54 protein-coding genes and 2 tRNA genes (1 of these 56 only partly in view) are annotated in these 55,727 nt (G+C 68.8%); 23 read left to right on the forward strand and 33 right to left on the reverse strand.

The genetic code is table 11. The features are described 5' to 3' along the window. Positions 1-29: the end of a DUF4185 domain-containing protein gene (locus ACFFGH_RS19865; RefSeq protein ID WP_386671538.1), read on the forward strand. 1,111 nt of this gene lie to the left of the window's left edge; only the last 29 of its 1,140 coding nucleotides appear in the window; its start codon lies off the left edge, out of view; its stop codon occupies positions 27-29. Then, on the forward strand, positions 26-1,162 hold the full coding sequence (locus tag ACFFGH_RS19870; protein WP_386671540.1) for a Gfo/Idh/MocA family protein: 1,137 nt from the start codon (positions 26-28) through the stop codon (positions 1,160-1,162). The genes ACFFGH_RS19865 and ACFFGH_RS19870 overlap by 4 nt, the downstream gene beginning before the upstream one ends. A 7-nt stretch (positions 1,163-1,169) precedes the next feature. Here the strand turns inward: ACFFGH_RS19870 and ACFFGH_RS19875 are convergent, their stop codons facing one another. The 13 genes from ACFFGH_RS19875 to ACFFGH_RS19935 all read right to left on the reverse strand — a co-directional run bounded on the left by ACFFGH_RS19875 (position 1,170) and on the right by ACFFGH_RS19935 (position 16,488). Next, the gene (locus ACFFGH_RS19875) at positions 1,170-2,756 is read right to left on the reverse strand and encodes an alpha-amylase family protein (RefSeq protein WP_386671542.1); all 1,587 of its coding nucleotides are present in this window, start codon (positions 2,754-2,756) and stop codon (positions 1,170-1,172) included. A gap of 89 nt (positions 2,757-2,845) precedes the next feature. Further along, on the reverse strand, positions 2,846-3,460 hold the full coding sequence (locus tag ACFFGH_RS19880) for a TetR/AcrR family transcriptional regulator (protein WP_386671544.1): 615 nt from the start codon (positions 3,458-3,460) through the stop codon (positions 2,846-2,848). Positions 3,461-3,542: 82 nt separating this feature from the next. Further along, the gene (locus ACFFGH_RS19885; protein WP_386671546.1) at positions 3,543-5,735 is read right to left on the reverse strand and encodes an alpha-galactosidase; all 2,193 of its coding nucleotides are present in this window, start codon (positions 5,733-5,735) and stop codon (positions 3,543-3,545) included. Beyond that, a complete protein-coding gene (locus tag ACFFGH_RS19890; protein ID WP_386671548.1) occupies positions 5,735-6,592 on the reverse strand; it encodes an SMP-30/gluconolactonase/LRE family protein in 858 nt (285 codons plus the stop codon). Before ACFFGH_RS19890 ends, ACFFGH_RS19885 begins: the two co-directional genes overlap by 1 nt. A 16-nt stretch (positions 6,593-6,608) precedes the next feature. Then, positions 6,609-7,394 (reverse strand): SDR family NAD(P)-dependent oxidoreductase, encoded by a 786-nt coding sequence (locus ACFFGH_RS19895; RefSeq protein ID WP_386672419.1) that lies wholly within the window; start codon positions 7,392-7,394, stop codon positions 6,609-6,611. Positions 7,395-7,445: 51 nt separating this feature from the next. Then, entirely contained in the window at positions 7,446-8,471 is a 1,026-nt protein-coding gene (locus ACFFGH_RS19900) for a Gfo/Idh/MocA family protein (RefSeq protein WP_386671550.1), read from the reverse strand. Further along, positions 8,468-9,433 carry an ABC transporter ATP-binding protein gene (locus tag ACFFGH_RS19905; protein ID WP_386671551.1) on the reverse strand — a complete coding sequence of 322 codons (966 nt, stop codon included), beginning with the start codon at positions 9,431-9,433 and terminating at the stop codon, positions 8,468-8,470. The genes ACFFGH_RS19900 and ACFFGH_RS19905 overlap by 4 nt, the downstream gene beginning before the upstream one ends. Then, the gene (locus ACFFGH_RS19910; RefSeq protein ID WP_386671553.1) at positions 9,430-10,479 is read right to left on the reverse strand and encodes an ABC transporter ATP-binding protein; all 1,050 of its coding nucleotides are present in this window, start codon (positions 10,477-10,479) and stop codon (positions 9,430-9,432) included. Before ACFFGH_RS19910 ends, ACFFGH_RS19905 begins: the two co-directional genes overlap by 4 nt. After that, positions 10,466-11,392 (reverse strand): ABC transporter permease, encoded by a 927-nt coding sequence (locus ACFFGH_RS19915; protein WP_386671555.1) that lies wholly within the window; start codon positions 11,390-11,392, stop codon positions 10,466-10,468. Before ACFFGH_RS19915 ends, ACFFGH_RS19910 begins: the two co-directional genes overlap by 14 nt. Then, a complete protein-coding gene (locus ACFFGH_RS19920) occupies positions 11,389-12,297 on the reverse strand; it encodes an ABC transporter permease (RefSeq protein ID WP_386671558.1) in 909 nt (302 codons plus the stop codon). The genes ACFFGH_RS19915 and ACFFGH_RS19920 overlap by 4 nt, the downstream gene beginning before the upstream one ends. Positions 12,298-12,303: 6 nt before the next feature. Then, the gene (locus tag ACFFGH_RS19925) at positions 12,304-13,998 is read right to left on the reverse strand and encodes an ABC transporter substrate-binding protein (protein ID WP_386671560.1); all 1,695 of its coding nucleotides are present in this window, start codon (positions 13,996-13,998) and stop codon (positions 12,304-12,306) included. 74 nt (positions 13,999-14,072) lie between these two features. Continuing rightward, the gene (locus tag ACFFGH_RS19930) at positions 14,073-14,723 is read right to left on the reverse strand and encodes an RraA family protein (RefSeq protein WP_386671562.1); all 651 of its coding nucleotides are present in this window, start codon (positions 14,721-14,723) and stop codon (positions 14,073-14,075) included. Further along, on the reverse strand, positions 14,716-16,488 hold the full coding sequence (locus tag ACFFGH_RS19935; RefSeq protein ID WP_386671564.1) for a dihydroxy-acid dehydratase: 1,773 nt from the start codon (positions 16,486-16,488) through the stop codon (positions 14,716-14,718). The genes ACFFGH_RS19930 and ACFFGH_RS19935 overlap by 8 nt, the downstream gene beginning before the upstream one ends. Before the next feature lie 87 nt (positions 16,489-16,575). Between ACFFGH_RS19935 and ACFFGH_RS19940 the strand changes: the two genes are divergently transcribed. Together ACFFGH_RS19940 and ACFFGH_RS19945 are read left to right on the forward strand one after the other, a co-directional pair. Further along, entirely contained in the window at positions 16,576-17,712 is a 1,137-nt protein-coding gene (locus tag ACFFGH_RS19940; RefSeq protein WP_386671566.1) for a DUF4185 domain-containing protein, read from the forward strand. A gap of 222 nt (positions 17,713-17,934) precedes the next feature. Next, on the forward strand, positions 17,935-19,068 hold the full coding sequence (locus tag ACFFGH_RS19945; protein ID WP_386671568.1) for a DUF4185 domain-containing protein: 1,134 nt from the start codon (positions 17,935-17,937) through the stop codon (positions 19,066-19,068). Here ACFFGH_RS19945 and ACFFGH_RS19950 read toward each other — a convergent pair. Then, positions 19,055-19,180: a hypothetical protein gene (locus tag ACFFGH_RS19950; protein WP_386671570.1), complete on the reverse strand. Its 126-nt coding sequence runs from the start codon at positions 19,178-19,180 to the stop codon at positions 19,055-19,057. The two genes, ACFFGH_RS19945 and ACFFGH_RS19950, sit on opposite strands and share 14 nt — an antisense overlap. Between ACFFGH_RS19950 and ACFFGH_RS19955 the strand changes: the two genes are divergently transcribed. After that, a complete protein-coding gene (locus tag ACFFGH_RS19955; protein ID WP_386671572.1) occupies positions 19,179-19,355 on the forward strand; it encodes a glycoside hydrolase family 20 zincin-like fold domain-containing protein in 177 nt (58 codons plus the stop codon). The genes ACFFGH_RS19950 and ACFFGH_RS19955 overlap by 2 nt on opposite strands. Before the next feature lie 24 nt (positions 19,356-19,379). After that, on the forward strand, positions 19,380-20,585 hold the full coding sequence (locus ACFFGH_RS19960) for a Gfo/Idh/MocA family protein (RefSeq protein ID WP_386671574.1): 1,206 nt from the start codon (positions 19,380-19,382) through the stop codon (positions 20,583-20,585). 30 nt (positions 20,586-20,615) lie between these two features. Here ACFFGH_RS19960 and ACFFGH_RS19965 read toward each other — a convergent pair whose 3' ends face one another. Next, positions 20,616-21,536: a helix-turn-helix transcriptional regulator gene (locus ACFFGH_RS19965; RefSeq protein ID WP_386671576.1), complete on the reverse strand. Its 921-nt coding sequence runs from the start codon at positions 21,534-21,536 to the stop codon at positions 20,616-20,618. Between the two features lie 98 nt (positions 21,537-21,634). Between ACFFGH_RS19965 and ACFFGH_RS19970 the strand changes: the two genes are divergently transcribed. Further along, the gene (locus ACFFGH_RS19970; RefSeq protein ID WP_386671578.1) at positions 21,635-22,516 is read left to right on the forward strand and encodes a phytanoyl-CoA dioxygenase family protein; all 882 of its coding nucleotides are present in this window, start codon (positions 21,635-21,637) and stop codon (positions 22,514-22,516) included. A gap of 114 nt (positions 22,517-22,630) precedes the next feature. Here ACFFGH_RS19970 and ACFFGH_RS19975 read toward each other — a convergent pair whose 3' ends face one another. After that, a complete protein-coding gene (locus ACFFGH_RS19975) occupies positions 22,631-23,029 on the reverse strand; it encodes a twin-arginine translocase TatA/TatE family subunit (RefSeq protein ID WP_386671580.1) in 399 nt (132 codons plus the stop codon). A 93-nt stretch (positions 23,030-23,122) separates the two neighbouring features. Between ACFFGH_RS19975 and tatA the strand changes: the two genes are divergently transcribed. The 4 genes from tatA (at position 23,123) to ACFFGH_RS19995 (ending at position 25,319) form a co-directional block, all read left to right on the forward strand. Continuing rightward, on the forward strand, positions 23,123-23,314 hold the full coding sequence (gene tatA, locus ACFFGH_RS19980) for a twin-arginine translocase TatA/TatE family subunit (protein ID WP_386671582.1): 192 nt from the start codon (positions 23,123-23,125) through the stop codon (positions 23,312-23,314). A gap of 67 nt (positions 23,315-23,381) precedes the next feature. Further along, positions 23,382-23,717, forward strand: coding sequence for a DMT family transporter (locus ACFFGH_RS19985; RefSeq protein WP_386671584.1), 336 nt, complete (start codon positions 23,382-23,384; stop codon positions 23,715-23,717). Beyond that, the gene (gene eda, locus ACFFGH_RS19990) at positions 23,710-24,366 is read left to right on the forward strand and encodes a bifunctional 4-hydroxy-2-oxoglutarate aldolase/2-dehydro-3-deoxy-phosphogluconate aldolase (protein ID WP_386671586.1); all 657 of its coding nucleotides are present in this window, start codon (positions 23,710-23,712) and stop codon (positions 24,364-24,366) included. Before ACFFGH_RS19985 ends, eda begins: the two co-directional genes overlap by 8 nt. Then, on the forward strand, positions 24,363-25,319 hold the full coding sequence (locus tag ACFFGH_RS19995) for a sugar kinase (RefSeq protein WP_386671588.1): 957 nt from the start codon (positions 24,363-24,365) through the stop codon (positions 25,317-25,319). Before eda ends, ACFFGH_RS19995 begins: the two co-directional genes overlap by 4 nt. A gap of 27 nt (positions 25,320-25,346) precedes the next feature. On the opposite strand, the gene ACFFGH_RS20000 is transcribed toward ACFFGH_RS19995, so the two are convergent. Then, positions 25,347-26,045 (reverse strand): GntR family transcriptional regulator, encoded by a 699-nt coding sequence (locus ACFFGH_RS20000; protein ID WP_386671590.1) that lies wholly within the window; start codon positions 26,043-26,045, stop codon positions 25,347-25,349. An 83-nt stretch (positions 26,046-26,128) separates the two neighbouring features. Between ACFFGH_RS20000 and ACFFGH_RS20005 the strand changes: the two genes are divergently transcribed. Beyond that, positions 26,129-27,238, forward strand: a complete 1,110-nt coding sequence (locus tag ACFFGH_RS20005; protein WP_386671592.1) for a mandelate racemase/muconate lactonizing enzyme family protein — start codon at positions 26,129-26,131, stop codon at positions 27,236-27,238. Between the two features lie 85 nt (positions 27,239-27,323). Here the strand turns inward: ACFFGH_RS20005 and ACFFGH_RS20010 are convergent, their stop codons facing one another. The 5 genes from ACFFGH_RS20010 to ACFFGH_RS20030 all read right to left on the reverse strand — a co-directional run bounded on the left by ACFFGH_RS20010 (position 27,324) and on the right by ACFFGH_RS20030 (position 32,456). Further along, the gene (locus ACFFGH_RS20010; RefSeq protein ID WP_386671594.1) at positions 27,324-28,136 is read right to left on the reverse strand and encodes a sugar phosphate isomerase/epimerase family protein; all 813 of its coding nucleotides are present in this window, start codon (positions 28,134-28,136) and stop codon (positions 27,324-27,326) included. Continuing rightward, positions 28,133-29,203: a Gfo/Idh/MocA family protein gene (locus ACFFGH_RS20015; protein ID WP_386671596.1), complete on the reverse strand. Its 1,071-nt coding sequence runs from the start codon at positions 29,201-29,203 to the stop codon at positions 28,133-28,135. The genes ACFFGH_RS20010 and ACFFGH_RS20015 overlap by 4 nt, the downstream gene beginning before the upstream one ends. 62 nt (positions 29,204-29,265) lie before the next feature. After that, positions 29,266-30,141: a carbohydrate ABC transporter permease gene (locus tag ACFFGH_RS20020; RefSeq protein WP_386671598.1), complete on the reverse strand. Its 876-nt coding sequence runs from the start codon at positions 30,139-30,141 to the stop codon at positions 29,266-29,268. Between the two features lie 2 nt (positions 30,142-30,143). Further along, on the reverse strand, positions 30,144-31,064 hold the full coding sequence (locus tag ACFFGH_RS20025; RefSeq protein WP_386671600.1) for a carbohydrate ABC transporter permease: 921 nt from the start codon (positions 31,062-31,064) through the stop codon (positions 30,144-30,146). Positions 31,065-31,169: 105 nt separating this feature from the next. Next, positions 31,170-32,456: an ABC transporter substrate-binding protein gene (locus tag ACFFGH_RS20030; RefSeq protein ID WP_386671602.1), complete on the reverse strand. Its 1,287-nt coding sequence runs from the start codon at positions 32,454-32,456 to the stop codon at positions 31,170-31,172. A 344-nt stretch (positions 32,457-32,800) separates the two neighbouring features. Here ACFFGH_RS20030 and ACFFGH_RS20035 point away from each other — a divergent pair, with 344 nt between their 5' ends. Continuing rightward, positions 32,801-33,871: a LacI family DNA-binding transcriptional regulator gene (locus tag ACFFGH_RS20035; RefSeq protein WP_386671604.1), complete on the forward strand. Its 1,071-nt coding sequence runs from the start codon at positions 32,801-32,803 to the stop codon at positions 33,869-33,871. On the opposite strand, the gene ACFFGH_RS20040 is transcribed toward ACFFGH_RS20035, so the two are convergent. After that, entirely contained in the window at positions 33,839-34,915 is a 1,077-nt protein-coding gene (locus ACFFGH_RS20040) for a Gfo/Idh/MocA family protein (protein WP_386671606.1), read from the reverse strand. The two genes, ACFFGH_RS20035 and ACFFGH_RS20040, sit on opposite strands and share 33 nt — an antisense overlap. After that, entirely contained in the window at positions 34,905-35,909 is a 1,005-nt protein-coding gene (locus tag ACFFGH_RS20045; protein WP_386671608.1) for a DUF6807 domain-containing protein, read from the reverse strand. The genes ACFFGH_RS20040 and ACFFGH_RS20045 overlap by 11 nt, the downstream gene beginning before the upstream one ends. A 352-nt stretch (positions 35,910-36,261) precedes the next feature. On the opposite strand from ACFFGH_RS20045, the gene ACFFGH_RS20050 reads away from it, so the two are divergent. Both ACFFGH_RS20050 and ACFFGH_RS20055 read left to right on the forward strand, forming a co-directional pair. After that, complete coding sequence (locus ACFFGH_RS20050; RefSeq protein WP_386671610.1) at positions 36,262-37,050, forward strand: SDR family NAD(P)-dependent oxidoreductase; 789 nt, start codon at positions 36,262-36,264, stop codon at positions 37,048-37,050. 48 nt (positions 37,051-37,098) lie between these two features. Further along, positions 37,099-38,007: a Gfo/Idh/MocA family protein gene (locus ACFFGH_RS20055; protein WP_386671612.1), complete on the forward strand. Its 909-nt coding sequence runs from the start codon at positions 37,099-37,101 to the stop codon at positions 38,005-38,007. A 7-nt stretch (positions 38,008-38,014) separates the two neighbouring features. On the opposite strand, the gene ACFFGH_RS20060 is transcribed toward ACFFGH_RS20055, so the two are convergent. Then, the gene (locus ACFFGH_RS20060) at positions 38,015-38,872 is read right to left on the reverse strand and encodes an alpha/beta fold hydrolase (protein ID WP_386671614.1); all 858 of its coding nucleotides are present in this window, start codon (positions 38,870-38,872) and stop codon (positions 38,015-38,017) included. A gap of 255 nt (positions 38,873-39,127) precedes the next feature. Between ACFFGH_RS20060 and ACFFGH_RS20065 the strand changes: the two genes are divergently transcribed. Beyond that, on the forward strand, positions 39,128-39,763 hold the full coding sequence (locus ACFFGH_RS20065) for an RDD family protein (protein ID WP_386671616.1): 636 nt from the start codon (positions 39,128-39,130) through the stop codon (positions 39,761-39,763). A gap of 28 nt (positions 39,764-39,791) precedes the next feature. Here the strand turns inward: ACFFGH_RS20065 and ACFFGH_RS20070 are convergent. The 6 genes from ACFFGH_RS20070 to serS form a co-directional block, all read right to left on the reverse strand. Continuing rightward, positions 39,792-39,881, reverse strand: a tRNA-Ser gene (locus tag ACFFGH_RS20070). 79 nt (positions 39,882-39,960) lie between these two features. Then, a complete protein-coding gene (locus ACFFGH_RS20075; protein ID WP_386671618.1) occupies positions 39,961-41,259 on the reverse strand; it encodes an LCP family protein in 1,299 nt (432 codons plus the stop codon). Between the two features lie 312 nt (positions 41,260-41,571). Beyond that, positions 41,572-41,656: transfer RNA gene (locus ACFFGH_RS20080), tRNA-Ser, on the reverse strand. 161 nt (positions 41,657-41,817) lie between these two features. Beyond that, positions 41,818-43,065: an LCP family protein gene (locus ACFFGH_RS20085; RefSeq protein WP_386671620.1), complete on the reverse strand. Its 1,248-nt coding sequence runs from the start codon at positions 43,063-43,065 to the stop codon at positions 41,818-41,820. A gap of 119 nt (positions 43,066-43,184) precedes the next feature. Beyond that, a complete protein-coding gene (locus ACFFGH_RS20090; protein ID WP_386671622.1) occupies positions 43,185-43,991 on the reverse strand; it encodes an HAD family hydrolase in 807 nt (268 codons plus the stop codon). Beyond that, positions 43,988-45,253: a serine--tRNA ligase gene (gene serS, locus ACFFGH_RS20095; RefSeq protein ID WP_386671624.1), complete on the reverse strand. Its 1,266-nt coding sequence runs from the start codon at positions 45,251-45,253 to the stop codon at positions 43,988-43,990. The genes ACFFGH_RS20090 and serS overlap by 4 nt, the downstream gene beginning before the upstream one ends. Positions 45,254-45,328: 75 nt before the next feature. Here serS and ACFFGH_RS20100 point away from each other — a divergent pair, with 75 nt between their 5' ends. Further along, on the forward strand, positions 45,329-46,399 hold the full coding sequence (locus ACFFGH_RS20100) for a diacylglycerol/lipid kinase family protein (protein WP_386671626.1): 1,071 nt from the start codon (positions 45,329-45,331) through the stop codon (positions 46,397-46,399). Positions 46,400-46,481: 82 nt separating this feature from the next. Here ACFFGH_RS20100 and pheA read toward each other — a convergent pair whose 3' ends face one another. Continuing rightward, complete coding sequence (gene pheA, locus ACFFGH_RS20105; protein WP_386671628.1) at positions 46,482-47,423, reverse strand: prephenate dehydratase; 942 nt, start codon at positions 47,421-47,423, stop codon at positions 46,482-46,484. A gap of 143 nt (positions 47,424-47,566) precedes the next feature. Between pheA and pgm the strand changes: the two genes are divergently transcribed. Continuing rightward, a complete protein-coding gene (gene pgm / locus ACFFGH_RS20110) occupies positions 47,567-49,186 on the forward strand; it encodes a phosphoglucomutase (alpha-D-glucose-1,6-bisphosphate-dependent) (protein WP_386671630.1) in 1,620 nt (539 codons plus the stop codon). A 2-nt stretch (positions 49,187-49,188) separates the two neighbouring features. Beyond that, on the forward strand, positions 49,189-49,857 hold the full coding sequence (locus ACFFGH_RS20115) for a uridine kinase family protein (RefSeq protein WP_386671632.1): 669 nt from the start codon (positions 49,189-49,191) through the stop codon (positions 49,855-49,857). A 38-nt stretch (positions 49,858-49,895) separates the two neighbouring features. Here ACFFGH_RS20115 and ACFFGH_RS20120 read toward each other — a convergent pair whose 3' ends face one another. Further along, the gene (locus ACFFGH_RS20120; protein WP_386671634.1) at positions 49,896-50,699 is read right to left on the reverse strand and encodes a M15 family metallopeptidase; all 804 of its coding nucleotides are present in this window, start codon (positions 50,697-50,699) and stop codon (positions 49,896-49,898) included. A gap of 259 nt (positions 50,700-50,958) precedes the next feature. Here ACFFGH_RS20120 and ACFFGH_RS20125 point away from each other — a divergent pair, with 259 nt between their 5' ends. The 4 genes from ACFFGH_RS20125 (at position 50,959) to ACFFGH_RS20140 (ending at position 55,711) form a co-directional block, all read left to right on the forward strand. Next, entirely contained in the window at positions 50,959-52,281 is a 1,323-nt protein-coding gene (locus ACFFGH_RS20125) for an ABC transporter substrate-binding protein (protein ID WP_386671636.1), read from the forward strand. Between the two features lie 93 nt (positions 52,282-52,374). Further along, positions 52,375-53,424: a carbohydrate ABC transporter permease gene (locus tag ACFFGH_RS20130; RefSeq protein ID WP_386671638.1), complete on the forward strand. Its 1,050-nt coding sequence runs from the start codon at positions 52,375-52,377 to the stop codon at positions 53,422-53,424. Next, complete coding sequence (locus tag ACFFGH_RS20135) at positions 53,421-54,311, forward strand: carbohydrate ABC transporter permease (protein WP_386671640.1); 891 nt, start codon at positions 53,421-53,423, stop codon at positions 54,309-54,311. Before ACFFGH_RS20130 ends, ACFFGH_RS20135 begins: the two co-directional genes overlap by 4 nt. Continuing rightward, positions 54,311-55,711, forward strand: coding sequence for a glycoside hydrolase family 1 protein (locus ACFFGH_RS20140; RefSeq protein ID WP_386671642.1), 1,401 nt, complete (start codon positions 54,311-54,313; stop codon positions 55,709-55,711). The genes ACFFGH_RS20135 and ACFFGH_RS20140 overlap by 1 nt, the downstream gene beginning before the upstream one ends. The last annotated feature ends 16 nt before the right edge of the window (positions 55,712-55,727 follow it).

Raw genomic sequence — 55,727 nt, forward strand, 5'->3', positions numbered from 1 at the left:
GCAGCTTCCGGCTCACGCCGCACAGATGACGTATTTCGATCGGCGGCCGACGAGCGGAGGGCCGGTCCGGGTCGCACTCATCGGCGCCGGTGGCATGGGCCGCCACTGGCTTCGGCTGCTCCACGGCGATCCCGACACGGAACTGGTCGGCCTCGTCGACCTCGACCGCTCCGTCGCACAGGCCGCCGCCGAGTCGATCGGCCGGTCCGACCTCCGTTTGGGCACGTCGCTCACTGAGGTCGTCGGCGCCATCCCCGTGGATGCGGTCGTGAACGTGACCGTGCCGGAAGCTCACCTCCCGGTCAACCTCGAGGCCCTGGGGCTCGGTCTTCCGGTGCTCTGCGAGAAGCCGATCGTGCCGACGGTCGGCGATGCGCTGGTGCTCGCGGCTGCGGCGGAAGTCGCCGGGCGGCTGGTGATGACCAGTCAGTCGCGCCGCTACTTCCGCTCGCTGAACCAGTTCAGAGCGGCCGTGAGCGGACTGGGGGACATCGCCATGGTGACGACCGACTTCCAGACGGGGCCGCACTTCGGCGGGTTCCGTGACCGGATGCAGCATCCGCTGCTCCTCGACATGGCGATCCACGCGTTCGACGCCTGCCGTCACCTCCTGTCGGCCGACCCCGTTGCGGTGTACTGCGAGGAGTTCAATCCGACGTGGAGCTGGTACGACGGGGACGCAGCGGCGGTCGCGGTGTTCGAGATGGAGCACGGAACGCGGTTCGTCTTCACGGGGTCCTGGTGCAACGAGGGCCTCCCGACATCCTGGAACGGGCAGTGGACTGCCCGCGGCGCGGGCGGCTCCGCCACCTGGGACGGGCTCTCCGCGCCCGCAGTCGACGGCGCGGCAGCGGAGCAGGCGTCGCAACTCGCGATGCAGGAGGATTCGGCCGCTCCCGAGGAGATCGCGGGTGCACTGGCCGGCTTCTTGTCCGCGCTTCGCACCGGAGCGACGCCCTACGGCGACATCCACTCGAACGTGTGGAGCCTCGCGATGGTGCAGGCCGCGGTCGAGTCCGCGGAACGCGGGGCGCGGATTCCGATGGGCCCGTTCATGGGGCGGGCGTACGAGGAAGCCCTGGACTCGGTGCGGGACCCGATCGTCCGTGGCCGGCTCTCCTCGTGGGGGACGGCGAGAGCGGGTCTCGCCGCGCACCGTTAGCGCGGGATCACGCCACTCCGTGCACGAATGGCTCGGCGCCCATCCGGTCTGACCAGTCGACGACGCGCTCCTCGTCGCCGACCCTCCACCGTCGCGGTGTGGTGGAGTACAGCTGATCGAGCGGTTCCACGCCGCCGTCGACCCCGCCGTCCAGGGCGACGGCCACGGCGTCCGCGACGTCCCGCCGGACCTCCGGGCTGAGGGAAGCCGGATCCAGGGAGAGGAAGAGTGCGGTGCCCGACGCCGCCACCAGCTCGAGGAATCGCCGGTTCAGCTCCCACGGCGTCGTCGGCGTTGCGGGCACGCAGTCCGCATCTGCCGTGAAGAAGCGGCCATGCTGGGCGAGCCGCATCGCGAGCGCGTTCACTCCCATGCGCCGGGTCCGCTCCCACTGCTTGCCGGAGGTGTCGTCGCCGATCCGGTTCACCGCGACGAGCCCCGCCGCCAGGTGTCCGACGGTATTGCATCCGATCACCACAGCGTCACCCGCGGCATCCGCGATGACCCGGTAGAAGTCCAGCAGGATCTCCGCGGTGGTGCGGGTGCGGTCGGCGAACGTGATCGCACCGGAGCCCATCCGGGCGCCGAAGGCCGGCGCGAAGGCCCCCGTGACGTCGAACGTGGAGAAGTCGTGCTTCACCAGCTCATAGCCCCAGCCCCGGAACCGGACGAGATCGTCGCGCACCTGCGCGAGCGTGCCGGGCAGGCTCGGGTCGAGCGGGAACCCCAGGTCGAGCGGCACGTCGTGCGCGAGCGGCGACCGCTCTCGCGTGAGGAGCGGGCGGTACCACAGGCCGGGCCGGGCGCCCTCGCTCCGGATCCGGTCGGCCACGCCCGACATGTCGCGGAAGCTGCCCTTCCCGCGGTCGAAGGGACCGCCGTCGGCCGAGCCGTCCCCGACGCCCCACCCCGCATCGATGACGGCGAACGGCCGCACCGGGTGGCCGCCCGCCAGCTCGACGATGGTCCGGGCGTCCTGCACCACGGCGTCCGCGTCGAACCCATGCCCATACGCGTAGTACCAGTTGTTCGAACCGACGACCGGACCGACCGCCACCGGAGCCTGCGGCGCCATCGCAGCAGTCAGCTCGGTCTGCGCGGCGAACGGTGTGCTCCCTGACTCGAGCCAGAGGACCGTCGCGAGCTCCACCTCGCGATCCCCCGGCTGAAGCCCCCGTTGACCTGACCGGGCATCGAGCCACAGCGTCACCCCGTCGACGTCGACGGTCCAGGAGGCCCAGGCACCGGGACCGGTGGCAACGCCCGCCCCGATCGTCGTGCCCGTGAATTCGTCGTGCGCGAGCCAGAACCAGGGCAGTGCCCGGTCGGGACGGATCCCCGTCCAGCCGGAGTCCCCGTAGGTCCGCTCCCACGCGTCGGCGAAGACGCGGGAGCGCTCGGGCACACCGGATGTCCACCGCAGCGCAAGGCGCGAGACCGTGTCCGCAGCGACGAGGCGGGCATCCCCGGTCCCGGTGTACTCGAGCACTGCGCCGCCGGCGTGCCATCGGCCCCCCCGGTCGGCGGCCGGCTCGAATGCACCGTCTGGCCGGGCCTGGATGAACACGGCGTCGGGCGGCCGCATCGTCGTCACGGTCAACTGGTCACCGATCGGCTCGGAGGACGGGCTGCTGAGCGGCAGGCTTTCCGCGCCACTCGGTGTTCATCACGACCTCGCGCTGCTCAGGCCCGGAGCGACGAGACGTAGTCGTCCAGGACGGCGCGAGCGGTCGAGACACTGACCGCGGAGTCGCCGATCACCGTCTGGAGCCCGAGTCCGTCGAGCAGGGCGACGAGCGTCAGCGCGGTGGAGCCGGGATCAACAGCACGGAACTCTCCCGACTCGACCCCCTCTGCGACGGTCTCAGCGAACGTGGAGCGCCATTCGGCGTACCGTTCGGAATGGAGGGCGGCAAGATCCGGCAGATGGGAGGCCCGCGCCCAATACTCGATCCAGAGGCGCCAGTTGCGCAGGGATTTGGCGCTCGACGGCAGAGCGGCGTCGATGAGGCACATCAAACGGTCGTGTGCGCCCGAAACGGACCGCGCGGACCGGATCGCGGAATTGGTGTAGCCGATCGACGCCTCTCGCAGCGCCGCGCCGAGCAACGCATCGATGCTCGGGAAGTGATAGGTCAGCGTGCCCGGGGAGATCCCGCACCGCGCCGCGACCGTTCGCGCCGACGCAGCCGGATAGCCGTGCTCCGCGATGATGTCCTGCGCCGCCTTCAAGATGAGCGCTCGTCTGACTTCGGGAGCGTGACGCTGACGTGTCGGTGCGTCTGCCTGAGTGGTCATCAGTTCCGCCGTCCAATCAGGTTCCGTGGCTGCGTGCCGATGCTATCGGACGCGGGAAGGCTGATTCTGGGCGGTCCGATGCTCATGCTGCGCCATCCTCTCGGTCGAGGGTGATCAGGCTGCTGCAGAAGTCGGCGCGGGAGAAGCGGACAGTGCCGCTCCTCGGGTTCGTGTCCGCACCCCGCCACAGGTCGATCCCCTGCACCATCAGCCACCGGCCGCTGAATCGGTCGCCGGTCTGTTCGTCCACATACGCGGCGTCCGGGTCGAGCCCGGCGAGCCGGAACAGGCGGCGTCCGCTGCCGAGCGAACGGCGCGGTTCGTATGCGAGCACCACCACCCGGCCCTCGAGCACATACTGCACGGCCGAGAGGTCGACCCCCGACTCACCGCCGAGCCGGTAGAGATCGCCGAACTGCACGGCGTCGCGGATGGTCTTGTACTGCGCCGTCAGCTCGGCCGCGGCTCGCAGGTCGTCGTCGCTCCACTCGAGGAGGTTCCCGCCGATGCCGAGGGTGCCTGCCATCGCGACGTGGAACCGATAGCTGAGCGGGATGTCGCGGCCGGTGAGCGGGTTCGGCGAATCGGTGACCCAGTTCGACATGGTCGTGGCCGGATACACCTGCGAGAAGCCGTGCTGAATCGACTGCCGGTCCAGGGCGTCCGTGTTGTCGGACGTCCAGAACATGTCCACCCGGCGCATCATCCCGAGATCGACGCGCCCGCCGCCGCCGCTGCACGACTCGATGAGCAGGGAGGGCTTCAGTTCGCGCAGCCGCTCCATGATCGAGTAGACCGCCTCCGTGTGACCGGACCACAGCGAGCCCGGGTCCTCGGTGTTCTCCGGCCATCCCGCCTGCGAGAAGGGACGGTTCATGTCCCACTTCAGGTAGTCGATGTCGTACTCGGTCACCAGCGACGACAGCCATCCCCACGCCCACTCCCGCACGTCGTCGCGGGCGAAGTTCAGGACGAGCTGATTGCGCAGCTCGCGTCGGGTGAGGTTGCGGAAGTGCAGCACCCAGTCCGGATGCGCCGCGTACAGGTCGCTGTCGCGGTTCACCATCTCAGGTTCGACCCACAGCCCGAACTTCATCGACCGGCTCCGCACGTGTGCGACCAGCGCGTGCAGGCCGTCCGGGAACTTCTCCGGATTGGGGTACCAGTCACCGAGACCGGCCTTGTCGTGAGTGCGGCGGCCGAACCAGCCGTCATCCACCACGAACAGCTCCGCGCCGATGGCGGCGGCCCTGTCGGCGAGCGCCATCTGACCCCCCTCGGTCACGGAGAATTCCGTCGCCTCCCACGAGTTGTAGAGCACCGGCTGGAGCGCCCCGGTGGTCGGGCGAAGCCGGCGAGTGCTGAACGTGTGCAGCTTCCGGGACGTCGCTCCGAAGCCGCCCTCCGTGACGATCCCGTAGCTGGACGGGGTGCCGACCACCTCGCCGCCGCGCAGCCGGCGGGTGACGCTCTCGTGCCCGGCTCCCGCCGTCACCGACACCCCGCCCTCCGGACGCCGCTGCGCGATCATCCGCCAGCTGCCGCTCCACGCCAGCGTCACCGCCCACACGCGGCCGGACTCCTCCCGCGCGCTGCCGTCGTCGATCATCAGCCAGGGGTTGGCGTGGTGCCCGGTGGTCCCGGTCCGGCTGGTGAAGCCGAGCTCGCCGAACGGCAGCTCCGCACGCACGAGCTGGTTCTCGGCGCCCCAATGCCCATGCACCGACGAGACGCGGTAGCGGTCCTGTTCGGGAAGCGGCCAGTTGGCCGAATCCAGCCGGCGGACCAGTACGTGCTCATCGGGCGTCCCGCCGTGCTCGAGCTCGAGCCACCGCTCGATCACGTCGTGGCCGGAGTGGACGCGGGAGCGAAGCCGGACCGCGACGGGAGAGAAGCGGTCCTCGAGCGTCAGGGTCAGGGTCGCCTCGTCCGGGGCACGCTCCACCGCAGAGCCGGTGAACCGGAGTTCCAGCTCGTTGCGGCCGTCCGGGAACTCGAGCTGGAGACCGACCGCGCCCCACCGCAGGCCGCCGGCCGCGAGCACCTCGTCGTCGGCCTCGGAGGGCCGGGATGAGCTCGTCCTCCAGCGCGGCGTGGTGCTGCCGAGCATCCGCGGCCAGTCCTGCTCCGGCAGCGTCGGCCCCCAGTAGCGCTGCACCGGAAGCCCGTCCTCACCCAATCCGATGGCGTACAGCGAGTGCTCCGTGCCGAGAACCCAGCCGTCCTGCTCCGGCAGCTCGCGAATGAACACCGAGGCACTCCCCTTCGTCAGCATCAGTACCCCCGCCACAGCGGAGCCGGCCGTCCGGGGATCGGAACGGTCGCCCGGAAGAGCGATCCCGCGGTGCCGGCGTGCTGGTCCCGGGCCGCGGTGGTGATGACCACGGTCCGCAGGTCCGGTCCGGCGAAGCATGCCGCCGTCACCTGGGCGGCCGGCACCTCCAGCACGGCGACGAGTTCCGCCTCGGCGTTGTACCGGCGGAGCTCGCCGGCGCCCCACACGGCAACCCATACACCGCCCGCGCTGTCGACTGCGAGGCCGTCGACGTCCTCGCCGCCGGCGTCGAGCCAGATGTCCGGAACACCGAGCGCGGCCGACACCGGGTCGAACGGAATGCGCAGCACGTGGTTGGGCCCCGAGTTGACGAGGTACAGGACGTCGTCGGCTGGCGTCCATCCGAGTCCATTGCCCGCCGTGAGCCCGTCGAGCTTCGGATCGAGCCCCTCGCTGGTGACGAGGTGGAGCGCGCCCAGCGGCGGCCCGGTCATTCCCTCGTCCTCCCGCATGGTGGCCGACCACAGACGGCCACGTGAATCCACACCGGAGTCGTTGAACCGGATGCCGGGGCGGTCGAGCGAACCGATCCTCCGGCTCGAGCCGTCAGCGCGGTCGATGGCGAACCAGGATCCGCCGACGGCGACCGCATCCGCCCGCACTCCGATCTCGTGCGCGCCGAGCGGTGCCGGGAACCGCTCGGTGGTGACTTCGGATCCGGCGAGCCCCGCCGCCTTCCGCTCACCGGTGTCGATGTCGATCCAGCGGATCGCGTTGCCGCGCCGGTCGTAGCGAGGGCTTTCGCCGAGCGAGTCGCCTGCCGCCACCCATTCCTCGGCGACGGAACGCTCCAGCATCAGGCGGGACCCCCGCTCACTGCGGCACTCGCTGTGCGGGCGGAACCCGCAGGCGGGTCAGTCCGGCGTCGACATGCAGGACCTCCCCGGTGGTGGAGCTGGAGCGGCTGTCGAGCAGATATGCGATCGCGTGCGCCACCTCGCGCGGTTCGATCAGCCGGCCCGAGGGCTGACGCGATTCGAGCGACGCCCGCTGGGACTGGGGATCGTCGGTCGCTTCGAGCAGACGGGCGACCCACGGGGTGTCCGTGGTGCCGGGCGACACCGCGTTCACCCGGATGCCTTCGGCGATCAGATCGGCCGCCAGCGAGATGGTGAGCGCCTGCAGCGCTCCCTTGCTGGCCGTGTACACCGCCCTGTTCGGCAGGCCGACTTCGGCGACGACCGAGCACGTGGTGACGACCGATGCGCGGCTCGAGCGGCGCAGGTGCGGCAGCGCGGTCCGCATCAGGCGGACGAACCCCATCACGTTGACGTCCACCACTGCGCGCCACTCCGCATCGTCGTTGTCCACGATCGTGCCGGAGGCGCCGATCCCGGCGTTGCTCACGACCCCGTCGAGTCCCCCGAGCAGTTCGACCGCCGTCGCGACCGCCGCTTCGACGCTCGCCATCTGCGTGAGGTCTGCGCTCAGGCACTCGAACAGCCCCGACGAGCTCCTGAGATCCACCCCGACGACGTGCGCGCCGCGGCTGACCAGCTCTGAGGCCGTCGCCAGACCGATTCCGGAGGCCGCACCGGTGACCAGGACACGAAGCCCGAGGATCCCCGCTTCCGTGCCGGAGCTGCTCGGCTGCCCCACAGATCGCAAACGTGTCTCCTCTCTCGACTGGATGGTTGTCTGGATCCGGAATCAGAATGGGTGCTTCACGACGGCGGTGACCTGGCCGCTCTGGAGCGACGCATAGATCGCCTCGAGTGTCTCGACGCAGCGGAGGCCGTCCTCGGCGGTGGGGTCGTCCCGGTCACCGGAGAGCACCCGCTGCGCGAACGCCCGGAACTCCTCCCGGTAAGCGTGCTCTTCGAGCCCTTCGAAACTGCCGAAGGACTCGAGCGTCGCAGCCGCGGATCGCTCCTGCCCCTCCCGCGAGGCGTGGGTCACCCTGCCGGTGCCCGGGTCCACGTGGATGGAGCCGCGCTCGAGGAGCACGGAGATCTGGAACGCCTCCTCGAAGGTGCGGAGGGGGTCGTGCTCCGCGACGAGCAGCGACGCCACCGCGCCGTTCTCGTAGCGAAGCGTCACGGAGATCGAGTCCTCGTACTCGGTGTAGTCGTCCGTCTTGGGTCCGGCCATGGCCATCACGCTTGCGACGTCCGATCCGGTCATCGCTCGCATCGTGTCGAGGTCATGGATGCCGGTCCAGTACAGCAGGCCGCCGCACGACTCCTTGCTCCTCCACCAGCCCGGCATCACCGGACACCAGTGGGAGCCTGCCACCTGGATCGCCATCACGTCGCCATAGTTCCCGCCGCGTGCCAGCTCGACGGCTCGCGCGTGGGTGGGGAACAGCTTCTGCATGTGACCGACGGTCAGCACCACCCCCGCGGCGCGGCAGGCGTCGATCATCGCCAGGCAGTCGTCCGATGTGACGGCGAACGCCTTCTCGCAGAAGACGTGGAGCCCCTTCCGCGCAGCGGCCTCCACGATGCCGCGGTGCGTGTCGTGCGGCGTGAGCACGACCACGGCGTCGCAGCCGGCGGGAAGCTCATCCATCGACTGCACAGCCGCCAGCCCCATCTCCTCGGCGCGCTTCCGACGCTCCTCCGACGGGTCGACGACCGCGACCACCTCGAGCTCTGGCACGTCGGCGAACACGCGCGTCATGAGCAGCTCCGCGAACCAGCCGAAGCCGATGAACGCCGCCTTCACGACGGTCACCGTGTGCGCTCCTCAAGTGTGAGCTCTCCGGGGAAGTGGCATGCTGCCAGCTGCGTCCCGCCGGTCCACACCGGCGCGAGCACGGGGTCGTCCCGCTCGCACAGCCCCTGCGCGCGGGGGCAGCGCAGACGGAAGGCGCAGCCGCTCGGCGGGTTCAGGGCCGACGGCGACTCCCCCTGCAGCACGATCCGCTCGGTGAGGCTGCGGAGCCCCGGCGCCGCGGACAGCAGCGCCTGGGTGTACGGATGCTGTGGGTTGCCGAGGACCTCCTCCCTCGTCCCCGTCTCGACGACGCGGCCCAGGTACATGACGGCGACGTAGTCCGCGATCTCACTGACGACCGCGAGGTCATGCGTGATGAAGATGAAGCCGACCCCGAGGCGTTCCTGCAGGTCGCGGATGAGGTTGAGCACCTGCGCCTGGATCGAGACGTCCAGTGCGGACACGGCCTCGTCGCAGATCACGAACTCCGGCTCGAGGGCCAGCGCGCGCGCGATCGCCACCCGCTGCCGCTGACCGCCGGACAGCGCCGATGGGAGCGAGTGCTGGTACTCCGTGCTGAGACCCACCAGCTGGAGGAGCTCCGCCACCTTCTGGTCCCGCTCACGCCGGGTGCCGACCCGATGCACATCCAACGGCTCGCGGATCGCCTGCCGGATGGTGCGCCGCGGATCGAGCGAGGAGTAGGGGTCCTGGAACACGAACTGGATTCTGCGCCGGAGATCGAACATCCGCCGGTTGTTCGCCTTGAGAAGGTCTTCCCCATCGAGGAGCACGCTGCCATCGGTCGGCTCGATCAGGCGGGCGATGGCTCGGGCGGTGGTGGACTTCCCGGATCCTGATTCTCCGACGATCGCGAGCGTCTCTCCCGGCCGCACCCGCAGATCGACCCCGCGGACCGCATGGAGCGGACCTCGGGGCGTCGCGAACTCGTGGCGAAGTCCGGTGACCTCGAGCATCATGCGGGTGCCCCCAGCAGTTCCGGCGCCTCTTCGGCGCGGTGGCACGCCACAAGCCGCTCGTCGACGAGTCGCAACTCCGGCACGGCCTTCGTGCAGATCTCGAGCGCGAGAGGACACCGCGGGGCGAACGGGCATCCCGGCGGTCTCGCCTTCGCGAGCGGGGGGGAACCCGGGATGGTCGGCAGTCGGCGTTTGGGACTCGAGGGGTCGAGGCCCGGCTGCGACGCGATGAGCGCGTGGGTGTAGGGGTGACGAGGCACGGAGAGCACCGTGTCGGCGGCGCCGGTCTCGACGATGCGTCCGGCATACATGACGGCGAGCTCGTGCGCGAAGCCGGGGACGATACCGAGATCGTGGGTGATGAACACGACGCTCATGCCGCGCTGCTCGGACAGGGTTCTGAGCAGCTCGATGATCTGGGCCTGCACCGTGACGTCGAGCGCGGTGGTGGGTTCGTCCGCGATCATCAGGCTGGGCTCACTCGCCAGAGCCATCGCGATGGCGACACGCTGGCGTAAGCCACCCGAGAGCTGGTGTGGGTAATCGTTCGCGCGGATCGCAGGGTCTGGGATGCCGACCTCGCGCATGCGCTCGATCGCCTGGGCCCACGCCTGCTTCCGGTCGCGGGTCCGCGACCTCGCCGCCTCGGCGACCTGACTGCCGGCGGAGAACACCGGCGAGAGTGCCGTGAGCGGGTCCTGCTGCACCATGGAGACGAGCGGCCCGCGCACCTTCCTCCACTGCTGCGGCGAGAGTCGCGCGAGGTCCACGCCGCCCAGCCGCAGCACGTCCGCCTTCGACCGGAGCGGGTAGTCGACGAGCCCCATCAGCGCCGTCGCGGTCAGGCTCTTGCCAGACCCCGATTCACCGACCAGGGCGAGACGCCTCCCGGGCGCGAGCGACAGGTCGACTCCGTCGATCAGATCGACCGAATTGCCGCCCGAGCCGATCGACACCCGGAGCCCGCGCACCTCGAGCCCGGCGCCGTCCGCCGGATCGGCCGTCTCCGGCCGCGGGTCGCGAACCGATCTATTAGATGGTGACACGGGGATCGACTTTCAGTCGGATGAGGTCGGCGAGAAGGTTGAGGACCAGGATGAAGACGGATCCGACGATCACGCACCCCATCAGCAGCGGAATGTCGTTCTGGCGGAGCGCCTGGAACGAGGTGAGTCCGATGCCCGGCCAGGAGAACACCGACTCGATCAGCACGGCTCCCCCGAGGAAGTACCCGAGGTCGATCGCGAGCATCGTCAGCACCGGCCCCGATGCCGCCCGGAGCGTGTGGACCAGGAGGATCCGGCGCGGCGACATCCCCTTCGCACGAAGGCCTCGCACCACATCGCTCCGCAGGAACTCGTAGGCCTCCGAGCGCATGATCCGGCTGGTCCACGCAGCTCCCGCCAACCCGAGGGTGATGGAGGGCAGCACGATGGATAGGAAGCTCCCAGTGCCGCCGAGCGGGAATATCGGCCACGTGTAGGCCAGGAGGAAGAGCAGCACGAGTCCGACCCAGAACCCGGGCAGCGCGATGACCATCAGGGAACCGGCGAGGCTGACGCGGTCGAACGTCTTCCCCGCGCGTGCGGCGGCGAGCAGCCCGATCGGGACGCCGACCCCGATCTGGAAGAGAATGGCGCCCGCGGCGAGCGCCGCAGTGAACGGCAGACGTTCGCTGATGATCTCGACGACCGGTCGGCGCTGTGCGTAGGAGTACCCCAGATCAGCGGTCGCCACGTTGCCGAGGTACCGGACGTACTGGACAGGGATAGGGTCGTTGAGCCCGAGCTCCTCACGCACGATCTCGATCTGCTCGGGGGTTCCCTTCGGTCCGACCACGGAGCGGGCCGGATCCTGCGGGACGGCGAACGTGAGTGCGAACGTGAAGGTGAAGACGGCGAAGAGCGTCAGCAGCAGTCCGACGATGCGGCTGAGCACATACCGGACCTTGGGCTTCACAGCACGACCGCCTTCTCGGCGGGCCGGCCGGCGTTCTGGATCCCCTGTCCGAGGAGGTAGAAGCCGATGCTGAGGCTGGCGAGACAGAGCCCGGGCACGATGATCAGCCACGGGTAGAAGAACTGGTCCCTCGCCTCGGCGAGCATGAGTCCCCACGAGGGCGTGGGGGGCTGGATGCCGAATCCGAGGAACCCGAGCCCCGCCTCCAGCAGCACCATGAAGGCCGCGTTCATCGTGAAGTAGACGACCAGGAGGGGCTTCAGGTGCGGCACGATGTGGGTCGCGGCGATCCGCCACCTGCCCGCCCCGACGGAGAGCGCCGCCTCGACGAAGAGCATCTCGCGGAGCCGGAGCGTCTCGCCGTAGATGACCCGTGCGGTGTAGGTCCAGGAGAACGCGACGATCGTGAGGATGAGGACGGTGGTCGACGAGCCGAAGGTGGAGATGACAGCCATGGCGATGAGGAAGCCGGGAAGCACCATGATCGCCTCCGTGATCCGCATGAGCACGTACTCGACCTTGCCGCGCATGACGCCGGCGAGGACGCCGACCATCGTCGCGAACACGAGCGCGATCGCGTTCGGGACGAGCGCGATGATCATGGCGACCCGGGCGCCGTGGACGATCCGGGCGAAGAAGTCGCGGCCGAGGGAGTCGGTGCCGAGCACGAACGACCCGGTCCCCGGCGCCAGCGGCTCACCGAGGATGGTGAGGCCGCCCTCGAGGATCCGGATCGGGTCGGCCGAGGTCAGGACGGTCGGGAACAGCGCGCAGAAGGCCCAGAACGCCACCAGCAGCGCCCCGACGATGAAGTCGGGCCGAGCGAGCCCTCGAAGTATCTGGAGCCCGCCGCGGCGACGAGTGGTCGCCGCGGCGGGTGCAGCCAGTGCAGCTGTTCCGGACAAGGTCGCTTAGGCCCCGGTCTTCCAGTAGCGGTCCCAGTAGGTCCGCAGGATCGGCTCGTAGTAGAAGTTCTGCAGCTGCTCCGAGATGAACGTCGGGGCACTGTCGACCCCCACGAACAGGTACGGCGCGTCCTCGAGCAGGAGCCGCTCGATCTCGGCGTACATCTCCCCGCGCTTGTCGCGATCAGCCTCCGAGACGGCGGCCTTCCCGAGCTCGTCGATCTTCTCGTTCGAGTACTGCTTGAAGTTCGACGGCGCGCCGGTCCGGATGAGGGAGGAGAACAGCTCCGACGGGTCCGGAAGACCCATTCCCCAACCCATGGCCCACATCCGGTACTGGTTGGGCAGCTCCATTCCGATGTCATACGGGTTCACGCTGAGTGTCTTGATGTCGACCGTGATCCCGACGTCCTTCAGATCCTGCTGCAGCAGCTGCGCCGTTGTGGTGTCCTCACCGAACACCGGCAGGGTGAACGAGATGTCCGTCGCGCCGGCCTCCTCGAGGAGGGCACGGGCCTTATCGGGGTCATACTCGTACACCGGCGCTGACTCGTTGTACCCGAGCAGGCCCTCGGGGTAGAAGTGACCGTCGGGCACGATGCCGAGCGGAACCAGCTTCTCCTTGTTGAAGGCGTGGTTGACGGCCTTCCGCACGCGGATGTCGTCGAAAGGGGGCTTGGAGATATCCAGCTCGAAGTAGGTCAGCGTGAAGGAGCTCCACTCCTTGAACCGTTCGGCCTGTTCGGCGTTCTGCTTGATCCGGGGGATCGCCGACGCCGGCACCGCGTACGTCGCATCCGCCTCATTCTTCGCCACCTGGAGGTAGGCGATGTCAGCGCCGACGTTCCACCGGTACTCGACCTCGTCGAAGTACGGCAGCTCCTCCGCCCAGATGTAGTCCTCATTCCGCTCGAAGACGATGGTGCTGGCGCCGGCGTCCCACGACTTCAGCTTGAACGGCCCGCAGCCGACGGGGTTCTCGGGCCACTTGTCGCCGAGGCGCTCGACCTCTTCCTTCGGGAGCACGTAGAAGGGCGGAATCCCCAGCACGCCGAGAATGGTGACATCGGGCTGCGTGAGCTTCAGGACCAGCGTGCGCTCGTCTTCTGCGACGATCCCGGTGATCTCGTCTGCCGAGCCCTCGACGAACTCGGCGTGGCCCTCGACGGAGCCGAGGAAGCCCTGCACCCAGGAGCCGATCTCCGCCGAAGTCGACCGCTCGAAGGTCCACTTGAAGTCCTCCGCGGTGACAGCCCGGCCGTTGTGGAAGTTCACGCCCTCGCGAAGCTTGAAGGTGTAGGTGAGACCGTCCTCGGACAGATCGACCGACTCGGCCACGTCCAGCTGCGGCTCCGCCTCGGGCCCATAGAACGTGAGCCCACGGAAGACGTTCTGCAGACCGTAGTAGTCACCCTGCCCGTACGCCAGCGGCGGGTCGTACGTCAGCGTGGGGTCCTCCCATAGCACGATGCCGCGGCCGCCTCGGATGCCCCCTTCCCACGGAGGTCCGGGGATCTCGGGGTTGGAGCCCGACCCTCCCCCGGTGCTCGTGGGGTTCGGTGTCGTGCCGCCACCCGGGCTGCAGGCGGCGAGGGTCGCTGCCGCGCCGGTGATGCCGGCGACCTGCAGGAAGCGGCGCCGGTCCACGGCATACGAGTTGATGGCCGCCCAGACCGAGGCGGTTCTCGTTGCTTCGTCCATCAGTTCTCTCCTTTGAGATGTGAAAGGTAACTCAGGTGGTGCTCGCGCCGGTTCCGGCGACGCGTATTTTCGGGTTAGAACACTCCGTACTTCGTCCAGACATCATGAATGTGCATTCCGGCGATGAGGTCCTCGCGAGCGCCCTGCTCCAGGGGCTTCTTCTTGGACACCAGCTCCGCCACCTCGTCCACGGCCGCGGCCGGAACGAAGATCACCCCGTCCACATCGGCGACGATCAGGTCGCCTCTCTCGACGGGTACGCCTGCGAATTCGATGGGGGCGCCGTGCGTGTTCACCCGCGCACGCGCCTTGGTGTCGAGCGGCGAGGTGTCCGCGGCGAACACCGGGAATCCGAGTTCCTCGATCTGCAGCGCGTCGCGGACGCAGCCGTCGACCACCGCCCCGACCGCCCCGCGGCCGATGGCACCGCACGAGAACAGCTCTCCCCAGGCCGCGGCCCGGCTGCCCGGATCGACGGCGTAGACCCCGACGTCGCCGGGCGACATCGCCGCGAGCGCGTCCATCTCACCCGCGTACGGCTCCGCCGGATCCGTGAGGTCCTCGATCACCGAGACCGGGTACACCCGACCGACTATTCGCGCCCCCTTGAAGAGGGGCTTCACCCGTGAATGCGCGGTCTGCTCCCGGAAGCCGAGCGCGTCGAGGGCGTCGGCGACGAGCGCGCTCGTCGCGTTCTGCAGGGCGGATGGCACCGTGTCAGTCACCGAGCACCCACCCTTCGATGAGGCCGAGCGGGAGGTCCGGCGGCTCTTCTCCGTCGATCGCCCGCAAGACGCCGAAGTCCGCACCGCGGTGCGCCTGCTCGACCTGGTCGAGGTAGATCGCGCCGTACCCGCGGCGGTAGTGGCGCTTCGCCGGAGGCCGCTCCGCGATGCGCTGCGCCATCTCCTCATCGCTGATCTCCACCTCGAGCAGGCCCGCCTCGACATCGATCCGCACCATATCGCCGGTCTGCACCGCGGCAATGGGACCGCCGACCGCGGCTTCCGGGGAGACGTGCACGATCATCGCGCCGTGCGAGCCGCCGGAGATCCGGGAGTCAGAGATGCGGATCATGTCCTTCACGCCCTGATCGACGAGCTTGCCGGGGATGGGGATGTGGCCCCACTCCGGCATGCCCGGCGCTCCGACGGGGCCGCCGCCCTTCAGCACGATGACGTGCTCCGAGGTGATGGGCAGGTCCGGGTCGTCCAGCTTCTCGTTCAGCTCGTAGACGTTCTCGAAGACGAAGGCTGGGCCGTAGTGGGTGAACAGCTCCGGGTCGGCGGCACTTCGCTTCATGACCGCGCCGTGCGGGGCGAGGTTCCCCTTCAGCACGGCGATGGCGCTGCACGGCGTGATCGGATCCGAAGACGGGCGGATGACGTCGTGGTCGAGCGAGCGCCGGCCCTCGAGGTTCTCGCCCACCGTCTTGCCGGTGACGGTGATCGCGTCGCGATTCAGCAGCGGCGCCATCTCCGCCATCAGCGCCTGCACTCCGCCGGCGTAGAAGAAGCGCTCGAGCAGGTGCTCGCCGGACGGGCGGAGGTTCGCGAGCACCGGGATGTCCTGCTCGGCAGCGAAGTCGTCGAGCGTCAGCGGCACGCCGAGCCGGCCTGCGACGGCGAGCAGGTGCACCACCGTGTTCGTCGACCCCCCGATCGCCATGATCACCCGGATGGCGTTCTGGAACGCCTCCTTCGTCATGATGTCGCGCGGCTTCACCCCAGCCTCGGCAAGCTCGACGGCGCGCCGCCCGGAGCGTTCGGCGAGCACGAGCCGGCGGGAGTCGACGGCCGGGATGGCGGCGTTGTCGGGGAGTGCGATGCCCATCGCCTCGCCGGCGACGGCCATCGACATCGCGGTGGCCATCTCCATGCAGTGGCCGACGCTGCGGCAGAGCGACGACTCGAAGTCCCGGTACTCCTCCTTGCTGACCTTCCCGGCGCGCACGTCATAGCTCACCCGCCAGAAGTCGGTGCCGGAGCCCGCTTCCTTCCCCTGCCAGTTCCCGACGAGCGCCGGGCCCCCGGTGACGAGGATCGCGGGCACGTTGGCGCTCGCGGCGCCCATGAGCACGGCCGGCGTCGTCTTGTCGCAGCTCGCCAGCAGCACCACCCCGTCGAGCGGGTGGGCATGGATGCTCGACTCGACGTCCATCGCCGCGAGCTGGCGGTACATCATGGCGTTCGGCTTCATGAGCGTCTCGGACAGCGACAGCACTGGGAACTCCAGCGGGACGCCGCCGGCCTGCAGGATGCCCCGCTTGGCCGCGTCCGCGAGTGCGCGCAAGTGCACGTTGCAGCCGACGAGCTCGCTCCAGGTGTTCGCGATTCCGATGACCGGGCGACCCAGGATGGCCTCGTCGGAGAACCCGTTCGGCTTCAGCCAGGCACGGTGGTTGAAGCCGTTGATGTCGTCGCCGTCGAGCCAGTAGCTGCTCCGCCGGCGGCGCTTCTGCGGGGGCTTGTCGTCCTCGCGATCGGTCATCTACTGGGCTCCATGCTCCGTTGCCTTGTCGTACGGTCGTACTATATGGTCGGGTTCAAATCGCCGTCAACCGCAGTTTGGACACGAATGCCTAACGACAAGACCGTGCATCCCCGGTTCCGCCGCAGTGAGCTGTTCGCGGGCCTGGAGTGGCTGACCGAGAGCTCTCGCTTCGAGGGCACGAACTCGGACATGCACTGGGTGGCCTGGACGGAGAACGGGAACCTGTTCACCGTCGATGACGACGGACAGAACTTCGGCAGCCCGTGGAACTTCGCGAACCTGATGCGCGTCGAGGGCACGCCCCCGAACCATGTGGTGAGCCTGATCAGCCAATTCCCCGAGCTCGTCCGGCCCGAGGGGGACCGCTGCCGCCGTTACGTCGACGGCGCGGTCGCCGTGGGGTCGCGCATCTACGTCGCGGCCTACGACTACGACAACCTGGTGCCCGGCTACGAGGAGCGGGAGAGCGTCATCGGGCTCCTCTCCGTGAACAGCGGCGTCGCCGCGATGATGTATTCGGACGACGAGGGGACGACCTGGCAGAACGTGCCGTCTCCGGAGGACGGGCCGGAGTCGTACTTCCTGGGACCGAAGTTCGCCGGCCTCGCGTTCGTGCAGTTCGGCCCCGGCGCCACGCAGATCCCGGAAGCGCACGGCGACTACCTCTACGCGCTGTCCAACGACGGCAACTGGGAGACCGGGGACCACGTGTTCCTCGCCCGGGTGCCGAAGGACAGCATCCTCGACCGCTCGGCCTGGGAGTTCTTCGCCTCCCCCGGTGAGGGTGCGATCTCGATCGAGGAGCCGATCTGGTCCAAGGACGAGCACGCCGCCCGCCCCATCCTCCGCGACCCCGGTCGGATCGGCCACCCGACGATGACCTACGTCCCGGCGCTGAACCGGTTCCTGCTCAGCTACAGCACCGACCCCGTCCCGCACACCCTGAACACCCCACGCGAAGTCGCCCTCAAGACCTGGGACCAGACAGCCGAGCTGCTGCTCTTCGAAGGCCCCACCCCGTGGGGCCCATGGGGACTGATCCACCACGACGAAGCCTGGGAGCACCCCCACACCCCCTACCTGCCCCAGATCCCCGGCAAGTGGTTGGACGAGGACGGGCAGGGCGGCTGGATGATCTTCTCCGGCGACTACGTCATCCCCAACTGCGAAGGCGAGTACTACGGGTTCATGACCCGGCGCTTCCGCCTCACACCCCGATAACGGCCCGCACGAGACGGCGACGCCTTCACCACCGGCGCGCCCCGCCGGCATCACTCGTTGGCGACTGTTTCCGGAGCGCGCCGACGTCAGATGATGCTCGACGATCCTCGATCTGCGAGGACCGCGTTCGGTCACCCGCCAGGGTCCCGGACATCCATTGCTTGTCGTACGCTCGTACTATAAGGTCGGTGTCGAACCCCCTCATCCACAGGTTGGAGACGAATGTCGAAGGAATCCCTCCACCCCCGTTTCCGTCGCAGCGAGCTGTTCGCAGGCCTGGAGTGGGTGACCGAAAGCTCTCGCTATGAGGGCACCAACTCTGACATGCACTGGATCGCCTGGACCGAGAGCGGGGAGCTGTTCACCGTCGATGACGACGGGCAGAATTTCGGCAGCCCTTGGAACTTCGCGAACCTGATGCATGTGGAGGGGACGCCTCCGCATCACGTGGTGAGCCTGGTCAGCCAGTTCCCCGAGCTCATCCGGCCGGACGACCCGAGATGCCGTCGCTACGTGGACGGCGCGGTCGCCGTCGGGTCGCGGATCTTCGTCGCCGCCTACGACTACGACGACGCGGTCCCGGGGTATGAGGAGTCCCTCGGCGTCGTGGACCTGATCTCACCCAATGGCGGGGTCGCTGCGCTGATGTACTCCGATGACGAGGGCGCGACCTGGCAGAACGTGCCATCGCCCGACGCCGGCCCGGACGAGTACTTCCTCGGCCCGAAGTTCGCCGGCCTCGCGTTCGTGCAGTTCGGCCCCGGCGCCACCCAGATCCCCGAAGCGCACGGCGACTACCTCTACGCCCTGTCCAACGACGGCAACTGGGAGACCGGCGACCACATCTTCCTCGCCCGCGTCCCGAAGGACAGCATCCTCGACCGCTCGGCCTGGGAGTTCTTCGCCTCCCCCGGTGAAGGCGCGATCCAGCTCGACACACCGGCCTGGGGGAAGGACGAGCACGCCGCGCGGCCGATTCTCCGGGACCCCGGCCGGATCGGCCACCCGACGATGACCTACGTCCCGGCGCTGAACCGGTTTCTTCTCACCTACAGCACCGACTCCGTCCCGCACACCCTGAACACCCCGCGCGAGGTCGCCCTCGAGACCTGGGTGAAGCGCACCGAGCTGCTCGTCTTCGAAGGTCCCACCCCGTGGGGCCCATGGGGACTGATCCATCACGACGACGCCTGGGAGCACCCCCACACCCCGTACCTGCCCCAGGTCCCCGGCAAATGGCTCGACGAGGACGGACACGGCGGCTGGATGATCTACTCCGGCGACTACACCGTGCCCAACTGCGAGGGCGACTACTACGGCTTCATGACCCGACGCTTCCGCCTCACACCCCGGTGAGCGGTCCGGAACCACGCGCCCGCAGTTCGACCTCGACGCCCGCGCTGATCCCGCAGCCACGACGGATCGAGCTGTTGCCCGGGTCCTCCCGCTTCGCCGGGGAGTCGAACATGCACCCGTCGATCGACGAGGACCTCGGCGCGGAAGCGTACGGGATCACGATCGACGGCAGCGGGATCAGGATCCGCGGTGGGGATCCCGCCGGCGTCTTCTACGCGCGACAGACCCTCCGGCACCTCTGCGGGGATCGCCCGGCCGACCAACCCGCCTCACACCCATCGCTGTAATCCCTCGAGACAAGGAAGTCCTCTATGCCGTTTTCGATTGGCATCGTCGGCGCCGGTCAGTTCTCCGGCCATTTCGCGACCCTGTTCAATCTGCACCCCGGCGTATCGCGAGTCGTCGTCACCGACCTCTTGAGCGAGCGAGCCGAAGCCCAAGTGCAACGACTCGGGCTCGACGGCACTGTGGACAGCTTCGAGAAGATGCTGGCCGATGAACGCATCGACGCGGTCGCGATCTTCACGCAGCGCTGGACTCATGGACCCCTCGTCGTCCAGGCGCTTCGCGCCGGCAAGCACGTGTATTCGGCGGTGCCCATGGCCATCACCGAAGAGGAGATCGCGGCGATCATCGAAGCGGTCCGGGACACCGGCCTGATTTACATGATGGGCGAGACGAGCTTCTACAACCCAGCCACCGTCTTTGCTCGGCAGCAGCTCGCAGCGGGCAGATTCGGTCGCGTCTTCTACAGCGAGGGTGACTACGTCCACGACATGGACATCGGCTTCTACGACGCCTACCGATTCAGCGGGGGCCCGGAGTGGAAGCGCACCGCCAGCTACCCGCCGATGCTGTACCCGACGCACTCCATCGGCGGTGTCCTCGGCGCCGTCCCCACACATGCCGTGAGCGTCAGCTGCATCGGCATCAAGGACGACCGCGGTGACGGCGTCTTCGATCGGGACATCAGCATGTTCGGGAACGACTTCTCGAACGCCATAGCGCTGTTCGAGCTGGCTGATGGCGGCGCCATGCGCATCAACGAGCTGCGCCGTGTCGGCCACCCCTCACGACTGCGCGAGAGCCGATTCCGCTTCTTCGGCACGGAGGGAAGCTTCGAGCAGCTCGCGACCATCTCGGTCTGGCAGGACAAGGACAATCTCGAGGATGTGAGCGACCTGCTGGCGACGAGTGAGTCGATGGATCGAGACGACCCGGCGCTCGCCGACGTCTCGCCGGCCTTGAGGGACTCGTTCATCTCCGGGCATGCGCGCATTCACGACACGTCGCGTCTTCCCGTCGAGTTCACGGGGGCGCACAACGGCCATGAAGGCTCACACCACTTCCTCGTCGACGACTTCGTCACGGCCGTCAACGAGGGCACGCTTCCCCCGGTCAATGCGTGGGTGGCGGCTCGATTCACGCTGCCCGGAGTGGTGGCGCATCAGTCGGCGTTGCGCGGCGGCGAGCGTCTTCGGATTCCAGACTTCGGAGACGCGCCACATCCCGATTGAGGCATGCGCTGTTCCCGACCGGCGCCCCCGTCACCGGGTGAGCAACTGCCAGACCGGCATCAGTCCGGCCGTGGTCAGCGGGGACAGCGGGTCCCCCGCGCCTGCTCTCAGGTTGCGGTACCGCCCGGGCGGTTGCCCGTACGCCGCAGAGAAGCGCCGGGAGAAGTAGAACGGGCTCACGAAGCCCGCCTCTCGGCTCACCTCCTCGACGTTGAGATTGCTGCGCTGCAGGGCGATCGCCGCCCGTCCGAGCCGGACGAGCTCGAGCGCGTGGATCAGTCCGACTCCGAAGCTCTTGCTGAACTCCCGCGAGAGATGCGCCGATGAGACGCCGGCCGCCTCGGCGATCTCCGCGAGCGAGAGGATGCGATGGCCATCGTTCCTCCAGGCCTGCCGGACGAAATCCAGGGCCGCGGCGATCAGCGGCGACATCGACGCCGGAGCGGGACCCGGAACGGGCCCGCTCAGGAGAAGGTCCACGAACAGGGCCACCATCTCGTCGCTGCGCCGGCGGCCCTCATCGGAACCGGCCCTCGCCAGCGCCAGCAGGTAGTCCGTGAGCGCGCCGAGCGGCTCCGCGCGGGCGAGTTCGCGGACGGGGGGCACGTCGCTGCCAACCAGACGGTCGAGGATCGCACGCTCCGCCGCGGGGTCGACTTCGAAGTGCACCCAGGCGTGGGACGCTCCGTGCACGGCGTCCCACTCGTACAGTTCGTCGGTGCCGCGGATCCCGAGCGCAACCGTCCCGGGCTCCAGCCGCACGCTTGCGAGATGCTCCTCCGCGGCGCCCATCGTCGCCGACGGGCGACGCACCGTCCACCGCGCCGAGCCCGTCAGCATCCAGACCAGCTCGTAATCCGTCATCCGCCTGGGCCCGAACCGGGCGCCCGGCGAGTACGAGGAGATGTTCACCGTGGACGACGGCCGCAGGGCGCCGGGCGCGAACATCATGATCAGACATGCTACTGCGGCGATGAGCCATTTGTACGCCCGTACGAGAACGCGAGAATTGGAGCGCACCATCCGATCACCGAGAAGGGATGACGTCGATGACGATGACCTCCAGCCGGGCACGTCCGGCACAGGACGCGGCGGGCACCGCGCTCCTCGAGCAGTACCGCCGCGACGGGTTCGTCGTGCTCCCGGACGCCTTCACCCCGGACGAGGTGGAGCGGCTCAACCGCGAGGCCGTCCGGATCTGCAGGAACGACTCCCTCGTCGCGGCGACGGGTGTTCCTGGCACGGCGTCTGAGGCGGACCTGCTCCGCCGCTACCTCTGCATCCACTACCCGCACAAGGCCTCGGAGGTCGCGCTCGAGGCAATGCGGAACCGGCGCATCGTCGACGTGCTGACCACCGTGATCGGGCCGAACGTCAAGGCCATGCAGTCGATGCTGTTCATCAAGTCGGAGGGGAAGCCCGGACAGGCATGGCACCAGGACGAGCACTTCATCCCGACCCGGGACCGGTCGCTCACCGCGGCGTGGATCGCGCTCGATGATGCGACCATCGAGAACGGCTGCCTCTGGGTGATCCCCGGCTCGCACGAGCGGGGCGTGCTGTACCCGGACCGCGAGCAGGACGATCCTCGCTTCGACTGCACGAATGAGGCGTACGACTTCCCGTACACCGAGTCCGACGCGGTTCCCGTTGAGATCCCGGCGGGCAGTGCCCTGATCTTCAACGGCTACCTGCTGCACCGCTCGCTCCAGAATTCCGGCAAGCACGGCTACCGGCGCGCGCTGGTAAACCACTACATGAGCGCGGAGTCGCTCCTGCCCTGGAGGGAGGCGTCCGGCGCGCACTTCGGCGAATACGACTTCCGGGACATCGTGCTCGTGGCCGGCACCGATCCGTATGCCTGGAAGGGCACGAGTGAACTCTCGAAGCCGCATTCCCGGCCGGAGAAGGACGGCGGCTGTGACCGATGACGGCCCTGCCGTCGCGGTGGACCGGTGCCCAGCTGCATGACCCGGCGCTTCCGACTCACTCCGAAGACCTGATCGGGGCTGCGCGGACGGAGTCCGCCACCGGGCGCGCCGAGGTCACGGGGCATTCGGCTTTCGGGCCGGGCGGCTGAAGCCTCCGCCGAGGGCGAGGCCGCCGGTCTTCGAAGAGGGAGGCTTCGGGACCGGCAGCGGGTCGAACTCGTCTGCCGCCGTCGCCGGCCGCCCGGGCTCCTGCGCGGCAGCGGGGTCATCCGTCAATGCCTCCCGGATGATGCGCCGGGGATCGTACTGACGCGGGTCCAGCTGCTTCCAGTCCACGTCGAAGTCCGGGCCCAGTTCTTCCGCGGCACGAGCCTTCGCCTGACCGACGAAGCTCTTCGCCTGCTTGGTGAGACGGCCGAGCTGGTAGGCGTAATGGGGCACGCGCTCGGGACCGACCAGGAAGACCGCGATCACCGCGATCACGAAGAGCTTCTCCATGGTCAGTCCGCCCATGGCGAGATTCTACGGAATTATTCGCACTGTCGTACGATTATTTTGGTACCGTGGACTCCTGAATGCGACTCGACAGGACAAGGACGTACCCGCATGTTCGCAAACCTGAGCGGATGGCACATGCTCATCCTTCTCGCCATTGTTCTCCTGCTCTTCGGTGCGCCGAAGCTTCCGGCACTCGCCCGCAGCGTGGGGCAGTCGATGCGCATCCTGCGGACCGAGGTGAACACGCTCAACGATGGCGACGCCGCCGAGCCTGCCCGGAACTCAGCCGCCGAGAGATAGGCGCAGCCTCTCTCATCCAGCCCTGGCCGCGGAGCGCCCGGAGCGAGCAGAGAAGGGGTGACGCTTCATGGCTTGGGTATTCCTGAGCGCAGCGATCGCGTTCGAGGTCGCGGCGACGAGCCTCATCGGACTCACCGACGGCTTCAAGCACCTCTGGTGGACCGTGGCCGTCCTGTCGGGGTACGGGGTGTCGTTCTACATGCTGGCGCAGGCGGTTCGCGAGCTCGAGATCGGTCTCGTCTACGCGATCTGGTCCGGAGTGGGCACCGCCGCCATCGTCACCATCGGCATCGTGTTCCTCGGCGAGAGCCTCACGTTCCCCAAGCTCCTCGGCATCGGCCTCATCGTGGCCGGCGTGCTCGTGCTCAACGTCATGGGAGGGACCAGCGCCACCCATGCCTGAGCATCCGATTCGAGACGGCGCGGCCGTGTTCGATGCGCTCGACACGGTCCGCATCCTGCCCCTTCTCGTCCTCGACGACGCGGAACCCGCTTCCGCCACGGCGTCAGCCCTCCTCGCCGGCGGCATCCGATGCGCCGAGATCGCACTGCGCACGGAAGCCGCCATCCCGGCGATCGCGGCGGCGTCTCGGGTACCGGGCTTCCTGGTGGGTGCAGGCACGGTGCTGACCCCGGATCAGGTGGACGCGACGGTCGCCGCAGGGGCCCGGTTCATCGTCAGCCCCGGTCTCGACGAGCGGGTGGTCGTCCGGGCGCGCGACCTCGGCGTGGCCGTTCTCCCCGGGGTGGTCACCGCGACCGAGGTGCAGCGAGCCCTGACGCTCGGTCTCGACCGCCTCAAGTTCTTCCCGGCGGAGGCGAGCGGGGGCCTCGCCGCCATCACCGCCCTCGCCGGGCCGTTCCCTACCGTGCGCTTTCTGCCCAGTGGCGGTGTAACCGAGGCGAACGCACCCGACTATCTGAGAAGCGCCGCCGTGTTCGCGGTGAGCGGAAGCTGGATGGCTTCGCGGGATGCGATCGCAGCGCGGGATCTCTCAGCCATCGAGGGCGCCGCCCGCCGCTCAGCCGCGCTGGCCCGCGATCCGCGATGACCGGCACCGGACGCGTACTCACCCTCGGGGAGGGGCTGGGCGTACTGCGGACAGGCAGCGTCGGGTCCGTTGCCACGGCGTCGGCGCTCGACGTCGGCACGGGGGGCGCCGAGCTGAATGTGGCGATCGGCCTCGCCCGCTTGGGCACCGCGGTCACCTGGGTCGGACGGGTGGGCGACGACGGCATCGGACGCCGGGTGCTGCGAGAGCTTCGCGCTGAGGGCGTCGACGTGAGGGCGGCCGTGGATCCGGAGGCCCCGACCGGACTCCTGCTCAAGGAGTTCCCCATTCCGGGACGCTCCGTCGTCAGCTACTACCGGGCAGGGAGCGCCGGCAGCCGGCTCTCTCCAGATGATCTGTCACCGATCCACTGGAGCGGCGTGGCGCTCCTGCACGTCACCGGGATCACCCCGGCGATCTCGCCCACGGCGAGCGCTGCAGTCGACGCCGCGATCGATGCGGCGTCCGCGGCCGGTGCCGCGATCTCATTCGATGTGAACCATCGATCGCGACTGTGGTCGGCAGCGGACGCTGCCCCGGTCTACCGGCGCCTCGCGCAGCGCGCGACCATCGTCTTCGCGGGTGAGGACGAGGCCTCGCTGCTCGCGCCCGGCGCCCGCCGGGATGCGGAGACGCTGATGCGCGCGATCGCCTCCTCTGGGGTGCGCGAGGTGATCCTCAAGCGCGGTGCGCTCGGCGCATCGGCGCTGGTCGACGGCGAGCGCTTCACCCGCGACGGTGTGCCGATCTCGGCCGTCGACACGGTCGGTGCGGGGGACGCGTTCGTCGCCGGGTACCTGGCGGAGCTCCTCGCCGGCTCGGACGTCCCCGGGCGCCTCACCACCGCTGTGCGCACCGGGGCCCTCGCCTGCCTGCATCCCGGCGACTGGGAAGGAGCGCCACGGCGAGCGGACCTTGCCCTTCTCGATGACGGAGAGCCGGTTCATCGCTGACCGGCTCGCATCACAGGCAGCTCCCATTCACCCTTCGGTCACGCGGCGGATCCCCGCGATGAGCTGATCGCGGCGGCCCTCGAGGTGACGCCGCACGGCGGACGCCGCGGCGTCGGAGTCGCGCGCCGTCAGCGCTGCCAGGATCTCCCGATGGTCGTGGTAGGCCGCCGCATCCTCCGTCCGGTCCGCATAGACACCGCGGAAGTACGCATGGCGAAGCACGGCGTGCGTCTGGTTCCAGAGGGGCGAGAGACACGCTTCGATCCGCGCCATGCCGCTCGCGCGGGCGATCTCTCGATGGAAGTCGAAGTCCACCTCGAAGTCGCGCCGATGTGGATCCCGGTGCGTCGCCGATCGCTGCTCCATCTCGGACTGCAGCTCTCCGAGCCTCCGCAGCTGCTCATCCGTGACCCGGACCGCGGCGTGGTGAGCCGCGAACTCCTCGAGCACGGCCCGGATCGTGTAGAGCTCCACCACATCGGCCACGTCGAACGACGCGACCACCCGGCGGCCGTTCGCCGCAGCGACGGTGGCGAGTCCATCCGCCTCCAGCTGGCGCAGTGCAGCACTGATCGTCGTGCGCGAGACGCCGAGCCGGGTGCGGAGCTCCTCCTCGCCCAGGTCGTCGCCGGGTGCCAGCTCGCCGGTGAAGACGAGGTCGTACAGCGACTCGAGCGCCCACTCGGTCAGAGCGCGACGCTGGGGACGTCCCAGGTTCTCGGGCACGGTTCCTCGTTTCTGCATGCAGAATACAGCATGCTAGTTTAGATCCGGATGATCAAAGCGGATCGCCCGTCAAGGGAGGAACGATGCTCGAGCACCCCGTGGTCAGCGCGGACGTGTCCTGGATCCAGTTGAAGCTGGATGCGCCCATCACCGACGCGACCCACGAGCTGCACGTCCTTGATTTCGTGGTCCTCGAGCTGACCGACGCGGCGGGGAACGTGGGGATCTCATATCTGCTCGGACTGGGCTATGCGACCGACGTGCTGTTCGGCATCACTGCCGACGCGTCGCGCAAGGCGATCGGCGCCTCCGCCTCTCGGCGGAACGAGGTGTGGCACGACCTCCATGAGGGGTACGAGTACATCGGCCGCGGAGGGGTCGCCGCCTGGGGCCTGGCCGCCGTCGACGTCGCTCTGTGGGACCTGTACGGCAAGCAGACCGGGCAGTCGGTCCTCTCCTTGCTCGGCGGGGCGCGAGCCGCCGCGCCGGCGTACGGGTCCGGCGGCTGGCTCACCTACTCGGTCGAGGATCTGATCGCCGAAGCGAACCATTACCTCGACCGGGGTCTCGGTGCCTACAAGATGAAGGTCGGAAGGGGGGTGCGGGAGGATGCAGAACGGGTGCGCGCCGTCCGGGCGTCGCTCGGCTCCGTCCCGCTCATGATCGACGCGAACCAGGGATACCGCCTGCCGGAAGCCGCGTCGCTCAGCCGGATGGTGGAGGACCTGGAGGTCAACTGGTTCGAGGAGCCGCTTCGCGCAGAGGACCTCGCTGACTACGTGACCCTTCGGGCGCGTTCCTCCATTCCACTGGCGATGGGTGAACGCGCGTTCCTGCCCGACGGGCTCGGCCGCTCGATCGATGCACGAGCCGTCGACGTCGTCATGCCCGACGTCGCCAGGATCGGCGGCGTGCGGGGCTGGCTCGACACCGCCGGGCACGCGGCCACCCAGCGCCTCGAGGTCTCACCCCACTACTACCGGGAGTTCGACGCGACCCTGGTGTGTGCCACTCCGGGCGCGAGCTTCGTCGAGAATTTCTTCTGGACCGACCCGGTCTTCGTCTGGGAAGCCAGGTACGCCGACGGCACCGTCACCCCGCCCGACGAGCCAGGCTTCGGTCTGCATCTGAAAGACTCGGCGCGCGCCGACCTCTTGGTGCGCCACGCGCACATCGACGCCGGCTCGGCGTGAGTGCGGCGTGCCCGGCCAGGACGTGATGGCCTGCCCCGGGCACCACCGGCGCGGGTGCGGGAGCCCCGATCTCAATGCCTGCGGATCACCGCCGAGAGGTGTCCAGCCAGCCTGCGAGCCGCTGCCGGCTCATGATCACTTCCGGCATCGGATCGTAGTGCTCGGGTTCGTGCTCGATGGAGATGGGGCCCGAGAACCCGGCCTCGCGCATCGCCTCCACGCAGGACTCGATGTTCGCGATGCCGTCACCCAACGCACACGTGTCGTGCGCTCCTGCAGCCCTGATGTCTTTCAGATGGACGTGCACCAGGTGTGCGCCGAGTGACCGGATGGCGTCCGCGGCATCGTAGCCCTGCGTCGCCCACCAGCCGGTGTCCACAGCGGTGCCGAGCATCCCGCCGGCGCCGTCGCCGATCTTGGCGATCATCTCGGCGGGCGTCTTCTCGGGGTGATTCTCGATGGCGAACACCAGCCCCGCGCTCGTCAGCTCCCGGATGAGCGCATCGCGTCCCGTGTTCAGCAGCGCGCTGGTGCCCGAGAGGATGGGCGCACCGAGGGCGACTGCCACTGACGCCGCGGCCCCGAACTCTTCCGGGGTCTCGCCGAACGACCCCGCGTAGCTGGTGACCTTCACCCCGAGCTCATCGAGCACGCTGCGAGCGGCTGCGAAGTGCTCAGCCGTGGCCCAGGTCCAATTGAGCTGCCCGGTCCAGACGTCGACATTCGAGAAGCCGGCATCGACGGCGAGCTGCACGAAGCTCCCGAACCGCTCCTGGAACGTCGCGATCGGGCGGTAATGGTCGTTCGCGGCCGCCGCCCCCTGGGACCACCCCTCCGTCATCGCCCAGTCGAGCTGTTGGGCGACGAGATTCGCCCCCATGAACGAGACGGTGTTCATGCGTTCGCGCTCGTGGTCGGGAACGGGGACGGGAAGCCGGACTCCACGTGCACCCGTCGCCCATCGAAGGCCGAGAGCGCGATGGCATCGAGGACGTCGACGACGTGCCGGGCGTGCTCGGCACTGGTCCGATGCGGCCGGTCGTTCCGGATGGCCGAGGCGAGGTCCAGCACTCCGAGCGACCAGTCCACGACCGCGGTGTCGTCGGCCGAGCGGAGCTCGGTGAGCGGCTCGCCGTACTCGGCCGCGCGGACACCCGCTCCCGGCATGAACCAGTCGTCGAGCACGACCGAGCCCCGATCGCCGTGGAAGGTGACCGTACGCGGCTGGGTCTTGGAGTTGACGAAGAAGTTGCAGGTGAGCGCGAGAAGTGCCCCGGACTCGAAGACCGCGCTGACCACCCACGTGTCATCCCGCCCCGGGGTGAACCGCTCCCCCGTCAGGGTGATGCGCTCGGGGACGGACATCGCGCTGATCGCGGTGATCTCGCGGATGGGGCCGAGCACCGCCGTGAGGTAGGTGATCGGATACACGCCGGCGTCGACGACTGGGCCGACTCGATAGAAGGAATCCGGCGACGGATGCCAGGTCTCGATCCGCCCCTGGTTGACCTCCGCCTTGACCAGCCCGACCCGGCCGATCCGGCCGGACAGGACCTCACGCGCCGCCGCCTGCTGGGCCGCCCCGAGCCAGAGCGATGGGGCGCATGCCAGTCTCAGCCCGCTCTCGGCGGCAGCATCGACCAGTTCGGCCGCCTCCGTCGGCTCGAGCGCGAGCGGCTTCTCGCTGAACACCGTGAGTCCCCGGCTGATCAGCTCCCGCGTCGTCGGAAAGTGGTAGGGCGCACTGGTGAGGTTCACCACCAGGTCGGGGGACGCCGCGGCCAGCTCATCGAGATCCCGGAACGCCGTGCAGCCCTGAGCGGCGGCCAACTGGTCCGCCTTGTCCGGATCCACATCGAAGACTCCGACCAAGCTCAGCTCGGGGTGCCGTGCGATGCTCTCCGCATACGGGCCGGCGATGTTTCCAGCGCCGAGGAAGACGATTCGGGTGGGAGTATCAAGCATGCTTGTCCTTTACTTTTGGGAACGAGTAGAGCGGGGTGTTTGGTTCACTCATCCGAGATGCGCTATCCCTTGACCGCGCCGCTCAGGAGCGCACGCTCGAACTGACGCTGCAGGACGATGTAGAGCACGTAGACCGGCACCATGGTGATCAGGCAGCCAGCCAGCAGGATGCCGAACTGCGTGTTCGTCTGGGAGACGAGGTTCGGGATCGCCACCTGGACGGTCCTGTCCTCGGTTCCCGCGCCCAGAAGGACGAGTGAGAAGAGGTACTCGTTCCAGAAGGCCAGGAAATTGAGGATCGCCACCATGGAGATGCCGGGGATCACGGACGGCACATAGATCCGCCAGAGGATCACGAGTCGCCCAGCGCCGTCCATCATCGCCGACTCCTCGAGCTCCTTCGGGACCGCCCGCATGAACTGCGTCAGCAGAATCACCGCGAGCGGGAGAGACGAGGCCGTCAGGAACGCGATGAGGAACTCACGCGTGTGGAACAACCCCAGGGCTATGGACGCCAGAAGCGTGGGCACCAACGCTGCGAACGCGGGGATGAGCAGGCCCACCGCGAAGAAACGCTCGACGATCATGCCGATGCGACCCTGTGCGCGCGCCAGCGCGTACGAAGCCGGGATGGCGAGGAGAAGGGCCAGCGCGCTTGCGCCGATCGTGACAATCGCCGAGTTCACCAGGCCCTGGCCGAGCGAAGCCCGCTTCCACGCATCGGCGAAGTTGCTGAACAGCCACTGTCCCGGCAATCCCCAAGGGTCGCTGAAGATCTCGATGTTCGACTTCACCGCAGACACCGCGAGGAAGTAGAGCGGCGCGACCAGCACGACCACGTAGGCCCAAACGAGGACATGCACGATGAGTGGCAGCCTCGCGCGGCCGTGCCGCTCCGCGGAGGCCGGACGGGCGGGAGCAGTCGATTCGGAGGTCATGACTAGACCGCCGGCCGGAACACTCGACGGATCACCAGGATTCCCAGCACCCCGACCACGAAGATGACGACCCCGACCGCTTGGCTGTAGCCGATCTGCGACTGCACGAACGCCTTGTCGTAGATCAGGAACGAGAGATTCGTCGATGCGTAGCCCGGCCCTCCCTGAGTGAGCAGCAGGATCGTCCCGGCGCTGCTGAACAGAATCCAGGTGAACTGCAGCATCGTGAGGATGCCGAAGTAATCCTTGACGATCGGGTAGGCGACGGCCCACATCTTCGTCCAGTGACCGGCACCGTCGATCGTGGCCGCCTCCAGCACCTCCCGCGGGACGCCGCCGAGTCGAGCGCTGAACAGCACCGCGGTGAAGCCGATCCCCGCCCAGAGCTCCACGAAGATCACGGTCGCGTACGCGGTCTGCGGGCTCGCGAGCCATGCTGTGACGAACTCCCCGAGCCCGATGATCTTCAGCGTTCCGTTGAACAGCCCGTTGGGCGAGAACACCGCGAGGAAGATCATCGACTTCGCCGCGAGGGAGATCAAGGCCGGGGTGAAGAGCGCCGTCTTGATCACCCCATGGCCACGCGGCGAGAGGGAGATGTAGTAGCCGATCATGAACGCGAGCGGGATCATGATCGGCAGGATCACCGCAAGCTGGATGAGCGAGTTCACGGTCGCCTGAGCGAACACCGGATCGGCGAAGATCCGGCCGAAGTTCTCCAGGCCCATCGGAACCGGCCTCGAGATGATCGATCGCCAGTCGAAGGTCGAGATGACGAACATGGCGACCAGCGGTCCGATGGTGAACGCGATGTACCAGACAACCGCCGGCGCCGCGAGCAGCACCAGGCTGCCGTTGGAGGTTCGCGCCGAGCGCTTCCTCGGGGACTGCTCTGCAACGCTCAGAGCCTGATCAATCGCCACCACTGGGTCTCCTCCAACCATCGCTGGCCACCGGGGTGCGGCGAGTCGTCCGCCGCACCCCAGTGGGTCGTTTCCTGCAGGTGGATTCGGGTGAATCCTGACCGGTCAGTAGACCGAGTCCAGCGATGCGCAGATGCTCGCAGCGTCACCTGTGCTGAACGCGAGGCTGGACTGGCGGGTGAGCGGCTCGAGCAGCGCACCGGGCACCAGCGCGTCAGGGAAGGCCGCGAACTCGACGTTCTCGCTCAGGTCGTTCATTGCGAAGGCGAGGAGCTCGTTGCTCGGCTCGACGGGCTCGTCGGTGAGGATCGGACGCGGCGTCGCAGCCTCATCCACCATCCGCGCGACGATCTCATCCGAGTACATGATGTCGAGGAACGGCTTCACGAGGTCCTCGCTCGCCGCGCCATCCTCGCTGAGGAAGAACCCAGCGGACGTCCAACCCTGGAAGGCGGTCGGCTTGTCGAACGCGCCGTCATCCGGGACGGGGAATCCACCGAGCTGCACGTTGAGGTCCTCGGGGGTCTCCGAGAACGCCCACGACCCCGCGGGCATGATCGCCGCCTGACCCTCGAAGAAGGCGGTGTTCATCTGGTCTGCCGTGTACCCCTCGACATCATCGGCGAACACTCCGGCTTCCCGGAGCTCCACGAGCAGTTCGATTCCCTGCATCGCGGCGTCGGAGTCGCAGTACCCGCCGTTCGCGAAGACCTCCGCGGCTTCCGTGGGCTCCATGTAGGACTGGATGATCTGCAGGAAGAGCTTGTTGCCCGACCAGTCGCTGCCTCCGACGATCACTGGAGCGACACCGGCCTCACGAAGAGCCGGTGCGGCGGCGATCAGCTCGTCGGTCGTCGTCGGCACGCCGTCGATGCCCGCCTCGGCGAGGAGATCGAGGTTGTACCAGACCGGCCACACGAAGCCGCTGTAGGGGAACCCCTGGATCTCGCCGTCGGCATTCGTCCACTGCTCGATGGCGTCCGGGTTGATCTTGTCTTCGAGGCCCCAGCTCGTCAGGTACTCGTTGACCGGCTCGACGATCCCCTGCTCGAGCCAGGTCGCCTGCTTGTCGACGAGATTCACGACGATCACGTGGGGGGCGTCGCCGCCGAGCACCGAGACCTCATACTGCGCGCCGGTCTCTTCGCCGGCGGTTGTGAGCTCGACGTCGATGCCCGTCTCGTCCTCGTACTGGGCGATCGCGTCATCGACGATGTCCGCCTCGGCGGTGCCGGGGGCCCACACCGACAGGATCTTGAGCGGTCCTTCGGACCCTTCACCACCACCGCCGCCTCCACCTCCGCCACCACCCGCGGAGCAGCCGGCGAGGGCCATGGCTCCGGCTGCGCTGACGGCGAGCGGGACAAGCCACCTCTTCTTCAGAACTGACATCTGCATGCCTCCTTGCATGACGTAGCGGGCAGAGAAGCCCGGGATCGCAGGATCAGTGAACCACAGCCCTGGCAGCGCTGTCAATTAACCGGTTCAGTAACTTGGTTTGGCCTCTGATATCCTGCAATTCCGCGGTTTGTTCCGCTGAATCCGCCATGCCCGAGGAGCTGAATGCTTAACCGTTTTTTCCGTTTGCGTGACGATTCGCACCGTCACGTGGTGCACGAGGCGGTCCCGGCTGCCACCCCAGCCCGCCTGGGCCTCGGCACCATCGAGATCCAGCGGCTGCGGGCGCTCAGCGGCGGGCCCCGGGCCGCGATCCGTTCTGGGCTATGGTTCACTCCATGACCGAGGAGCTCCGCTCGCGCCGCCCGACGATCGCGGACATCGCCGCGCGGGCCGGCACGTCCAAGGGCGCTGTCTCGTACGCACTGAACGGCAAGGCGGGAGTCTCGGCCGCGACGCGGCAGCGCATCGAGGCCCTTGCGGCAGAGATGGGCTGGGCTCCCAGCGCGGCCGCGCGATCACTGTCGAGGTCCCACGCTGACGCGGTCGGGCTCGTCCTCGGCCGCCCAGCCACCCTTCTCGGCTCCGAGCCGTTCTTCATGGAGTTCATTGCCGGCGTCCAGAGCGCCCTCTCACCCGCCGGGTACTCGTTGATGATGAATCTCGTCTCCGACAGAGACCAGGAGCTGGCCATTCTCAAGCGCTGGCGCCTCCAGGGCCGCGTCGACGGTGTCATCGTCGTCAATATCAAGCAGGACGATCCGAGGATCGACTTCCTGGTGGAGACGGGGTTCCCAGGAGTCGCCGTCGGGGGCGAGCAGCTCATCGAGGGCATCCGGACCCTCGGCGCCCCGACGACCGAGCCGATGAAGGAGGCCGTGGCCTACCTGCGGCGTCTGGGCCACACCCGCATCTCCCGGGTCGGCGGCGACGGGCAGCTGGTGCACATTGAGCAACGGGACGTCGTCTTCACCTCGCTCTTGGGTGAGGACGTCCCTGGGTGCCGGATCGTCCACACGGACTTCTCTGTGGAGGGCGGCAGATCGGCGACCAGACGGCTGCTGTCTGGCGAGGACCCGCCCACCGCGATCATCTACGACAGTGATGTGCTGGGCGTCGCCGGCCTGAGCGTCGCCAAGGAGTTCGCGTTGGATGTGCCCGGCGATCTCTCGATCGTGACCTTCGACGATTCCCTGCTGTGCCAGCTCTCGATGCCACCGTTGACCGCGCTGAGGCGCGACACTCCGGCCCTCGGCGCACGGGCAGGTCGGGAGCTGCTGTTCCTGCTCCGCGGAAGCGACACGCCTCCTGAGACATCCGGCGGGCGAGGGTTCGAGCTGGCGGTGCGTGGGAGCACTTCGCCGCCGCGCACGGCGTCAGATCCGCACTCGGCGCCCGGTCTCGGCTGAGAGCTCAGCGGCGAACACCGTCTTCAGCGTCTCGAGGTTGTCCCGGCCGGACGCCTCTGGCTCCGCATCGGCCTCGATGGCATTGATCAAGTCGGACATGGTCGCGCCGAACGCATCGATCGCCCACGAACCGGCAAGGTCCGGCCGGAACACCCAGTGCGCACCACGCCGCACCACCTCGATCGTTCCCGGCCCCCGTCCCGTTCCTCCCGGCCACGCGCCGACGGTCCCGTTGATCGTGCCGTCGGCGCCGTCGATGCGGAAGCGGCAGTATGGCGCCTCGCCGACGGACGCCGTGTTATCCACGACGTTCGCGACGGCCCCGTCGAACTGCAGACCGATCGTCGCGATCAGGTCGCCCGCGGAGTGCTGACCCGGCCGGCGACTCGTGATGGCCTGAACGGAATGCGCCGTTCGGCCCGCCCATCTCCGGACGATGTCGAGGTGATGCACCGAATACTCGACGATCACCGAACGCTTCAGATTCAGCACCCATGGTGGCCTGTTCGGCGAATCCTGGTCGATGCACATCTCGTGGGAGATGAAGTAGGGGTCGCCGAGGAATCCGCTGGCGAGGATGGCCGACGCTGCCCGGTAGCTCGGGTTCCATCGCCCGTTCTGGTTGACTGCCAGACGAACACCGGCTCGCTCGGCATGCTCGACCATGCCGAGCGCGCTCTCGTAGTCATACGCGAACGGCTTCTGCACCAGGACATGCTTTCCCGCGTCGATCGCATCGTGGATGATCTGGTTTCGCACCGGGACGGTGTTCGGGAGCGCGACATCGACGATGCCGACGTCGCGGTTGGCGAGGAGCTCCTCATGACCGGCGACCGCGTCGATCCCGAACGTCGAGGCGGCGAACTGCCGCGCGTTCGCATCGAGGTCCGCGCCGGCGACCACCCGGAGCGAGAGCGCACGATACGACGGGATGTGCGCGTTCCGGGCCACACCGCCCAGGCCGATGACGCCGATGCCCCATCGATCAGTCACCGGCGGCGCCGGGAGGTACTGTCCGGGTTCGAGGATGTCCTCACTGCTCATGGCTGCTCCTTGGTTGGTCTCGGTTCTGCGCCGGCGCGTCCATCCCCGACAGCGTTTTGAAGTGCGCGATGGTCCTGGTGACCGAACCACGGTCGAGCTCGCCGTCGCAGACGATCACGCGATGCGCGAGTCGCAGCGTCTGGCCGGCCCGAAGCTCGTATGGCTCATCGAAGACGAATGACGGGGTGATGGAGGCCATGCTGTCGCTCCGGGCGAACCACTGGGCCGGGAAGCGCTCCTCCCGTTCCAAGTCGAGGAAGATCAGCGTTGCGGGGGCCTCACCGGCGACCGCCGGACAGGTGTAGGCGATCCACTCCGCGCGCCGGCCCGTGATGTCGGCGTCTCCACGCTCGCCGGTGGCGGAGAACACCGAGCCCGGGTGAGCGGTCAGGCTTCCACGCCAATGCATCCCCCAATAGCCCATGCCGGCGAGGCCCTTGGTGGCCGGCGACCGGAGTGGAAGGTCGCCGTCGGTGACATTGGTCAGCGCGAACTCGAGCTCGATCGCGTAGGCGCCGAGCTCCCTGGCGACGCCGACGAGCGAGATCCGTCTCGATTCGGTGAGCACCCGCTCCCCGGCGATGGAGACCCAGGCGAGCTCCTCGTCCATCCGCACCTCGTCCGGCTCCGAACGGATCCCAGCCCACGCCTCATGCCGGATGGTGCCGTTGTTTGCGAGCTGGATGTACCCCTCGCCGGGAACGTAGGTGTTGCCGCCCCAGAAATTGTCGTCTCCGACCGCTGGGATCGTCATCGTGAGCCCCACATGCCAGGGGTGATCCTTCGGACGGTATCCCGTCGTCTCCCGCCCACCGAGGGTGACCAGTGGATGGATGTACGGTTTCGGCGTCTCGTTCGGCAGGATCTCCGGATCGAAGTAGACGTAGCGGAAGAGGACCGACCCCGCTTCCCGTGCCTCGATGTATCGTCCGGCCCGATGATCCAGCTGGATCCCGTTGAGCGCAGGCGATCCGATTTCTTCCTTCGCCGTCATATCACTCCTGTTCTGCTCGTGCCGCTGTGCGGCCCTGGTCGATTCCCGCGGTTCATGCCGCGTCGGGAACCATCCGGATGCAGATTCGGCCTCCGGCGCGAAAGCATCGTTTTGGTGAACCGGTTCAGTAACGGTATCGGGTCTGCGGGGCCTCGCGCAACGCCTAGCATCCATACGTGTGCCGTTTCCCGGGAGCATTCAGCAGCGGGTCGCGGCTCTCGCCGAAATCGGGAGCGAATCGGCGTGCTGAAGCGGTTCAGCCTGGCGCGGCCTGATGGAGCGCGGCATACTTGGCAGGATCCGCCGCGAGTCGCACAGGGTCGTGGTGCCGAGCCGTAACCGAAAGGTTGTCATGACCCTCCAAGCCGCTCCCGCAACGGAGTTCCCCCGGATGCCGACGGCCGTGGTCACCGGCGCCGCGTCAGCCAGGGGAATCGGCCAGGCGACCGCACGCAGGCTCGCTGGCGACGGCTGGGCTGTGGCGATCCTCGATCTGGATGGCGCGGCAGCAGCATCGGTCGCCGAGCGGATCGCCGCGGAGTCGGGTCAGCCCGCGATCGGCATCGGCGCCGACATCGCCGAACCTCGGCAGGTCGACGCGGCGATGCGCCGGATCGAGTCCGAACTCCCCCAGCTCGTCGGCCTTGTGAACAACGCGGGCATCAGTTCCCCCACCCCGTTCCTCGAGGTGGGCCCGGCAGAATGGCGCCGCGTGTTCGACGTGAACGTGCACGGCACGTTCCACGTCACGCAGGCCGCCGCACGGATCATGGCACGGAACCGTCTGGGCAGGATCGTGAACGTCTCCTCCGCCTCGGCCGAGCGAGGGGGTGGCGTGTACGGCCGCGCCGCGTACAGCGGCTCGAAAGCTGCGCTGCTCGGGATGGCGCGCACCTGGGCACGCGAGCTCGGGGGCTTCGGGATCACCGCGAACAGCGTCGCGCCCGGCTCGATCGACACCGACATCATGGGCGGACCGCTCACGGACGACCGCAAGCGCGTGCTCCTGCAGGAGCTGCCAGTGGGAAGGATCGGGACGGTCGACGATGTCGCCAACCTCATCGCATTCCTCCTCGGGGCGCAGGCCGGCTACATCACCGGAGTGACGTACGACGTCAACGGCGGCTCGCACATCGCATGACCCCGCCCCGCACATAGGGCCACCGCACACCAGGTTTCAGGAGGATGCATGCGTTTCGGACTCGTCGGAACCGGCTATTGGGCCTCGACGGTTCACGGCCCCGGGCTCCTCCGCACCCCTCAGGCAGAGCTCGTGGGTGTGGCAGGCCGGAACGCCGGCAAGCGGAAGGAGCTTGCCAGGCGACTCGGCGTGACGCCCTTCGAGGATCCCGCAGAGCTGTTCGCCCGGGTGGATGCCGTCGCATTCGCCGTCCCGCCCGATGTCCAAGCGCCCCTCGCAGTGCGAGCCGCGAACCTCGGAAAGCACCTGCTGCTGGAGAAGCCGGTTGCCACGACCGCGTCCCAGGCCGCGCAGATCGCAGCGGCGGTCGCTGCCTCCCGCGCGGCGTCCGTCGTGTTCCTCACGGACCGGTACGCGCCGGAGATCCGGAAGTGGTTCGATCGCCTCCGGCTCGATGGCGGCTGGCGTGGGGGCTGGGTGCGTGGACTCGGTTCCCTCGACAGCCCGGGCAACCCCTACGGCGACTCGGTGTGGCGGCGGGAGCGCGGCGCCCTCTGGGACATCGGCCCGCACGCCCTGTCCAACCTGACGGCGGCGCTCGGCCCGATCGACCACCTCAGCGCCATCGCGGGAGAGGGTGATCTCACCCACCTCGTCATCACGCACATCAGCGGCGCGACGAGCACGGTGACGATCTCCCAGTTCGCACCCGCTGCGGCCGGGACGCGCAACGAGACGTGCGTCTGGGGCACAGCGGGAATTCTCGAGAAGCCACTGCGAACGACATCCGACGCCGACACGCTCGCGATCGCGGCCGCCGAGCTGATCGAGGCGGCCGAGACGGGTGCGAAGCACCCCATCGACGCAGCGTTCGGAGCACACCTCGTCGATCTGCTCGAGAGCGCCGATCGTCAGCGATCGGTGTCGAGGCCCGGAACTCAGGCACGGCATGCATGAGGGGGTATCAGCCAGGCACGCCCGCTGAGGATTCCTGCTCGTGCCAGAACCGACGGAGCTCCTCCGCGACGAGGTCCGGAGCGGTGCTGGTGGCGAAATGCAGCTGGCCCTCCCACACCACCCGATGCAGCCGCGGCAGGGTGGAGGCGAGCTGGTCCATCGTGGTCGGCATCGGCTCCCACGTCTCGGCCCCCTGCATGAGCAGGGTCGGCACAGCGATTCCGCTCCAGCGCCGCGCTGCGCCGCTGTCGGCGGCGAGCGCCTCCAGGTCGTGGAGCCACCCGATTGCAGCTCGCGCATCAAGCCCGGTCCCCGCCGCGGTGAGGACTTCCGCCAGCGGCTTCGGCACCCGGGCCACATCAAGCAGCAGGAGCCGGTTCGCCGCGGCGAGGTCACCGTGCGCGACAAGGGCACGGTAACGATCGAGGACCGGCACAAGGTGCTCCCCTCGTGCGAACAACGGCGGTTCGAAGAGCGCGAGGCTCCGGATGCCGACGGGGAACTCAGCCGCCATGTGGAGCGCCACGATGGCGCCGTACGACGCTCCGACGAGATGCACCGGAGTCCCCGAAGCTTCGCCGGCGGCGGTCACGACCGCCGCGACATCGGCGACATCCTGCGCGAAGGACTTCGGCGGTGTCGCGATGCCGCTGGGCGCGTACCCGCGACGGGCGAGCAGCCAGAGCTCGTGCTCGCGGCTGAGACGGTCAGCGACACCTGCCCACGAATGGAATCCGCCGCCGGACCCGTGCAGCATCAGCACCGGACTCCCGCGGCCGAGCCTCCGCACGGCGAGTCGCGTACCGTCCGCCGACCGCACGAAGTCCGTGTGGGTTGGAGCGCCGTCCAGTTCGTGTCGAGTCATGCCCCGAACGTATGCGGCTCCCGCGCCTTTCGAATCCGGCTGCTGCAGTCATCCCATTCGCCGGGTGGCGACACCTGGGGTCGATTCTGCGCGAGGAGCGCGGACTGCACGCAGCGATCGGGGCCTGGGGCACAGCTCACCGTTGCGTCTCCCGCCTGTACGCACGTCAGCGACCGGATTGTCCCACCCAGGCGACTGTGCCGCGGCGGTGCATCCTTCTAGCTTTTCGGGGTGCTGTATGCCGGTTCGGGGTCCGTGCGCCGCTTGGTCTGGCGCCGTGTCGCCGCATGCAGCGTCGACCTTGCCTGCAGCTTCGCCTGCATCGGGTTCATGACGATCGGAATCACCGTTGCGCCATTGGTCAGTGGAACGGCTCCCCCGGATCTGAGCGGCGCGGTGCCGGCGTCCGCGCTCCTCGCCGCGTCACTTGTGTGCGTCGGGCCGGTGACCGTCGCCTCGGCACTGTATGAACGCGGCCGACATCACGCGACGCCAGGCAAGAGGCTGCTCAAACTTCGGGTGGCGGCTCCCCCGAGACGATCGCTCCCGTTCGGTCGGTCGCTGATCCGCAGCGCGGTGAAAATCCCCGCGCCCTGGATGGCCGGGCACGCCGCCGCGGCAGCACTGGTCTCGGACCCCACTCCGCTTGCCGCGTCCTGGGCGCTTGCCGGCGCCGGCGTCTTGCCGATCGTGTTCCTTCTCACCATGCTCTCCCCCTCCGGACGGACGATCCACGACCGACTCAGCGGAACCACGGTCCTGGAGGTGAATGCGAACGACCGCTCCCCCGACCCGACGACCATTGCGCGCAGCGGCCCGACCGCGGACGGGGAATCGGAGGCGAAGCGTCATCTGTCGGGGTTGATCATGCTCGGCTTCCTCAACAGATGAGCCCACCATCCGTGCGGGATTACAAGAGCGGAGACGGTGGGATTTGAACCCACGGTGCCCAAAAAGGGCACTCCACCTTAGCAGGGTGGTGCACTCGACCGGACTATGCGACGTCTCCTGGTTCGTACCTTTAGCATCATAGCGGGCGCTGGAACGCCTCCCGCTCGCCGCCCCGGCTGACGGGTCGGCGGATGCCGTCAGTTGGCCTCGGAGCAGGTGTAGTCGGCTGCGGTCTGACCCTTGAGCCCGCTGAGCACCTGCGGCTGCCCACCAGCCGGCTCGGCGGTTCCCCCGCCGTCGGCTTCGACGGGCGCCTCCTCGGCGGGGGCTTCCTCAGCCGGCGTCTCTTCAGCTGGCGTCTCCTCAGCAGGCGGCTCTGCCGGGGCATTCGGATCCGCGACCGCACCGGTGCGCAGGCGGTCCTCGTCGAGCACGAACGGCTCGTCCGCCGCGATCCGGGCGAACAGGGCATCCGCCTGCTCGGAAACCGGCTGCAGCTTGCCCAGATACGGGCCACTGGTGCCGTCGGCAACCGGGTACTGCACGAAGACGACGTTCTGCATCGGCACGTCCTTCAGCGCCAGCGCGATGGCGGCGAGCGTGTCGAGCTGGGCGAAGTTCTCCGAGAGGGTCATATTGCTGGTCGCGGCGCGCGCCAGCTGGTACACCTTGCTCAGGTCCCCGAGAGTGTCCGCGCTCTTCAGGGTGCGCACCAGCGAGGACATGTAGACCTGCTGTGAGCTGATCCGCCCGAGGTCGCTGCCGTCGCCCACCCCATGACGGGAACGCAGGAACGCGAGCGCCTCCTCACCGGCCAGGGTGTGCGTGCCCGCCTCCGCGATCTCAAGGCCCGCCTGCGGATCGTGGATCGGCGCGCTGATGCAGACCGGCACGCCGCCGACCGCGTTCGACATCTCGACGACGCCGCGGAACGTGATCATGCCGGCGAACTGGATGTCGAGACCGGTGAGCTCGGACACCGTCTTGACGACGCAGTAGAGCCCGCCCTCGTCGAGCACCGAGTTGATCGGCGCCGCCCACTGGGCCGGCATGATCTCCCCGGTCACCTGATTCGGGCACTCCGGCGTCGCCACGATGAGGTCGCGCGGGATGCTGACCGCGACCGCGTTGCTGTGATCCTCCGACACGTGCAGCAGGATGTTGACGTCGTTCAGCACGCCGTCCTCGTGGGTGCCGCCGAGCCCGCCCTGTCCTTCGCGGGTGTCGCTGCCGGTGATGAGGATGTTGAATCCTCCCGGCATGGCGGCGATGTCAGGCGGCGGGGCGGTGTCCTGCGGGATCGACGCGATGACGATGCCGTCCTGCAGTTGCTTCAGGGTGATGGCGGCCACCGCGACACCGCTCACCAGCGCGACGGCGAGCACGCCGGAGAGCAGCTTCAGGCCGGCGAGCCAGGGGCTCGAGCGACGCAGGCGGCCGTGACGGGCGATGCCTGTGAGGCGGGACCGGGACGAGCGCGGACGCAGATCGCTCACCTTCGCCTCCCCTGAACGGCCTCGACGGGAGCACCCCACGCGCTCATCGCCGTCCGGCAAAGCATACCCGGCGCACCCAGAATGGGGCTTATACCCCTCCGGTCGCGTCCGGATGGGCTCAGTGGAGGATATCCACGGGGGAAATCCGGCGTTCCCGCAGAATACGGGACCGGGCGCCGCGCTCCATGGGCGGGCTCACCGCCGAACGTAGCGCGAACCGCACACCCCGGCCCGGAGGAGAGGCGGGTGTCACGCATCCAGCGCTCCGGAGCGGCGGCTGCCGCCGCTCCGGAGGACCGGATTCACTCACAGCGGAGGGCGTGGGATTCGAACCCACGAGACATTTCTGCCCACTGGTTTTCAAGACCAGCTCCATCGGCCGCTCGGACAGCCCTCCCGGATACCAGGGCCCGAGTTTAGTTGATGTCCGGCCGTCCCACCCCACGCGCCCTACCCGCCGTCGCGAAGGCCGCGAGCGCCGCCGCGACAAGCCAGCGAGCGACGGGACGCTGCCGCATGTCGCGACAGCACCTCCGCGATGGTGAGAGCGCCAGCGGATCAGCCGCCACTGGCCACGCTGCAGGTGCGCTCCGCCGCCGTCTGTCCTGGGAGCCCCTCGATGGTCGGCAACTCCGGTTCCGGCGTCGCCGTACCGGTCGGGCTCGGCGTCGCCGTACCGGGTTCCGTCGGTTCCGGTGATGCGGTCGGGGCGTCGGGGTCGGGAACCGAACCGGGCCGCTCCTCCTGGGATCCGAGGCCGAACGGCTGGTCCGCGGCGATGGCCGAGAAGAGGGCGGAGGCGATGGCGTCCTCCGAGGCCAGCTTGCCGTACCAGGGGTCGGTCTCCCGGTAGACGGTCGGGTACTGCACGAAAAGGACGTTCTCCAGCTCCACGTCCTTGAGCGCCATGGCGAGCGCGACGAGGGTGTCGAGCGACGCCATGCTGCTCGACAGCGTCATGTTCTCCCGCACCACCCCGGCGAGCTCGTACAGCCGCACCGGGTTGGAGAGGGTCTCGTTGCTCTTCAGCTTGCGAACCAACGACGACAGGAACACCTGCTGCGAGCTGATCCGGCCGAGGTCGCTGCCGTCGCCGACGCCGTGCCGGGTGCGTAGGAACGCGAGCGCGTCAGGGCCGGAGAGCACGTGCTCCCCGGCGGTGTCGAGCACCAGCCCGCTTCGCGGATCGTTGATCGGCGCCGTGATGCAGACCGGCACGCCGCCCACCGCATTCGACATCTCGACGACGCCCTGAAAGGTGACGAGGCCGGCGAACTGGATCTCGAGTCCGGTGAGGTCGGAGACCGCCTCCACGGCGCACGGCAGGCCGCCCCGGCGAAGGGCCTCGTTGATCGGCTGGCCTTCCGACTCCGGGAAGGTCTCACCGGTCTGCGGGTCGGTGCACTCAGGGAACGGGATGACCAGGTCCCGCGGGATGCTCACCGCGATGGCGCGGGAGTGGTCGGCGGAGACGTGCAGCAGGATGTTCACGTCGTTGAGCGTCGAACCGGGATCTTCGCCGCCGAGGCCGCCCTGGCCGACGCGGGTGTCGCTGCCGACGATGAACACGTTGAAGCCGCCTGGATAGGCGCCGACGCTCGGCGGCGGCACATCCTCGCCCCCGCCGATGTCGACGATGTCGAGGCCCGACTGGAACTGCCACAGCGCGATGAGGGCGACGGATGCGATGCTCAGCGTGACCACGGCGAAGAACGCGGTCAGGAAGGTCAGCAGGCTCCGCCAGCCGCTGCGGCGGCGGAGCGCGCCGTGCCGCGCGATGGGGTGAACGCCCGACTGACGCGCCATCAGTCCGCCTCCCGACTCCCGCTCCGCTGCGGTCCCTGAGCCGGGCCCGCGCTGCCGGTTCCGGCGCGCCGCGAAGCGGCGTTGCGGCGGTGGAGCGGGGAGCGACGGCTCATCATGGCTCAGCCGAGCGCGCGGAGCACGGTCGCCGCGCCGTCGTCAAGGTCGGTGCCGGTCAGCTCGCGTGCGACTTCCCGGACCTCGGGCGGCGCCTGACCCATGGCGACGCCGCGTCCCTCCTCGGATGCCCAAGTGAGCATGTCGATGTCGTTCCGCCCGTCGCCGATGGCGAGCAGCCGGGACCGCGGGATGTCCAGCGCCTGCCGGACGCGCTCCAGCGCGGTCGCCTTGTTCACGCCGTCCGGCGCGATGTCGAGCCATGCGGTCCAGCCGACGTTGTAGCTGACCCGGTGCAGGCCCATCCGCTCGACGATGCCGAGGAACTCCTCGGTGTCGTGCTCGGGCGAGAGCACCACAACGCGGGTCGCCTCCAGGTCGAGCAGCTCGTCGAACTCGACGCGCGTGCTGGTGGCCCCGAGGGATCCGTCCGGGAAGCGCCCGCCGGCGTAGCGGTAGATGCCCTCCTCGTCCTCCACCGCGAACCGGGCGTTGTCGAGATGGCCGTTGATGGTCTCCAGCACGGTCCGCGGGCTGAAGGTCTCCACGTGGTCTCGGCGGTACCCCATCGTCGCGTCCTCATCCCGGCGGAGCGTGACAGCGCCGTTCGAGCAGACGACATACTCCGGCGTGAGCCCCAGGCGCTCGAGCACCGGCAGCGTCATCGACGGCGACCTGCCGGTGGCGAGCGTCACCTCGTGGCCGAGGCCGCGCGCGTGCTGTGCGGCTTCCAGCATGGCGTCGCTGATGGTCCCGTCCTCGTGGAGCACCGTGCCGTCCACGTCGAGGGCGATCAGCATCCGCCCGCTCATCGCACCGGCTCCAGGACCTCGAGCCCGCCGAGGTACGGGCGCAGCACGTCCGGCACGGCCACGGAGCCGGCCGCCTGCTGATGCGTCTCGAGCAGCGCGACGATCCAGCGGGTGGTGGCGAGCGTGCCGTTGAGGGTCGCAACGGGTGCCGTCGGCCCCGCTTCGGTGCGGTAGCGGATGTCGAGACGGCGGGCCTGGAAGGTGGTGCAGTTGCTGGTGCTCGTCAGCTCCCGGTAGGCGTTCTGTGTCGGCACCCATGCCTCGACGTCGAACTTGCGCGCGGCGCTCGTGCCGAGGTCGCCGGCCGCGGTGTCGATCACGCGGTAGCTGAGGCCCAACGCCTTCAGCATCCCCTCCTGCATGGCGAGGAGGCGCTCGTGCTCCGCCTCGGCGTCATCCGGAACGATGTAGCTGAACATCTCGAGCTTGTTGAACTGGTGCACACGGATGATCCCGCGGGTGTCCTTGCCGTGGCTGCCGGCCTCACGGCGGTAGCAGGTGGACCAGCCGGCGTAGCGGAGCGGGCCGTTCGAGACGTCGACGATCTCGTCCGCGTGGTAGCCGGCGAGTGCGACCTCGCTGGTGCCGGTGAGGTAGAGGTCGTCGTCGGGGAGGAAGTAGACCTCGTCAGCATGGGCGCCCAGGAAGCCGGTCCCGCTCATCACGGACGGTTTCACCAGCGTCGGGGTGATGAGGGGAACAAAGCCCTCGGCGAGCGCGCGGTCGAGCGCCAGGTTCATGAGCGCCAGCTCGAGGCGCGCGCCCACCCCTTTGAGGAAGTAGAAGCGGGCGCCGCTGACCTTCGCGCCGCGCGCCATGTCGATGGCGTCGAGGCGCTCGCCGAGCGCCAGGTGGTCGAGCGGCTCGAAATCGAACGACCGCTTCTCTCCCACCTCGCGCAGCACCACGTAGTCGTCCTCGCCGCCGGGCGGCACGCCGTCGAGCACCGGGTTGGCGATCGCGCCGGCGAGCTCCGCGAACGCCGCGTCGGCATCCGCTGCAGCCGCCTGTGCCGCCTTCACCCGGGAGGCGAGCTGCTGCGCCGCCGCGACGAGCGCCGCCTTCTCCTCCTTCGGCGCCTTCGCGACCAGCTTGCCGTGCGCGTTCTGCTCGGCGCGGAGCGCCTCGAACTCGGTGATGGCGCTGCGGCGGGCGGCGTCCGCGTCGACGGCGCGGTCGATGAGCTCGACGGAGTCGCCTCGGGCCCGCTGGGAGGCCCGCAGAGCGTCGGGGTTCTCGCGGAGCAGCTGCGGGTCGATCACTCCCCAAGCTTACCGACGGCGGAGAAACCCGGATTCTCCCTGAATGCTCGCAGATCGGACCCTTAGCGTTGTCTCATGACGGAGACTGCTCAACCGGACGTCACGCAGTCCGCGCCCGACCTCAAGGCGCTGCACGCCGCGGTCGTGTACAACCCGATCAAGGTCGAGCTCGACGATGTGCGAGCCGCCGTTCAGGAGGCCGAGACAGCAGCCGGCTGGGGCGAGACCCGGTGGTACGAGACGAGCGTGGACGATCCGGGCGAGGGCGTCACCAAGAAGGCGCTCAAAGAGGGCGCGAGCGTCGTCATGGCCGCCGGGGGCGACGGCACGGTGCGCGCGGTCGCTGAGTCGCTCCGCGGGACGGGCGTGCCGATCGGACTGCTCCCTTCGGGTACCGGCAACCTGCTCGCCCGCAACCTCGACCTGGATCTGGCGCATATGCCCGGCTCGGTCGTCTCAGCGTTCACCGGCAAGGACCGGGCGATCGACCTCGGCGTGTTCGAGGCCGAGCTCCCGGACGGAAAGCGGGAGCGGCGCGTGTTCCTGGTGATGGCGGGGCTCGGCCTCGACGCCCGGATGATCGCCAACACCAACGACGATCTGAAGGCCAAGGTGGGCTGGCTGGCATACGTCGACGCGATCGCGCGGTCTCTGCGCGGCCACAATCGCGTCCGGCTGCGCTACAAGCTCGACGACCGGCCGGTGCGCGCGATGCGGGTGAACACCCTGCTGATCGGCAACTGCGGGTCGCTTCCCGCGAACATCCTGCTGCTGCCCGAGGCCGCGGTCGACGACGGCATCTTCGACATCGTGGCGCTGCGGCCGGAGGGCTTCTTCGGCTGGGTGCAGATCTGGGTCAAGATCGTGTGGGAGAACGGGGTGCTGCGCCGATCCGCGGTCGGCCGCAAGCTGATGAGCATGACCCGCGAGGTGCGCACCCTGCGCTACCTGAAGGGGAAGCGGCTCGCGATCCGGCTGGAGCGCCCTGAGGAGTATGAGCTCGACGGGGACGCGTACGGCAAGGCGATCGCCATCCGCACCTGGGTCGACCCGGGCGCGCTGCTCGTGCGCATCCCGCAGGAGTCGGAGATCGACTCCGACCAGGACGCCGGCGAAGCGAAGCAGTCGGCGGACGTGCCGCAGTAGGAGCGTCCGAAGAGGGCCGGAATCGGCGGAACCGGCCCGCCGCGGCGGCCCATATACGCCGAAACGGGCCGTTTTCGCCCGGTCAGCTCGGCTCGCCGCTGATCAGTCCGCGCAGCCAGTCGCGGGCGTCGAGGAAGCTGTCATCGCCGTAGCGCTCCGACACCTCGATGCGGTGGTTGTCGGCCCGGGGATACGAGCCGAGGAACACCACGTTGGGGCTGAACCGCTTCAGGCCGAGCAGCGCATCCGCCACCCGCTCGTCGAGGATGTGCCCGTCAAGGTCGATCACGAAGCGGTACCGGCCGAGCGCATCGCCGATCGGCCGCGACTCGATGAGGCTCATGTTCACGCCGCGGGTGGCGAACTGCTCGAGCATCTCCAGCAGCGAGCCGGGCTCGTCGGAGGGCAGCTCCGCGATGACACTCGTCTTGTCGGATCCGGTGCGCGCCGGCACCGGCGCTGTGCGGCTGACCAGCACGAAGCGGGTGACGGCGTTCGGGTTGTCCCCGATGCCCTCCGCCAGCACCTCGAGCGGGAAGTGGTCGGTGATCCCGGGCGGCGCGACGGCGGCATCCGCGACGTCGGACTCCAGCAGGTCGCGCGGGGCGGCGACGTTCGACGGTGACGGGATGTGACCGTGCCCGGGCAGCGCCCGCTCCAGCCACAGCCGGCACTGCGCATACGCGACCGGATGCGCGCTGACGACGCGCACGTCGGCGAGCGCCGTTCCCGGCCGGGCGACGAGCACGAACTGCACCGGCACCAGGTACTCACCGAGGATGCGGAGATTCGGGATGCTCGCCAGCGCATCCTGCGTGGCGCTGACCCCGCCCTCGATGCTGTTCTCGATCGCGATCATCGCGGCGACGCTGCGGCCGGAGACGACGTCGTCGAGCGCCTCGCCCACGTTGTTGACGCTGCGCCACGGCTTGCCGGCCGCGCCCGGGACCTGCCCCAGGGCCGCCCAGGTGAAGGTGCCGGCCGGGCCCAGGTAGCTGTAGGTCTCTGCGTCGCTTCCGGACATGGGCGAAAGCCTATCGGCGAGCGCGGAAGCGGACGGTCCGTCGCGACCGGTTCCCCCGCCGATCACTCCCGCGCCGGTCGGACCGCTGACGAGTCGCTGGAAACCTGGGCGTTTGCGGAGTGCACGGTGGAAGACTGTGCCGCATGAGCTCCCGCGCCGGTACCCCCGCCCAGCCCACCGACCTCATCGACATCGACGAGCTGCTCGACGCGTATCGGTCGGTGGTGCCCGACGTGAACGATCCGGCCCAGCGGGTCGCGTTCGGCACCAGCGGCCACCGCGGGTCCAGCCTCGACGGCGCGTTCAACGAGACCCACATCGCGGCGATCACGCAGGCGATCGTAGAGTACCGCGCCGGCCAGGGCATCACCGGCCCGCTGTTCCTGGGCGGGGACACGCACGCGCTCAGCCGCCCCGCCGAGGAGACCGCCCTTCGCGTGCTTGCCGGCAATGGGGTGCGCGTGTTCACCGACGCGAACGCCGACTTCGTGCCCACCCCGGCGATCAGCCACGCGATTCTGCGCTACAACCGCGGCGGACATCAGGATCAGGCCGACGGCATCGTCGTGACCCCCAGCCACAACCCGCCGCGGGATGGCGGGTTCAAGTACAACCCGCCCCACGGCGGACCGGCGGACACCGACGCCACCTCGTGGATCGCGGAGCGGGCGAACCAGCTGATCGCCGATGGCAGTTCCGGCGTGAAGAGCGCGGATCCGAGCAGCGTGGAGGGGTACGACTTCCGGGAGCACTATGTCGCGGACCTCGTCAACATCCTCGACCTCGACGCAATCCGCACGGCTGGCGTCCGGATCGGCGCGGACCCCCTCGGCGGCGCGAGCGTCGGATACTGGGCGCTCATCGCCGAGAAGTACAACCTCGACCTGACCGTCGTCAACCCGAGCGTCGACCCGACCTGGTCGTTCATGACGCTGGACTGGGACGAGAAGATCCGGATGGATCCGTCGTCCGCCTCGGCGATGGCCTCGGTGCTGGGTCGGCAGCACGAGTTCGACATCCTCACCGGCAACGACGCCGACGCGGACCGGCACGGCATCGTGACGCCGGACGGCGGGCTGATGAACCCGAACCACTACCTGGCCGTCGCGATCCAGTACCTGTACACCCACCGCGACGGCTGGCGGCCGGATGCGGCGATCGGCAAGACGCTCGTCTCGAGCAGCATGATCGACCGCGTCGCCGAGTCGCTCGACCGGCGGCTGCTGGAGGTGCCGGTCGGGTTCAAGTGGTTCGTCCCGGGACTGCTCGACGGCTCCGTCGCCTTCGGCGGCGAGGAGAGCGCGGGCGCGAGCTTCCTGCGCAAAGACGGCACCGTCTGGACCACCGACAAGGACGGCATCCTGCTCGCACTGCTCTCCGCGGAGATCCTGGCGGTGACCGGCAAGACCCCCTCGAAGTTGTACCGCGAGCTGACTCAGCGGTTCGGCGCTCCGGCGTACCAGCGGGTGGATGCGGCGGCCAGCAAGGCGCAGAAGGCGCGGCTCGGCAAGCTGGACGGCGACGCCATCACCGCCGACACGGTCGCCGGCGACGCGATTGTCGCGAAGCTCAGCGCGGCGCCCGGCAACGGTGCCGCGATCGGCGGCGTGAAGGTCGCTACCGAGCACGCATGGTTCGCCGCCCGGCCGAGCGGCACGGAGGACGTGTACAAGATCTACGCCGAGTCGTTCAAGGGTGAGGAGCACCTCCGCGCGGTGCAGGCGGAGGCGAAGGAGATCGTCGACGCCGCGCTCGGCGACTAGGGGTGTTCCTGCAGGCCAGCGAGCCCGCCGCCGGTCCTTGGCGGGTCGAGCCGATCGACGACATCGCCCGGCTCCTCCGAAACGCGTCGGGGAACCCCACCGGCCGACCCGCGATCGTCGCGGTCGACGGCCGCGGCGGGAGCGGCAAGTCCACGTTCGCGAATCTCCTGCACGCCGCCGTTGCGCAGTCGGCGGTGGTGCACACGGATGACGTCGCCTGGCACGAGTCGTTCTTCGGCTGGGCGCCGCTGCTGGCGGACGGCGTGCTGGCCCCGCTGCGGGCCGGAGAGGCCGTGGAGTTCAGGCCTCCGGCGTGGGCGGCGCGGCGTCGCCCGGGCGGGATTGCGGTTCCCGCGGGGCTGGAGCTGCTGATCGTCGAGGGCGTCGGCGCCGCGCAGCGCGAGCTGATGCCGCTCATCGATGCCGTGGTGTGGGTGCAATCCGATTACCGCGAGGCCGAGCGACGCGGCATCGCCCGGGACATCGAGCAAGGTGTCAACGGGGATCCGGCGGAGTCCGCCGCGTTCTGGCACGAATGGATGGCGGAGGAGCTGCCGTTCCTCGATCGGGAGCGACCGTGGGAGCGTGCGGTGCTCGTGGCCGCGGGCACGGCGGTGCTCGCGCACGGGGACGGGGAGGTCGTGGTGGCGAACGGACCGCTCGGTCGCTGAGCCTGTCCTTCGACAGTCACAAGACCGAGGGGCCCGAGTCAGCCCGCGTAGTCGGGGGCGGCGGGCAGGCCGAAGAACTCCTCGAGCGTCGCGGTGCCCTGCTTGCGCATCTCCGCAGCGAGCTCCTTGCCCACATAGCGGAAGTGCCAGGGCTCGTACTCGTAGCCGGTGATCGACGTCGCCCCCGCCGGGTAGCGCAGCACGAACCCGAACCGCCACGCATTCTCAGCCAGCCACTGGCCATGCGGCGTCTCACCGAAGCATTGGTCGAGTGAGCAGCTGGCGGGCACGGAGGCGATGTCGATCGCGAGGCCCGTCTGGTGCTCGCTATGTCCGGGACGGGCGCTGGTGAGATCCGCCGCCTCCTGGCCGAGCTCGTTCACCCAGCCGTTGTAGACGCGCACCTGCGTCGAGTAGCTGCGGTACGCGCTCTGCGACGCCAGCTCGAGCCCCTGGTCCGCGGCTGCGGCGAACAGCGCGGCAGCCGCATCCGACGCCTCCCGGCGCAGCTGGGAGCCGTTCACCTGCGGCACCGGCACATTCACGAGGTCGGGCGCCTGATAGTCCGCGGGATCGAGCGGTCGGAGCTTGTTGACCACCACCCAAAGGCTCGCCGGATCATCGATCGAGAGTCGCTCCTTGTCGAAGGCCGGCGTCGGAGTCGGCGTCGGAGTCGGCGTCGGCGTGGTTATCGTCGTCGGCTGGTCCACCTGCGGCCGGCTTGTGGACGGTTCCGGCGTCCCCGTCGGGGCGGCGCTGGTCGGGGAACACGCGGCAAGCGCGGCCACCAGGGCGGCGGCGGACGCGACGGTCAGGGCGCTGCGACGCCTGCCGTTCCACATCCAGCGAGCATAACCGCCCACCCGACCTGCATCCTGATCGCGTCCGTCGTCAGCACGGCGCATGCTCTCGTGCCGGCGAACCGATCGACCCGTGCTGCGGAGTCGGTCGGCGCACCCGAGCGCCGGACCCTTTCGGGCTTTGCCGGTTGACAGTCCGTCGAAGGCCACCTACTCTTCTTGCAACTGCGTGGGAGCGCTCCCACACCATCTACATGGGAGCGCTCTCACGACTTCACAATGCACACAAAGGAGTGGATCCGTGAGTTCTTCACGACGCACCACCGCAGCTGTCGCCGTGGCCGGCGCAGCGGCGTTCGCCCTCGTCATCACCGGTTGCGCCGGGAGCGGCAACGGGGGCGGTGGCACCGGCGGGGATGAGAAGGTCACCCTGACCGTGACCACCTTCGGCACGATGGGATTCGAGGAGCTGTACGAGCAGTACGAGTCCGAGAACCCCGGCATCACCATCGAGGCGAACAACGTCGACACGGGCGGCAACGCGCGCACCGACACGTTCACCAAGATCGCGGCCGGCAGCGGCCTGTCGGATGTCGTCGCGCTCGAAGAGGGCTGGCTCGGAGCCGTCATGGAGGTCTCCGACACGTTCGTCGACCTCCGTGACTACGGCATCGACGATCGCAAGGCCGACTGGCTCGACTGGAAGTACCAGCAGGGCACCGACGCCGAGGGCCGCGTCATCGGCTACGGCACCGACGTGGGGCCCGCCGGGCTCTGCTACAACGCCCCCGCGTTCGAGGCGGCCGGCCTGCCGACCGACCGCGATGAGGTCGCCGAGCTGTTCGGCGGCGACGACGCGACCTGGGACCGCTACTTCGAGCTCGGTCGCGAATACAAGGAGGCGACCGGCAACGCCTGGTATGACCACAACGGCTTCGTCTGGAACTCGATGGTCAACCAGCTCGAGGAGGGCTACTACACCGCCGACGGCGAGCTGAACGTGGAGGGCAACGCCGAGCTGCAGGAGCGTTTCGGCTGGATCGCCGACGCGTCCGCCGATGGACTCTCCGCCGCTCAGGCGGCCTGGGACTGGAACGGCGGCAAGTCCTTCACCGACCAGACGTTCGCGACCTTCGTGTGCCCGGGCTGGATGCTGGGGGTCGTCGCCGGCGGGCTGGAGTCGGGCGGCGGCGGACCGGAGACCGGCTGGGACTTCGCCGACGTCTTCCCCGGCGGTGCCGTGAACTGGGGCGGCGCGTTCCTCGCCGTCCCGACGACCTCTGAGCACCCCGAGGAGGCAGCGGCGCTCGCATCATGGCTGACCGAGGCCGAGCAGCAGATCGTCGCCTTCGAGGCGGCGGGCACCTTCCCGAGCACGCTCGAGGCTCAGGAGCAGCTGGCGGCGAACCCGAGTGCCAACCCGGTGTTCAACGACGCTCCGGTCGGCACCATCCTCGCCGGTCGCTCGGAAGGCGTCGTCGCGCAGTTCAAGGGACCGGACGACTCCGTCATCCAGGAGAACGTCTTCGGACCTGCACTGCAGAAGCTCGAACGCGGTGAGGCCGACGAGGCCGAAGCGTGGCAGGAAGCAGTCACCCTGCTGGGCGAGCTCGTCGAGCAATAGCCGCACCACCACGGACGGGGCCCCGGGCGATCGTTCCGGGGCCCTGCCTCTGGCCTCCTCTCAGCCGCTCTCGAACAGCACAGGACCCAGCTCATGACCTCCATCCTCAAAGCGCCCGACCTCGCGGCGCCCGCACCGCAGCCGGCGCCCCGCCGCACCGACCGCCCCAAGCTGACCTTCCGCCAGCGCCTCAGCTGGTTCGATGTGAAGGCGTCGCCGTACGCCTACATCTCCCCGTTCTTCCTGCTGTTCGCGCTGCTCGGGCTGTTTCCCCTCGTCTACACGCTCGTCGTGTCGCTGCACGAGTGGCACCTGCTGAAGGGGCAGGGCGAGTTCGTGGGCCTCGGCAATTTCACCGCCGTGCTGCAGGACCGCTTCTTCTGGAACTCGATCTTCAACACCCTCAGCATCTTCGTGCTGTCGACCGTGCCGCAGCTCGCGATGGCCCTGATCCTCGCGGCGATCCTCGACCACAACCTCAAGGGACGCACGTTCTGGCGGATGAGCGTGCTGCTGCCCTACGTCGTGACGCCCGTTGCGGTCGCGCTGATCTTCTCCAACATCTTCCAGGAGCAGTCTGGGCTCGCGAACAACCTGCTCGGCGTCTTCGGCATCTCACCGATCGAGTGGAAGCACGAGACCCTGGCGAGCCACGTGGCGATCGCCACCATGGTCAACTGGCGCTGGACCGGGTACAACGCGCTCATCCTGCTGGCCGCGATGCAGGCCGTCCCGCGCGACCTGCACGAGTCGGCGGCGATCGACGGCGCGAACGGCGTTCGCCGGTTCTTCTCGATCACGATCCCCAGCATCAAGCCCACCCTCGTCTTCGTGATCATCACCGCCACCATCGGCGGCCTGCAGATCTTCGCCGAGCCGCGGCTGTTCGACGTGTCAACCGCCGGTGGCGTCGGCGGATCAGAGCGCGAGTTCCAGACGACGGTGCTCTACCTCTGGGAGATGGCGTTCTTCCGGCAGAACTTCGGTGAGGCGGCCGCGATCGCCTGGCTGCTGTTCCTGCTGATCGTCAGCATCGGACTTCTCAATTTCTTTCTCTCCAGGCAGATCGCCTCGGCGGAAGGCCGCGCCCTGAAGAAGCGGACCGCCCGGAAGCTCGCCGAACGGAACGGAGTCTCGTCATGAGCCTGTCCACCACCGATGCGGGCGCGTTCCCGCTGCGCCCCGCCCGCGGGCGTCGCCGCCCCAACACCGGCGTCGGCTCCCGCCCGGGGTTCCTGGCCTATGGCCTGCTCGTCGCGACGCTCCTCGGCTTCGCGTACCCGATCTGGTGGTCGTTCGTGGTCGCGAGCGGCACGAACGCCACGCGAGCGGAGACGCTGCCGCTTCTTCCCGGCGGCAACTTCTGGGCGAACGCCGCCCAGGCGATGGATGCGATCCCGTTCTGGCTCGCCCTCGGCAACAGCCTCGTCGTCTCGAGCATCATCACCGTCTCGGTGGTGACCTTCTCCACCCTCGCCGGATACGCGTTCGCGAAGCTCCGCTTCAAGGGACGCGACGGGCTGATGATCTTCGTCATCGCGACGATGGCGATCCCGACACAGCTCGGCATCATCCCGCTGTTCATCCTGATGCGGGAGCTGGGCTGGACCGGTGAGCTCGGAGCGGTGATCGTGCCGTCGCTGGTGACGGCGTTCGGCGTGTTCTTCATGCGCCAATACCTGGTCGAGGTCATCCCGGACGAGCTGATCGAAGCGGCAAGAGTCGACGGCGCGAACCAGTTCCGCACGTTCCTCAACGTGGCGGTCCCGGCGGCACGGCCGGCCATGGCGATCCTCGGCCTGTTCACCTTCATGGCGGCGTGGACGGACTACCTGTGGCCGCTCATCGTGCTCAATCCCCAGAACCCGACCCTGCAGACAGCGCTCAGCCAGCTGCAGTCCGGGTACTACGTCAACTACTCGATCGTGCTCGCCGGCGCGGTGCTCGCCACCATCCCGCTGCTCGTGCTCTTCCTCGCGGCGGGCAAGCAGCTCATCGCGGGCATCATGCAGGGTGCGGTGAAGGGCTGATGGGGAACGGGTTCCCGCCGGGGTTCCTCTGGGGTTCGGCGACCGCCGCCGCGCAGATCGAAGGCGCCGCGCACCAGGACGGCAAGGAGGATTCGATCTGGGACGCGTTCGCGCGCATGCCGGGAGCGATCTCGCACGGCGACACCCCGGAGGTGGCAGTCGACCACTACTCCCGGATGCCGGAGGACGTCGCGCTGATGAAGCGGCTGAACCTGCAGTCCTACCGGTTCTCCACCAGCTGGGCACGGGTGCGGCCCGGCGACCGGTTCACCAACCAGCGGGGGCTCGACTTCTACTCCCGCCTCGTCGATGAGCTGCTCGAGGCCGGCATCCTGCCCTGGCTGACGCTGTACCACTGGGACCTCCCGCAAGCGCTCGAGGAGCGTGGCGGGTGGACCGACCGGGAGACGTCGTTCCGCTTCGAGGAGTACGCCGCCGTCGTCTACGAGCGCCTCGGCGACCGGGTGGACCACTGGACGACGTTCAACGAGCCGCTCTGCTCATCACTCATCGGCTACGGCGGCGGCGAGCATGCACCGGGCCGCCGTGAGCCCCGCGCGGCACTGTCGGCGCTGCACCACCAGCATCTCGCGCACGGCCTCGCGACCCGCACGCTCCGCGAACTCGGGGCGAAGCAGGTCGGCATCACGCTGAACTTGACGAACGCGATCCCGAATGATCCGGGGAGCGAGGCAGACATCGACGCGGCGCGCCGGCTCGACGCCATCTGGAACCGCGCGTTCCTCGAGCCGCTGCTCCTCGCCCGGTATCCGGCCGACTTCCTGCAGGACGTGGCGCGGCACCGGTTCGAGGAGTTCGTGCAGCCCGGTGACCTCGCCCGCATCGCCGCTCCGCTCGACTTCCTCGGCGTGAACCACTACCACGACGACAACGTCAGCGGCTCGCCGCAGCCGTCGGGCGGACCCGCCGGTGTGCGGCCGACGGGGCGGCCCACGTCCTCGCCGCTCATCGGATCCGAGCACCTCACCTTCCCGACCCGGCACCTCCCCCGCACCGCCATGGACTGGGAGGTCAACCCGGACGGTCTGCGCAGGCTCCTGGTGCGGCTCGGCGAGGAATACCCGAACCTCCCGCCGCTCTACGTCACCGAGAACGGTGCCGCGTACGAGGACGTGGTCGAGGACGGCGCGGTGCACGACGCGGAGCGGACGAGGTTCCTGCGCGCGCACATCGATGCGGTCGCCGCAGCGATCGAAGAGGGAGCCGACGTGCGCGGCTATTTCGTCTGGTCCCTGCTCGACAACTTCGAGTGGGCGTGGGGCTACAACAAGCGGTTCGGTATCGTTCGAGTGGACTACGACACCCAAGAGCGGATCATCAAGGACTCCGGCCTGACCTACGCCGGCATCATCGCCGGTGCCGTGCTGGCCGTCTCCTGAACGCACCGCCCGGGCA

It is taken from the genome of Lysobacter korlensis (assembly GCF_042434515.1).

Bases quoted from the DNA above. Each gene is read 5' to 3' on its own strand.
- ACFFGH_RS20045 (WP_386671608.1), bottom strand. From the start codon at position 35,909: ATGACGGCGAAGGAAGAAATCGGATCGCCTGCGCTCAACGGGATCCAG.
- ACFFGH_RS20135 (WP_386671640.1), top strand. From the start codon at position 53,421: ATGAGCCTGTCCACCACCGATGCGGGCGCGTTCCCGCTGCGCCCCGCC.
- ACFFGH_RS19960 (WP_386671574.1), top strand. From the start codon at position 19,380: ATGCCGTTTTCGATTGGCATCGTCGGCGCCGGTCAGTTCTCCGGCCAT.
- ACFFGH_RS20130 (WP_386671638.1), top strand. From the start codon at position 52,375: ATGACCTCCATCCTCAAAGCGCCCGACCTCGCGGCGCCCGCACCGCAG.
- ACFFGH_RS19925 (WP_386671560.1), bottom strand. From the start codon at position 13,998: ATGGACGAAGCAACGAGAACCGCCTCGGTCTGGGCGGCCATCAACTCG.
- ACFFGH_RS20020 (WP_386671598.1), bottom strand. From the start codon at position 30,141: ATGACCTCCGAATCGACTGCTCCCGCCCGTCCGGCCTCCGCGGAGCGG.
- ACFFGH_RS20140 (WP_386671642.1), top strand. From the start codon at position 54,311: ATGGGGAACGGGTTCCCGCCGGGGTTCCTCTGGGGTTCGGCGACCGCC.
- ACFFGH_RS19880 (WP_386671544.1), bottom strand. From the start codon at position 3,460: ATGACCACTCAGGCAGACGCACCGACACGTCAGCGTCACGCTCCCGAA.
- ACFFGH_RS19965 (WP_386671576.1), bottom strand. From the start codon at position 21,536: ATGATGTTCGCGCCCGGCGCCCTGCGGCCGTCGTCCACGGTGAACATC.
- ACFFGH_RS20010 (WP_386671594.1), bottom strand. From the start codon at position 28,136: ATGAACACCGTCTCGTTCATGGGGGCGAATCTCGTCGCCCAACAGCTC.
- ACFFGH_RS19970 (WP_386671578.1), top strand. From the start codon at position 21,635: ATGACGATGACCTCCAGCCGGGCACGTCCGGCACAGGACGCGGCGGGC.
- ACFFGH_RS20100 (WP_386671626.1), top strand. From the start codon at position 45,329: ATGACGGAGACTGCTCAACCGGACGTCACGCAGTCCGCGCCCGACCTC.
- ACFFGH_RS19885 (WP_386671546.1), bottom strand. From the start codon at position 5,735: ATGCTGACGAAGGGGAGTGCCTCGGTGTTCATTCGCGAGCTGCCGGAG.
- ACFFGH_RS19985 (WP_386671584.1), top strand. From the start codon at position 23,382: ATGGCTTGGGTATTCCTGAGCGCAGCGATCGCGTTCGAGGTCGCGGCG.
- pheA (WP_386671628.1), bottom strand. From the start codon at position 47,423: ATGTCCGGAAGCGACGCAGAGACCTACAGCTACCTGGGCCCGGCCGGC.
- ACFFGH_RS19955 (WP_386671572.1), top strand. From the start codon at position 19,179: ATGCACCCGTCGATCGACGAGGACCTCGGCGCGGAAGCGTACGGGATC.
- ACFFGH_RS20015 (WP_386671596.1), bottom strand. From the start codon at position 29,203: ATGCTTGATACTCCCACCCGAATCGTCTTCCTCGGCGCTGGAAACATC.
- pgm (WP_386671630.1), top strand. From the start codon at position 47,567: ATGAGCTCCCGCGCCGGTACCCCCGCCCAGCCCACCGACCTCATCGAC.
- ACFFGH_RS20055 (WP_386671612.1), top strand. From the start codon at position 37,099: ATGCGTTTCGGACTCGTCGGAACCGGCTATTGGGCCTCGACGGTTCAC.
- ACFFGH_RS20050 (WP_386671610.1), top strand. From the start codon at position 36,262: ATGACCCTCCAAGCCGCTCCCGCAACGGAGTTCCCCCGGATGCCGACG.
- ACFFGH_RS19995 (WP_386671588.1), top strand. From the start codon at position 24,363: ATGACCGGCACCGGACGCGTACTCACCCTCGGGGAGGGGCTGGGCGTA.
- ACFFGH_RS20120 (WP_386671634.1), bottom strand. From the start codon at position 50,699: ATGTGGAACGGCAGGCGTCGCAGCGCCCTGACCGTCGCGTCCGCCGCC.
- ACFFGH_RS19975 (WP_386671580.1), bottom strand. From the start codon at position 23,029: ATGGGCGGACTGACCATGGAGAAGCTCTTCGTGATCGCGGTGATCGCG.
- ACFFGH_RS20040 (WP_386671606.1), bottom strand. From the start codon at position 34,915: ATGAGCAGTGAGGACATCCTCGAACCCGGACAGTACCTCCCGGCGCCG.
- ACFFGH_RS19940 (WP_386671566.1), top strand. From the start codon at position 16,576: ATGCCTAACGACAAGACCGTGCATCCCCGGTTCCGCCGCAGTGAGCTG.
- ACFFGH_RS20085 (WP_386671620.1), bottom strand. From the start codon at position 43,065: ATGGCGCGTCAGTCGGGCGTTCACCCCATCGCGCGGCACGGCGCGCTC.
- ACFFGH_RS20035 (WP_386671604.1), top strand. From the start codon at position 32,801: ATGACCGAGGAGCTCCGCTCGCGCCGCCCGACGATCGCGGACATCGCC.
- ACFFGH_RS20030 (WP_386671602.1), bottom strand. From the start codon at position 32,456: ATGTCAGTTCTGAAGAAGAGGTGGCTTGTCCCGCTCGCCGTCAGCGCA.
- ACFFGH_RS19950 (WP_386671570.1), bottom strand. From the start codon at position 19,180: ATGTTCGACTCCCCGGCGAAGCGGGAGGACCCGGGCAACAGCTCGATC.
- ACFFGH_RS19935 (WP_386671564.1), bottom strand. From the start codon at position 16,488: ATGACCGATCGCGAGGACGACAAGCCCCCGCAGAAGCGCCGCCGGCGG.
- ACFFGH_RS20090 (WP_386671622.1), bottom strand. From the start codon at position 43,991: ATGAGCGGGCGGATGCTGATCGCCCTCGACGTGGACGGCACGGTGCTC.
- ACFFGH_RS19890 (WP_386671548.1), bottom strand. From the start codon at position 6,592: ATGCTGGAGCGTTCCGTCGCCGAGGAATGGGTGGCGGCAGGCGACTCG.
- tatA (WP_386671582.1), top strand. From the start codon at position 23,123: ATGTTCGCAAACCTGAGCGGATGGCACATGCTCATCCTTCTCGCCATT.
- ACFFGH_RS20005 (WP_386671592.1), top strand. From the start codon at position 26,129: ATGCTCGAGCACCCCGTGGTCAGCGCGGACGTGTCCTGGATCCAGTTG.
- ACFFGH_RS20060 (WP_386671614.1), bottom strand. From the start codon at position 38,872: ATGACTCGACACGAACTGGACGGCGCTCCAACCCACACGGACTTCGTG.
- ACFFGH_RS19870 (WP_386671540.1), top strand. From the start codon at position 26: ATGACGTATTTCGATCGGCGGCCGACGAGCGGAGGGCCGGTCCGGGTC.
- ACFFGH_RS19945 (WP_386671568.1), top strand. From the start codon at position 17,935: ATGTCGAAGGAATCCCTCCACCCCCGTTTCCGTCGCAGCGAGCTGTTC.
- ACFFGH_RS19905 (WP_386671551.1), bottom strand. From the start codon at position 9,433: ATGATGCTCGAGGTCACCGGACTTCGCCACGAGTTCGCGACGCCCCGA.
- eda (WP_386671586.1), top strand. From the start codon at position 23,710: ATGCCTGAGCATCCGATTCGAGACGGCGCGGCCGTGTTCGATGCGCTC.